53 protein-coding genes and 2 pseudogenes are annotated in these 49,641 nt (G+C 64.6%); 36 read left to right on the top strand and 19 right to left on the bottom strand.

From position 1 onward, the window contains the following. Positions 1-292 precede the first annotated feature (292 nt). Entirely contained in the window at positions 293-1,276 is a 984-nt protein-coding gene (locus tag HF989_RS09185) for a DUF2189 domain-containing protein (protein ID WP_168685882.1), read from the top strand. On the opposite strand, the gene HF989_RS09190 is transcribed toward HF989_RS09185, so the two are convergent. Continuing rightward, entirely contained in the window at positions 1,266-2,216 is a 951-nt protein-coding gene (locus tag HF989_RS09190) for an acrylyl-CoA reductase family protein (protein WP_425483000.1), read from the bottom strand. The genes HF989_RS09185 and HF989_RS09190 overlap by 11 nt on opposite strands. Positions 2,217-2,239: 23 nt before the next feature. Here HF989_RS09190 and HF989_RS09195 point away from each other — a divergent pair, with 23 nt between their 5' ends. From HF989_RS09195 to HF989_RS09205, 3 genes are read left to right on the top strand one after another with little or no spacing between them, the layout of a single operon-like run. Next, complete coding sequence (locus HF989_RS09195; RefSeq protein WP_168685886.1) at positions 2,240-2,734, top strand: VanZ family protein; 495 nt, start codon at positions 2,240-2,242, stop codon at positions 2,732-2,734. Further along, positions 2,731-3,096, top strand: a complete 366-nt coding sequence (locus HF989_RS09200) for a YidH family protein (protein WP_168685888.1) — start codon at positions 2,731-2,733, stop codon at positions 3,094-3,096. The genes HF989_RS09195 and HF989_RS09200 overlap by 4 nt, the downstream gene beginning before the upstream one ends. Further along, positions 3,093-3,407, top strand: a complete 315-nt coding sequence (locus HF989_RS09205; RefSeq protein WP_168685890.1) for a DUF202 domain-containing protein — start codon at positions 3,093-3,095, stop codon at positions 3,405-3,407. The genes HF989_RS09200 and HF989_RS09205 overlap by 4 nt, the downstream gene beginning before the upstream one ends. Positions 3,408-3,414: 7 nt before the next feature. Here the strand turns inward: HF989_RS09205 and HF989_RS09210 are convergent, their stop codons facing one another. The 4 genes from HF989_RS09210 to HF989_RS09225 are packed head-to-tail and all read right to left on the bottom strand — an operon-like array spanning position 3,415 to position 6,947. Next, positions 3,415-4,638 carry a plasmid pRiA4b ORF-3 family protein gene (locus tag HF989_RS09210; protein ID WP_168685892.1) on the bottom strand — a complete coding sequence of 408 codons (1,224 nt, stop codon included), beginning with the start codon at positions 4,636-4,638 and terminating at the stop codon, positions 3,415-3,417. Further along, complete coding sequence (locus tag HF989_RS09215; RefSeq protein ID WP_168685894.1) at positions 4,635-5,177, bottom strand: pirin-like C-terminal cupin domain-containing protein; 543 nt, start codon at positions 5,175-5,177, stop codon at positions 4,635-4,637. The genes HF989_RS09210 and HF989_RS09215 overlap by 4 nt, the downstream gene beginning before the upstream one ends. Positions 5,178-5,187: 10 nt before the next feature. Further along, a complete protein-coding gene (locus HF989_RS09220; RefSeq protein WP_168685896.1) occupies positions 5,188-5,790 on the bottom strand; it encodes a response regulator in 603 nt (200 codons plus the stop codon). Beyond that, on the bottom strand, positions 5,787-6,947 hold the full coding sequence (locus tag HF989_RS09225) for a sensor histidine kinase (protein ID WP_168685898.1): 1,161 nt from the start codon (positions 6,945-6,947) through the stop codon (positions 5,787-5,789). The genes HF989_RS09220 and HF989_RS09225 overlap by 4 nt, the downstream gene beginning before the upstream one ends. Before the next feature lie 91 nt (positions 6,948-7,038). Between HF989_RS09225 and HF989_RS09230 the strand changes: the two genes are divergently transcribed. Together HF989_RS09230 and HF989_RS09235 are read left to right on the top strand one after the other, a co-directional pair. After that, positions 7,039-8,025: an ABC transporter permease gene (locus tag HF989_RS09230; RefSeq protein WP_168685900.1), complete on the top strand. Its 987-nt coding sequence runs from the start codon at positions 7,039-7,041 to the stop codon at positions 8,023-8,025. Next, positions 8,025-8,654 carry an ABC transporter ATP-binding protein gene (locus HF989_RS09235; protein ID WP_168685902.1) on the top strand — a complete coding sequence of 210 codons (630 nt, stop codon included), beginning with the start codon at positions 8,025-8,027 and terminating at the stop codon, positions 8,652-8,654. The genes HF989_RS09230 and HF989_RS09235 overlap by 1 nt, the downstream gene beginning before the upstream one ends. A 438-nt stretch (positions 8,655-9,092) precedes the next feature. Here the strand turns inward: HF989_RS09235 and HF989_RS09240 are convergent, their stop codons facing one another. The 3 genes from HF989_RS09240 to HF989_RS09250 all read right to left on the bottom strand — a co-directional run bounded on the left by HF989_RS09240 (position 9,093) and on the right by HF989_RS09250 (position 12,998). Beyond that, positions 9,093-10,205 carry an MFS transporter gene (locus HF989_RS09240; protein WP_168685974.1) on the bottom strand — a complete coding sequence of 371 codons (1,113 nt, stop codon included), beginning with the start codon at positions 10,203-10,205 and terminating at the stop codon, positions 9,093-9,095. Positions 10,206-10,468: 263 nt separating this feature from the next. After that, the gene (locus tag HF989_RS09245) at positions 10,469-11,422 is read right to left on the bottom strand and encodes an NAD(P)-binding domain-containing protein (RefSeq protein ID WP_168685904.1); all 954 of its coding nucleotides are present in this window, start codon (positions 11,420-11,422) and stop codon (positions 10,469-10,471) included. Beyond that, complete coding sequence (locus HF989_RS09250) at positions 11,415-12,998, bottom strand: bifunctional ADP-dependent NAD(P)H-hydrate dehydratase/NAD(P)H-hydrate epimerase (protein ID WP_168685906.1); 1,584 nt, start codon at positions 12,996-12,998, stop codon at positions 11,415-11,417. Before HF989_RS09250 ends, HF989_RS09245 begins: the two co-directional genes overlap by 8 nt. A gap of 60 nt (positions 12,999-13,058) precedes the next feature. On the opposite strand from HF989_RS09250, the gene HF989_RS09255 reads away from it, so the two are divergent. The 4 genes from HF989_RS09255 to trhO are packed head-to-tail and all read left to right on the top strand — an operon-like array spanning position 13,059 to position 16,570. After that, positions 13,059-14,552 carry a DUF1846 domain-containing protein gene (locus tag HF989_RS09255; RefSeq protein WP_168685908.1) on the top strand — a complete coding sequence of 498 codons (1,494 nt, stop codon included), beginning with the start codon at positions 13,059-13,061 and terminating at the stop codon, positions 14,550-14,552. Between the two features lie 54 nt (positions 14,553-14,606). After that, positions 14,607-14,942, top strand: coding sequence for a helix-turn-helix domain-containing protein (locus HF989_RS09260; RefSeq protein WP_168685910.1), 336 nt, complete (start codon positions 14,607-14,609; stop codon positions 14,940-14,942). After that, the gene (locus tag HF989_RS09265; protein ID WP_168685912.1) at positions 14,943-15,641 is read left to right on the top strand and encodes a PIG-L deacetylase family protein; all 699 of its coding nucleotides are present in this window, start codon (positions 14,943-14,945) and stop codon (positions 15,639-15,641) included. It begins immediately after the preceding gene. A 38-nt stretch (positions 15,642-15,679) separates the two neighbouring features. Continuing rightward, positions 15,680-16,570, top strand: a complete 891-nt coding sequence (gene trhO / locus HF989_RS09270; protein ID WP_168685914.1) for an oxygen-dependent tRNA uridine(34) hydroxylase TrhO — start codon at positions 15,680-15,682, stop codon at positions 16,568-16,570. On the opposite strand, the gene HF989_RS09275 is transcribed toward trhO, so the two are convergent. Both HF989_RS09275 and HF989_RS09280 read right to left on the bottom strand, forming a co-directional pair. Then, positions 16,567-17,025, bottom strand: a complete 459-nt coding sequence (locus tag HF989_RS09275) for a hypothetical protein (RefSeq protein ID WP_246233933.1) — start codon at positions 17,023-17,025, stop codon at positions 16,567-16,569. The two genes, trhO and HF989_RS09275, sit on opposite strands and share 4 nt — an antisense overlap. A gap of 11 nt (positions 17,026-17,036) precedes the next feature. Continuing rightward, positions 17,037-17,927, bottom strand: a complete 891-nt coding sequence (locus HF989_RS09280) for a universal stress protein (protein WP_168685918.1) — start codon at positions 17,925-17,927, stop codon at positions 17,037-17,039. A 181-nt stretch (positions 17,928-18,108) separates the two neighbouring features. Here HF989_RS09280 and HF989_RS09285 point away from each other — a divergent pair, with 181 nt between their 5' ends. The 13 genes from HF989_RS09285 to HF989_RS09345 all read left to right on the top strand — a co-directional run bounded on the left by HF989_RS09285 (position 18,109) and on the right by HF989_RS09345 (position 28,445). Next, on the top strand, positions 18,109-18,471 hold the full coding sequence (locus HF989_RS09285; protein WP_168685920.1) for a DUF5318 family protein: 363 nt from the start codon (positions 18,109-18,111) through the stop codon (positions 18,469-18,471). Positions 18,472-18,574: 103 nt separating this feature from the next. Beyond that, positions 18,575-20,896, top strand: a complete 2,322-nt coding sequence (locus tag HF989_RS09290) for a transglycosylase domain-containing protein (protein ID WP_168685922.1) — start codon at positions 18,575-18,577, stop codon at positions 20,894-20,896. After that, a complete protein-coding gene (locus tag HF989_RS09295; protein WP_168685924.1) occupies positions 20,897-22,426 on the top strand; it encodes a glycosyltransferase family 87 protein in 1,530 nt (509 codons plus the stop codon). Positions 22,427-22,429: 3 nt separating this feature from the next. Then, positions 22,430-22,618: a hypothetical protein gene (locus tag HF989_RS09300; protein ID WP_168685926.1), complete on the top strand. Its 189-nt coding sequence runs from the start codon at positions 22,430-22,432 to the stop codon at positions 22,616-22,618. Between the two features lie 259 nt (positions 22,619-22,877). After that, entirely contained in the window at positions 22,878-23,165 is a 288-nt protein-coding gene (rpsF, locus tag HF989_RS09305; protein ID WP_201773331.1) for a 30S ribosomal protein S6, read from the top strand. 51 nt (positions 23,166-23,216) lie between these two features. Beyond that, positions 23,217-23,843 carry a single-stranded DNA-binding protein gene (locus HF989_RS09310; RefSeq protein WP_168685928.1) on the top strand — a complete coding sequence of 209 codons (627 nt, stop codon included), beginning with the start codon at positions 23,217-23,219 and terminating at the stop codon, positions 23,841-23,843. Positions 23,844-23,891: 48 nt separating this feature from the next. Then, the gene (rplI, locus tag HF989_RS09315; RefSeq protein ID WP_168685930.1) at positions 23,892-24,344 is read left to right on the top strand and encodes a 50S ribosomal protein L9; all 453 of its coding nucleotides are present in this window, start codon (positions 23,892-23,894) and stop codon (positions 24,342-24,344) included. Positions 24,345-24,475: 131 nt separating this feature from the next. Further along, the gene (locus HF989_RS09320; protein ID WP_168685932.1) at positions 24,476-25,162 is read left to right on the top strand and encodes an AAA family ATPase; all 687 of its coding nucleotides are present in this window, start codon (positions 24,476-24,478) and stop codon (positions 25,160-25,162) included. After that, a complete protein-coding gene (locus tag HF989_RS09325) occupies positions 25,162-25,836 on the top strand; it encodes an AAA family ATPase (protein WP_168685934.1) in 675 nt (224 codons plus the stop codon). The genes HF989_RS09320 and HF989_RS09325 overlap by 1 nt, the downstream gene beginning before the upstream one ends. A 21-nt stretch (positions 25,837-25,857) precedes the next feature. Next, positions 25,858-26,256, top strand: coding sequence for an ALF repeat-containing protein (locus HF989_RS09330; RefSeq protein ID WP_168685936.1), 399 nt, complete (start codon positions 25,858-25,860; stop codon positions 26,254-26,256). After that, positions 26,232-27,284: a hypothetical protein gene (locus tag HF989_RS09335; RefSeq protein ID WP_168685938.1), complete on the top strand. Its 1,053-nt coding sequence runs from the start codon at positions 26,232-26,234 to the stop codon at positions 27,282-27,284. Before HF989_RS09330 ends, HF989_RS09335 begins: the two co-directional genes overlap by 25 nt. Before the next feature lie 296 nt (positions 27,285-27,580). Then, complete coding sequence (locus HF989_RS09340) at positions 27,581-27,982, top strand: hypothetical protein (protein ID WP_168685940.1); 402 nt, start codon at positions 27,581-27,583, stop codon at positions 27,980-27,982. Positions 27,983-27,995: 13 nt separating this feature from the next. Next, positions 27,996-28,445 carry a hypothetical protein gene (locus HF989_RS09345; protein WP_168685942.1) on the top strand — a complete coding sequence of 150 codons (450 nt, stop codon included), beginning with the start codon at positions 27,996-27,998 and terminating at the stop codon, positions 28,443-28,445. Positions 28,446-28,474: 29 nt separating this feature from the next. Here the strand turns inward: HF989_RS09345 and HF989_RS09350 are convergent, their stop codons facing one another. Continuing rightward, the gene (locus HF989_RS09350) at positions 28,475-29,050 is read right to left on the bottom strand and encodes a recombinase family protein (RefSeq protein ID WP_168685976.1); all 576 of its coding nucleotides are present in this window, start codon (positions 29,048-29,050) and stop codon (positions 28,475-28,477) included. A gap of 289 nt (positions 29,051-29,339) precedes the next feature. Here HF989_RS09350 and HF989_RS09355 point away from each other — a divergent pair, with 289 nt between their 5' ends. After that, positions 29,340-30,308 (top strand): DUF6414 family protein, encoded by a 969-nt coding sequence (locus tag HF989_RS09355; protein ID WP_168685944.1) that lies wholly within the window; start codon positions 29,340-29,342, stop codon positions 30,306-30,308. A 238-nt stretch (positions 30,309-30,546) separates the two neighbouring features. Here HF989_RS09355 and HF989_RS09360 read toward each other — a convergent pair whose 3' ends face one another. Beyond that, positions 30,547-31,257: an IS6 family transposase gene (locus tag HF989_RS09360; RefSeq protein ID WP_168685946.1), complete on the bottom strand. Its 711-nt coding sequence runs from the start codon at positions 31,255-31,257 to the stop codon at positions 30,547-30,549. A 122-nt stretch (positions 31,258-31,379) separates the two neighbouring features. Between HF989_RS09360 and HF989_RS10945 the strand changes: the two genes are divergently transcribed. Continuing rightward, positions 31,380-32,141, top strand: coding sequence for a replication initiation protein (locus HF989_RS10945; RefSeq protein ID WP_354074724.1), 762 nt, complete (start codon positions 31,380-31,382; stop codon positions 32,139-32,141). Then, positions 32,138-33,418, top strand: coding sequence for a serine hydrolase (locus HF989_RS09370; RefSeq protein WP_168685950.1), 1,281 nt, complete (start codon positions 32,138-32,140; stop codon positions 33,416-33,418). The genes HF989_RS10945 and HF989_RS09370 overlap by 4 nt, the downstream gene beginning before the upstream one ends. Positions 33,419-33,537: 119 nt before the next feature. Here HF989_RS09370 and HF989_RS09375 read toward each other — a convergent pair. Further along, positions 33,538-34,074, bottom strand: a pseudogene (locus HF989_RS09375) (IS6 family transposase); the annotation flags it as partial. A 27-nt stretch (positions 34,075-34,101) separates the two neighbouring features. On the opposite strand from HF989_RS09375, the gene HF989_RS09380 reads away from it, so the two are divergent. Further along, positions 34,102-34,380 (top strand): XamI family restriction endonuclease, encoded by a 279-nt coding sequence (locus tag HF989_RS09380; protein ID WP_343033594.1) that lies wholly within the window; start codon positions 34,102-34,104, stop codon positions 34,378-34,380. Positions 34,381-34,521: 141 nt separating this feature from the next. On the opposite strand, the gene HF989_RS09385 is transcribed toward HF989_RS09380, so the two are convergent. After that, complete coding sequence (locus tag HF989_RS09385; RefSeq protein WP_246233937.1) at positions 34,522-35,529, bottom strand: replication initiation protein; 1,008 nt, start codon at positions 35,527-35,529, stop codon at positions 34,522-34,524. A gap of 107 nt (positions 35,530-35,636) precedes the next feature. Here HF989_RS09385 and HF989_RS09390 point away from each other — a divergent pair, with 107 nt between their 5' ends. The 4 genes from HF989_RS09390 to HF989_RS09405 all read left to right on the top strand — a co-directional run bounded on the left by HF989_RS09390 (position 35,637) and on the right by HF989_RS09405 (position 40,088). Then, positions 35,637-35,822 carry a hypothetical protein gene (locus HF989_RS09390; RefSeq protein ID WP_168685954.1) on the top strand — a complete coding sequence of 62 codons (186 nt, stop codon included), beginning with the start codon at positions 35,637-35,639 and terminating at the stop codon, positions 35,820-35,822. A gap of 43 nt (positions 35,823-35,865) precedes the next feature. Continuing rightward, a complete protein-coding gene (locus HF989_RS09395; RefSeq protein ID WP_168685956.1) occupies positions 35,866-37,926 on the top strand; it encodes a RecQ family ATP-dependent DNA helicase in 2,061 nt (686 codons plus the stop codon). Between the two features lie 350 nt (positions 37,927-38,276). Continuing rightward, positions 38,277-39,791 (top strand): replicative DNA helicase, encoded by a 1,515-nt coding sequence (gene dnaB, locus HF989_RS09400; RefSeq protein ID WP_168685958.1) that lies wholly within the window; start codon positions 38,277-38,279, stop codon positions 39,789-39,791. A gap of 108 nt (positions 39,792-39,899) precedes the next feature. Beyond that, positions 39,900-40,088: a hypothetical protein gene (locus HF989_RS09405; RefSeq protein ID WP_038613404.1), complete on the top strand. Its 189-nt coding sequence runs from the start codon at positions 39,900-39,902 to the stop codon at positions 40,086-40,088. 18 nt (positions 40,089-40,106) lie between these two features. Here the strand turns inward: HF989_RS09405 and HF989_RS09410 are convergent, their stop codons facing one another. From HF989_RS09410 to HF989_RS09425, 4 genes and pseudogenes are all read right to left on the bottom strand, one after another. Beyond that, the gene (locus HF989_RS09410) at positions 40,107-41,420 is read right to left on the bottom strand and encodes an MFS transporter (protein ID WP_168685960.1); all 1,314 of its coding nucleotides are present in this window, start codon (positions 41,418-41,420) and stop codon (positions 40,107-40,109) included. Between the two features lie 29 nt (positions 41,421-41,449). Further along, positions 41,450-43,734, bottom strand: a pseudogene (locus HF989_RS09415) (heavy metal translocating P-type ATPase). Between the two features lie 20 nt (positions 43,735-43,754). Beyond that, the gene (locus tag HF989_RS09420; RefSeq protein ID WP_038613398.1) at positions 43,755-43,955 is read right to left on the bottom strand and encodes a heavy-metal-associated domain-containing protein; all 201 of its coding nucleotides are present in this window, start codon (positions 43,953-43,955) and stop codon (positions 43,755-43,757) included. 50 nt (positions 43,956-44,005) lie between these two features. Beyond that, positions 44,006-44,206 carry a heavy-metal-associated domain-containing protein gene (locus HF989_RS09425; RefSeq protein ID WP_051952349.1) on the bottom strand — a complete coding sequence of 67 codons (201 nt, stop codon included), beginning with the start codon at positions 44,204-44,206 and terminating at the stop codon, positions 44,006-44,008. 128 nt (positions 44,207-44,334) lie between these two features. Between HF989_RS09425 and trxA the strand changes: the two genes are divergently transcribed. Beyond that, positions 44,335-44,706, top strand: coding sequence for a thioredoxin (gene trxA / locus HF989_RS09430; protein ID WP_168685962.1), 372 nt, complete (start codon positions 44,335-44,337; stop codon positions 44,704-44,706). An 86-nt stretch (positions 44,707-44,792) separates the two neighbouring features. Then, complete coding sequence (locus HF989_RS09435; protein ID WP_168685964.1) at positions 44,793-45,575, top strand: PspA/IM30 family protein; 783 nt, start codon at positions 44,793-44,795, stop codon at positions 45,573-45,575. A 25-nt stretch (positions 45,576-45,600) separates the two neighbouring features. Here HF989_RS09435 and HF989_RS09440 read toward each other — a convergent pair whose 3' ends face one another. Next, positions 45,601-46,938: an NYN domain-containing protein gene (locus HF989_RS09440; RefSeq protein WP_168685966.1), complete on the bottom strand. Its 1,338-nt coding sequence runs from the start codon at positions 46,936-46,938 to the stop codon at positions 45,601-45,603. A gap of 183 nt (positions 46,939-47,121) precedes the next feature. Between HF989_RS09440 and HF989_RS09445 the strand changes: the two genes are divergently transcribed. From HF989_RS09445 to HF989_RS09455, 3 genes are read left to right on the top strand one after another with little or no spacing between them, the layout of a single operon-like run. Then, on the top strand, positions 47,122-47,496 hold the full coding sequence (locus tag HF989_RS09445) for a GntR family transcriptional regulator (RefSeq protein ID WP_168685968.1): 375 nt from the start codon (positions 47,122-47,124) through the stop codon (positions 47,494-47,496). After that, positions 47,493-48,251 (top strand): ATP-binding cassette domain-containing protein, encoded by a 759-nt coding sequence (locus HF989_RS09450; protein ID WP_168685970.1) that lies wholly within the window; start codon positions 47,493-47,495, stop codon positions 48,249-48,251. The genes HF989_RS09445 and HF989_RS09450 overlap by 4 nt, the downstream gene beginning before the upstream one ends. After that, entirely contained in the window at positions 48,251-49,249 is a 999-nt protein-coding gene (locus HF989_RS09455; protein WP_168685972.1) for a hypothetical protein, read from the top strand. Before HF989_RS09450 ends, HF989_RS09455 begins: the two co-directional genes overlap by 1 nt. The last annotated feature ends 392 nt before the right edge of the window (positions 49,250-49,641 follow it).

The raw sequence follows: 49,641 nt of genomic DNA on the forward strand, positions 1-49,641 counted from the left end.
CACCAAAGCCGGCACAAGCCTTCCAGCAGAAGTCAGCATCATCCGCACCACCACCCAAACCGCCCCACCCCCACAACCCATCACGATCTAACACCCAAACCCGTTCACAACCACTTGACACAAAGCGTTGGCGGTGGAATTGTTCACTTTCCCCAGGTGGCCAGATTCCTAGAGCGGGTTTGTTCACCGCACGGTGAACAAATCCGCGAAGCGTCGTGACGCCCAGGCCTGTGACGGGAGTGACTGATACCATCCCGTGTGAACGACACCGACGATCACGAAGGATGAGCGCATGTCCACCCCTTACAACGGCGGCGGGTACGAGCCGTACCCGGAGCACCCGGATGGCAGCCACCCCGAAAACGGGCCCGGCAATTACGGCGAGAACTACGCCGCCTTCGACGTGAACACGGCGGCGTCGATGGCCGGCGCGACCGCGCTGCGCTTCCACGGCGAGCAGCTCACGGACAACGTCCCCGGCGACGGCGTCTCGCCGCACCCGATCAATGATCCGGCGTCCAACGGCTGGTTCCACGTGAAGGGCGACGGCAAGCTCAACGTGTTGGAGGCCATCGGCTGGGGCCTGAAGGCGACGTTCAGCAACGCCAAGCTGTGGATCCCGCTGGGTATCGCCTCCACGCTGGTGGTGTTGGCGGGCCAGTTCCTGCCCGGGTTCGGCGCGGTCATTGCGGCGGCCGGCTCGATCCTGCTCGCCCCGTGGATGGCGGGTGTGGCACTGCAGCAGACGTTGGCGCAGCGACTGACGTACAACGACGCTAAGGCGCCGGCCTTCGGCAAGACCGTTGGGGTCGCGGCTCTGTTGGGCGTCCTCGGAACCATCGCGCTCAGCCTCCTCATCATGGTTCTCGCGTTCGGTGCCCTGTCCACCACTGACCCGTCGACGCTGCCGGACTCCACGGAAAACGTCAGCGCGGGGGAGATGTGGGCCTTCGTGCGCCCGGTGCTCGGCGCGCTCGGTATCTCGTTCCTGATCGCGCTGCTGGTGGCGCCGTTTCTCATGTTCCAGCTGTGGTACGCGGCGGACAACAACGGCTCGTTCGGCCACGCCATGGGCGCGGGCTTCAAGGCTGGGGCGTCGAATTACCTGCGCATCCTGGGCTTCGTCGTGCTCCTGGCCCTGATCAACATCGTCGGTGCGGCGCTACTGGGCATCGGCCTGATTGTCACGCTGCCCGGCACCATGCTCGCCTCGGCGCACGCGTACCGCCAGATCTCCGGCGGCCCCGTGCCCAAGGATGCGGTCGCTACAGCGTAACGACGGTGCGTCCGCTGCCCCGACCGTCCAACAGCCGACGCGCAACTTCCACCACGCCATCCAGACCGACTTCCTCGGTGCGGATGGCGTTTGTGTCGAGGGACTCGTCCAGCACCTTCCACGCCGCGTCGCGTACATCGTTGGGCGCGTCCACGGAATTGATGCCCACCAGCTGCACCCCGCGCAGGATGAACGGCAGCACGCTCGCGGGCAGGTCGTTGCCGGCGGCCATGCCGCACGCGGTGGCCACGCCGCCCCAGGTGAGCTGGGAAAGCGCGTTCGCCAGCATGGTGGAGCCAACCGTGTCCACCACGCCCGCCAGTCGCGCCTTCTGCAGCGGCTTGCCGGGCTCGGAGAAGTCGGCACGGTCCACAACCTCGGCGGCGCCGAGCTCCTTCAGCCACGCCTCGTGCTCGGCGACGCGGCCGGTCATGGCCCACACCTCGTGGCCTCGGGCGGACAGGAGCTGCACTGCGATGGACCCCACTCCCCCGGTGGCGCCGGTGACCAGCACGGGGCCGTCGAGAGGCGACAGCGCCACGCGCTCCAAGCCCGCCACCGATAGCGCGGCGGTGTAGCCCGCGGTGCCGATTGCGGCCGCCTCGAAGGCGCTGAAGCGGGCCGGGACGCGGGCGACGTCGTGGGCGTCGACGCGCACCTGCGGCGTGTACCCGCCGTGCCGGCGCTCGCCGAGGCCGCGACCGTTGACGGTGACCAGCGTGCCGTCGTCGAGGGTGCCGACGACGTCGATGCCCGGGACCATGGGCAGATTGCGCAAGATCCCGCGGTTGCCGGACAGCGCCATCGCGTCCTTGTAGTTCACAGACGAGTGGCTCACGTGGATCAGGGTGTCGCCGTCGCCTGCGTACGCCTCCTGCGTATCGACGACCTCCGGACCACTCTCAGTAACAATCAAGCTGCTGCTCATGGTGGCCAGCATAGGCCGGGGTTACGGTTGGGCGGGTGAGAAAATCGAGCGAATTGCAGGAAAAGACCGCGGCGGTGGTGACCGCGCTGGTCGTGCTCTCGTTCACGGTGGGCAAGGCGTTCGTGTCCATCCCGGGGTTGTGGTCGGCGGAGTCGCACCAGGTCAGCCAAATTCGCCTGAACCCGCTGGAGACCTTCGAGTACGCGCGCGTGTGGTGGGGCCCGTGGTTGAACCTGTTCGGCAACATCGCGCTGTTTGTGCCGGTCGGCTTCGTCGCGTACCGGGGCTCGGTGGCGCGGGCGACGCTGATCGGCTTGGTGTGCAGCCTCGGCATCGAGACCGCCCAGTACGTCTTCTCGTGGGGCTACAGCGACGCCGACGACGTGATCTGCAATGTTGCGGGTGCGTGGCTGGGTGCGGTGGTGGCCGCAGGGGCGTCGAGAGGCACGCGCTCGGTGGTGCTGTGGTGCATCGCCGCGGTGGGCGCACTCAGCCTCGCCGTGTACGCGGCGCTAGGGTTGAGCGCATGAGCGAGCGCGGATGGTTGACTAGGCGGGTGTTCCCCGCCGGTAGGGAGCCCGATCCGCGGTTCACGCTGGCCAATGAGCGCACCTTCCTCGCGTGGACGCGCACCGCGCTCGCGTTTTTGGCGGGCGGCATTGCGCTCGAGGCGTTCGAGCTACCAAGCATCGAGCCGGGGGTGCGCAAGGCGTCCGCGGCGGTGCTCATCCTCATTGCCATGACCATTTCCGGCGGCGCGGCGGTGCGGTGGGTGCGCGTCGAGCGGGCGCTGCGTCACGACGAGCCGCTGCCCGCCCCGGCCATCATCCCGGTACTGTGCCTCGCCGTGTTCCTTGCGGCCCTCGTGGTGGCGGTGAGCGTGCTTCGATGATCCCGGTCGCCGACCCCGGTCTGCAGCCGGAGCGCACCGCGATGAGCTGGACGCGCACGGCCCTGGCCATGCTGGTGTGCGCGGCGGCGCTGCTGCGCTGGGCAGGCGCGTACCCCGCGCTGATCGTGGTGGCTGCGGCGGTGCTGGCCACGGGCGGCCTGGTCATCGTTGCGCTGCACCGGCGGACCTACCGCTTCGAGGCGGACGCGCTGGCCAATGAGCGCAGCCAGCCCAACACGGCCGCGGTGTTCGTGCTTACCGCGATGATGCTGGGGATCGGCGGGCTGGGGTTGTACCTGGTGGTGGGGTAAGCCTGCGCTAGTTGCCGCCGGTGTAGTGGGCGTGGTGCAGCTGGAGCAAGGTAAGGCCCTGGTCGGTGCAGACAACCTGCCCGGGCGCGGTCTCGCGCGCGATGCCGAAGGCCTCCAGCCAGGGCAGCCAGTCCCCCGTTTCCGCATCGGTGGGCTGGCCGCTCACGAGCGATTCCACGATCCAGCGCCACGTGCTTTCGCCCATCAGGCCTTCAAAGCCGCGGCGGAGGTGGTCGGCGGCGGCCGGAATCGGGTCCGGGTGGTTGAGAAACGCGAGGCCAGCCTCGGTGGGGGTGAGCTGGCCGCCGCGCAGGCTCAGCAGGCCTGCGTCGAGGAGGAGGTCGGCCACGGTGAGGGGAAATGGCAGCTGGACCACGCCACGGAGCGCGCCGGCGACGGCTGGGGGCACCTCGCCGTTGTCGTAGGGCACGCCGGCGGAGAAAATGCCCATGAGCTCGGCGACGACGCCGGCGGGGTCGCGCGGGCCCTCCAACATCTCGCCGAAGAACTCGGTCACCGCGTTGATCATGGCGGGGTTGCGCTCCGGGTGCGGGTCCATGTCGATGATCTGGAGCAGGTCGGGGCGGGACTGCAAAAAGTCGTCGAAGTGCTGGGCGAGGCCGGGGCCGTCGTCCTGCGCGTCGGCGGCGGCGACCTCGTCGAAGAACATCTCCTCGGCCACGTTGCCGATGCGGGTGGACACCGCAACCGGGTCGGCCTGCGTCATCCGGTCCAGCATCCGTTCCGGCGGCATGACGGGCAGGTAGGAAAACATCAGGGTGATGGTCTCCAGGTCGGGCTCGATGCCGGCGGCGAGGAGGCGGGCCTGGTTGCGGAACGTGGTCATCAGCTCTGGCCCGCTGCAGGCTTCCACCACGTCGGGCCCGGCGGCGTCGACAAGCATCGGCGTCGGGCCCTCGATGCTGGAGGGGCCGAGGACCTCTACGTGGACGTTCCAGTTCGCCGCTGGGTCGTACACGTACGTCAGCGGCGGCATCTCAGCGACGGTGAGCTCATCCTCGTGGTGCTCGCCCGCGCCCGGGACCTCGGCGTACACGCAGCGCTGAGCTCCTTCGTGGCCCACGTAAAGGTGGGTGGCCGCGCCGGTGAAGCCGAGCGAGGCGTCGATGATCTGGGCGAGCTCGCCCAGCGTCATCGTCTCCTCGACGTTGACGCAGCGGGAGATTTCGGGCGATGCGCCCTCCACGATCATCAGCACTGAGACGGTCATGCCCGCTGGCCGCCCAGGAGAAGCATGTGGGCGGCGCTGTCGGAGCGGTTTGTCAGCCCGAGGGTGCGGTGGCCGGCATCGATCAGACCCACGGAGCGGGCCGGGACCGGGGTGGTGTTGACGGCGAGGTCGCCGTCGACGACGACGACGGCGTAGTCGAAATCCTCGTCCACCACGACGGCCAGCTCGGTTTCCGGCGCCAACGTGAGCTGCGCGGCCACGCAGGGCTCGGCAGTTTCGAGATCGCCGGAGCGGCCGAACATGCGCCCGGCAAACACGTAGGCCTCACCGGCGGATGCCGTGGTCACGCTGCGCAGCCCAAACGCCTCGGGCTGGGCCAGCTGGTCCTCGGCGGACACAGTGTCGGCGCGCACGAGCACCTGCACCTGCGCCTGCTCGAGCACCCCGCCGAGGCGGGCAGTGCCGTCGTGGCGCCACGCGAGCGCCGTGCAGTCTGCCGGCGCGTCGCCTGGGTCCGCCTGGCCCTGCAGGAACGCCACCCCGCGCCACGGACCAACGCTCAGCTCAATGAATGACATGGCGCACAGCTTAGATTATTCGGCGCTGACGGGCCGTTTCCACGGCCGCGGTGCGGTTGTCCACGCCCAGTTTGGCGTAGATGTGGATGAGGTGGGTTTTCACCGTCGCCTGCGAGATGAACAGCTGCTCGGCGATCTCCCTGTTGGAGGCGCCCGTCTGCAGCGCCCGCAGGAGCTCGATCTCACGCGCGGAGAGCGCCTCCGCCGGGTTGACCAGCCGGTCCGCCAGGACGTTGGCCACCTGCGGGGAGAGCACGCGGGTGCGCTGTGAGGCGCGCACGACCGCGTCGTACAGCTCGTCCTCCGGGGCGTCTTTGAGCAGGTAGCCCATCGCGCCCGCCTCCACGGCGGCCACCACGTCCGCTTGGGTGTCGTAGGTGGTCAGGATGAGCACCGGCGGCCCGCTCGCCTCCACGAGCCGGCGGGTGAGGTCGATGCCGGACGCGCCGGGCATCTGGATGTCGGAGACCACCACGTCAACCCCGTCCGGCACCTCGGCGTTCCCGTCGGCGGCCTCGGCGACGACCTCGACGCCGTCGAAGGAATTGAGTACGGCACGCAGGCCGGCGCGCACGACCGGATGGTCGTCGATAAGCATGACGCGAAGTGTCATTTCCCCTCCAAGGGCAGTGTCGCGGCGAGGACGTTGCCCTCCACCGTCATCTCTCCGCCGACCTCCTCCACGCGGGCGCGCAACCCTTTCAGCCCGTAGCCCTCCGGGCCGGAGATGCCGCGGCCGTTGTCGAAGACGTCGATGGTTGCGGTCGCGCCAAGCCTATCCACGGTGACCACGGCCGACGACGCCCCGGCGTGGCGCACGATGTTGCTCAGGCCCTCGCGCACGAGGCGCTCCGCGACCGACGCGGCGGGTTCCGGCAGGTCCACGGCGTGCACTCGCACCTCCAGCGCCTCGCCCAGCGCGCGCTGCCGGTCCTCGGCCTGGCGGGCCAGACGCTCAAGCCGTGCGGGCAACGGCGGGCGCTTCGGTGTCGACTGTCTGGCCCCCTCCACCTCGGCGGCGTTGGCGGAGTTCTCGGAGACGAAGCGGCGCGCTTCCGCCAAGTTGTCGGAGGCGGTAGCGCGGATGACGTCCAGGGTCTCGCGCGCCGGGTCGCCTTCGCCCAGCTGCTTGTCCATCGCGCGGCCGAGCAGGACGATGGAGCTCAAGCCCTGCGCCATCGTGTCGTGGACTTCCCGGGCCAGGCGGGCGCGCTCCTGCGCCACGCCCGCGGCGTGCTCGGCGTGGGCGGCCTCGCGCTGGGCGGCACGCAGGTCCTCCGCCATCTGCCGGTAGTGGTCCGCCTCGGCCCGCAGCGCCTGGTAGGCGTGGACGATGAACACGGCCAACACCGTGCCGATGGTGGGGCCCACGATCGCGCCGGGCCCGCCCCCCGGCGCGGTGACCGACAGGGTGACAGCCAGCAACGCAGCCGTCACGGGCAGTTCCCACCGCACCGGCAGGATCACGCACGCCAGCATGACCAGCGGGAACTCGAGCCAGACAAACGCCTCGGACAGCACGGCCAACCCCACCCACAACACGGCGACAACGGCGAGCCACACGTACGGTGCCCACGCCGGGTAGGCCTTGCCGCGGTTGTGCCACACGGTGCCGGCCAAGTAGACCGCGGCGAAACAGGCGGCCAGGAGGAGGGCCGCCAGCGGGGCGCCGTCTCGCACCTGCCCGGCCAGCCCCACGGCGAGGAGCACGGCGACAAGCACATGCAGGCTCACGCGCAGCATTTCCAGGATCCGGTTGGTGGACAACATGCGACTGAGCGTAGATCAACCGATCGGTTGACCGGGATTTCAACCGCTGTCCCGATGTGTTCCGGTGCAGGTCAACGGCAGGATGAAAGCCATGTTCGTAGGAATGAGAGAAATCACGTCAGCGAAGGGGCGCTTCGGGCTGATCGCCGGCACCGTTGCGCTCATCACGCTGCTGGTGGTTGTGCTGACTGGCCTGACCGCCGGCTTGGGTAAGCAAAACACGTCCGCGTTGGAGGCGCTGGACCCGCAGTCCGTGGTCTTCCAGGACCCGGAGGACATCTCGTTCACCACCTCCCGCGTCACGGCGCGCGACGGCCTCACGCCGCTGGGCACGAGCCAGATGCTCATGACTAAGGCGGACGGCAACGACGCCGCGGTGGCCATCCTCTCCCTGCCGGAAGGTACGGAGCTACCGGGTGGCGCGGTCCTGGGCTCGGAGGCCGTCGCCGCGCCGGGCCTGAACGTCAACGAGGGCGATACGGTCACCGTCGCCGGCAACGACATCACCGTCGGCGCAATCGGCAAAGACCTCGCCTTTTCCCACTCGCCTGTCCTGTGGGTGCCCACGGAATTCTGGCAGCAGATCATGCGCACCGACGCCGACGGCACCGTGCTGCTGTCGGACCAGTCGGACCAGGAGGTCGGCGGCGGCGTCAGCCTGAAAGAGTCCTTCAACGGGCTTCCCGCCTACTCCTCGGAACAGGGCTCGTTAAAGCTCATCCAGGGCTTCCTCTACGCCATCGCCGCGCTGGTGATCATCGCCTTCCTCACCGTGTGGACGATGCAGCGCACCCGCGACCTGGCCATCTTGAAGGCCATCGGCGCATCCAACGGCTACCTGCTCAAGGACGCGCTCGGCCAGTCCGCCGTACTCCTGGCAGTCGGCGTGCTCATCGGCGGCGTCGCAGCGTACGGGCTGGGCATGTGGATGCAGGGCGCCGCACCGTTCGCCCTCTCCCCCGTCACGGCCATCGTGCCCCCGGTCGCCATCTGGGCGCTGGGCATGGTCGGCGCGCTGATCGCCACCCGCTCCATTGTGAAGGTCAACCCGCAGCAGGCCCTTGGAGGTGCCGCATAATGCTCGAACTGAAAGACATCACCGTGGCGTTCCAGGACGGCCAGGAAAAGCGCACCGTGCTCGACCACCTGGACTTCACCGCCAAGCCGGGCGAGATGACCTTCATCGTCGGCGAGTCCGGCTCCGGCAAGTCCACCCTCCTGTCCGTGGCCGCCGGCCTGATCACGCCGGATTCGGGCACGGCGCAGCTCAACGGCGTGGACGTGGACGACGACGTGCGCCGCGACAAGATCGGCATGATCTTCCAGCAAGCCAACCTCATCGCCGCCCTCAACGTGCGCGACCAGTTGCTGGTCACCGACCACATCCGAGGACTTCGTCCTCGGAAGGAAAGAGCCGAGGAGCTGCTGGCCACAGTGGGCCTCGACGGCCTCGGCGATCGCCGGATGGGTGCGCTCTCCGGCGGCCAGCGCCAGCGTGTCGGCATCGCCCGCGCGCTCATGGGCGAGCCGGACCTGCTGCTCGCGGACGAACCCACGGCCTCCCTGGACGCGGACCGCTCCCAGGAGATTGTGAAGCTGCTGCGCCAGCTCACCGAGGAGCGGGGCATCGCCTGCGGCTTTGTCACCCACGACCGCTCGCTCATCACGGCCCGTGACGAGGTCTTCGAACTCGGCGTGAACGCTTAGACTGGCCCCTGTGTTCTACGCAGCGTTCTACGCAGCCACTGGCCCCGCCCCGCTCGACGCCGCCCTGTTAGCCAGGGAGATCGAGCGCAGGGCGGGGCTTTCGCGTCGCGGCCCCCAGGTCACGTCGCTCCCGCCGTTGCTTGACGACGACCTGACGGCCGGCGACGGCTATTGGCTGGCGGGGCGAAGCGTCGTCGAGAAGCTGCGGGCGTTGGACAGCAACGTTGTCGCGTACGCGGTGGGCGACGGGTTTATCGTGACCTCGCTGCAGGAGATGGGGGCGACGATGCTGCGCGGGCGCGACCTGGTACGCGTGCCGCACGGGATCTTCCGTGTGCCGGAGTGGGGGCAGCGCACGTTCGTGGCCGGCGCGACCGCGGAGTTCGTGCGTGGCTACGTGCCGCTGCAGGCGGCGGGGCGGTTTGTGGAGCCGGCGCGTTACCGCAGCAGGGACCGCGAGCGGGTGGCCATGACAACGAACGCGAGTGCGCCGAGCACCACGGTGGACAGCAGTGTGCCGGAGAGGAAGCCCAAGTCCACGGTGGCGGCGCCAAGCGCGGAACCGGACGCTATGCCCACCTGGAACGTGACCACGTAGACGGAGCTGGCCAGGTCCTGGTTGCGCTGGCCCGCGAACAGGAAGATCGTGGTGGCCACCGTGGGAAGCGCGCCCGCCGCAGCGCCAAAGACGGCAATGACCAGGAACATGCCCACGCCCGAGGCGTAGTGCAGCGCGAGTAGGCCCGCGATGCCGGAGATGACCAGCGTGGCGGTGACGGCGCCGTTGAGGCGGATCATGCGGGCGTCTACAAGCCGGCCCGACAGCGTGACCCCCACCAGGCCGGCGACGCCGTAGAGCGCGACGCCGTACGGCACGTACTGGTGGCCGGCCGTGTTCTCCACCAGCAGCGCGAGGTAGGTGAAGGTAGCGAAGATGGCCATGACCGCGAAGATGAGGTAAATCACCAGCGACGGGATCGCGGACTTGGTCGCCTGCGCCTTTGCCGCGCTGTTGGGTGCGATGGCGGGCAGGCTGGGCAGCGTGGCTACCAGCAGCACCAGTGCCGCGAGGACGGCCACGCCCAGCACCCAGGTGGCGGCGCGCCAGCCGATGGCCGCGCCCATCGCCGTCGTGAGCGGGGAGCCGAGCACCATGGACAGCGTGGAGCCGAACGAGACAGCCGCGACGGCCTTGCCGGTCTGCCCGGCGGGCGCGATGCGGGCCGCCATCGGGTTGACCAGGGACCAGAAGAGGCCGTGCGTAAACGCTGCCGTGACACGGCCCGCGACCAGCGAGGCGTAACTCGTCGCGGTGGCCTGGAGCACGATGCCACCAAGCAAGAACAGCAGAGTGCCAATGAGCAGGTAGCGCCTATTGACGTTGCGCGTCAGGTGCATCAGCGGAATGGTCACGACCGCCACTAACCCTGCGTACACGCTCATGAGCAGGCCGATCTGGCCCTCAGAGACACCCAGGTCCTGCGCCATGGGCGAGATGAGGCCCACCGCGAACATCTCGAACGTGACGTAGACGAACGCGGCGAAACTCATTGCCGCCAGCGGGACAACGGGGAACTGTGTTGGCTGGCTGGTTAGCTGGGTGTTTGGCACCGGGCAAAAGTACGGCCCATGGTGGGACAGCGCAAGCCCTGGCGGATCGGTGCTTGCGGACTCTGATACTCCGCATTGCGGACAACTGGGGGCACACCAACTATTGGCGTCGCCCGGTGATTTGCCGGGCGGTGCGAAGGTGGCCCTGGCGACCGCTTGCGGACTCCGCAACTCCGCATTGCGGACAACTAGGGGCGCACCAACTATTGGCGCCTCCCGGTGATCTGCCGGGCGATGTCGCGGGCGAACGGGCTGACTCCGCCGATGGTGCCGGCGCCCGGGCCGTTGATGTTGTCGAAGCCGATGACGAACAGCCCAGGCGTGTCGCGCGGGATGCTGCGGATGGGAGATAAGGCCGGCCGGAAGCCGGTGGCCCAGATGATGGCATCGAAGTCGGTGAGCTGATCGAGAGACGCGGGCATCGGTGTGGCGCCCAGTAGGCCCGCGTCTTTGGCGCGGCGGACCTCTGGCACCTGGACGATCTCGCCGCGGAAGTCCGCGCCACCTGGGTCTTCCTCACCGTGCGCGATGGCGACGAAGCGTTCGCGGTTGCGGCGGAAAAGCTGCTCGCCGTCGATATCCTCGGGCATGAACGACGGTGGCCGGCGGGTGAACCACTGCACGGACACCCCGGCATGCCCCAAGTCGGCGACGATCTGAGCGCCAGAGTTGCCCCCGCCGACGACGGCCACGCGCTGGCCGGCAAAATCGGAGGGGCGGCGATACGACGCTGAATGCAGCTGCGTACCCGTGAACGTCCCCGGCACGAACGGCACGAACGGCGCGGACCAGATGCCCGTGGCTATGACCACGTTGCGGGCGGTGAGGCCGTTGAGGTGGAACGCGGAGCCGTCGTAACGCACCTGCGTGACGCGCTCGCCGCGGCGAATAGGTAGGTCGTAGCGCTGCTCGTAGCGGGTGAGGTAGTCAACGACGTGGTCGCGCGGCGGGTAGCCGTCGAAGTGGGGCATGGGCCAGCCGGGCAGGTTGGAAAACTCGGCACGGGAAAACAGCGTCAGCGCGTCCCAATAGTGCGGCCACGCGCCGCCCGGCGCGTCGGAGGCGTCGAGCACGACGAAGTCTGCGCCGTATTTGCGCAGGTAGTAGGACACGGCCAGGCCGGATTGGCCGGCGCCGACGACAACGGCGTCACGCATCGGTCAGGGCCGCTGTGGCCTCGCGGATGAAGTCGGCGATGCGGCTTGCCGGGGCCGGCGCGGGGCCGAACGGGGTGTCGGCGGCCAGTGCGGCAGCGAGGGCGTGAACGTTGGCGGCGTGGTTGACGGCCTCCGCGACCTCCGTGGCCAGAAAATCCGGGTCCTCGGTTCTCGCGGCGGCGAGGGCGATGCGCGCCCCCGCCAGACCGGAGAGCACGTCGCCCGAACCGGGGGTGGCGGCCCAGGAGTGGCCGGCGTCGACGGCGTACGCGGTGTCCGCATCCGGTGGGCTGGCAATGACGGTGCAGCGGCCTTTGCGCAGGACCGTGGCACCGAGAGCGGCGGCGAGCTGCAGCGTCTCCTCCAGGCGGTTGGAAGCCGGCACCTGTGCGGCGTCGCGCAGGCGCGCGAATTCGCCGTCGTGCGGAGTGAGCACCGTCGGGTGCTCCCTGTCGTGTAGCTGTCCTAGCAGGTCGGGGTGGTCGCACAGGAGGGTGAGGCCGTCGGCGTCGATAAGCACCGGCACCTCCTGGCGCAGCACCCAGGTCAGTTCGCGCGCCGCAGTTTCATCGGTCCCCGCGCCGGGCCCGAATACCCACGCCTGCACCCGCCCCGCCTCGTCGAGTTCCTGCGTGGCCACGACCTCCGGGTGCGCCCGCACGACCTCGGCGGCCTGCGGCCCCACGTAACGCACCATGGACGGAGTCGCGTACAGCGCGCCGGACACAGACAGGAGCGCGGCGCCCGGGTAGTGCCCGCTGCCTGCGCGGATGCCCACCACTCCCCCGCTGTACTTGTCGTCTGCAGGGTGCGGCTCCACGGAAGAGACGCGCGCTGGCCGCATGTGCTCGAGCGGTGCGCTCCACTCCTCGCCCGGCGGGCACGCTCGCGTGGCGTTGAGCAGGAGGGTCTCCCCCAGCTGGGCCTCTTCTGCGAGCTGGTCCAGGGCCTGCGAGAGCATCCGCTCCCCCACCCCGATGTCCGCGAGCAGCTGGGTGCCGCAGGCGGGGTGCAGGCCGTGGGCCCGGCGCCACCCGCCGAAAGTGACGGTGGCATCGGCGGTGACGTGGAGCGCTCCCCCGTCGCCGCTGTCCGCCGCCACGCCGGAGGGCACATCCACGGACAGCACCTTCAGCAGCGGGTAATCCAGCAGCTCCACGACTTCAGCGAGCTCGTCGCGCAGGCCTGCGGTACCGCCGATGCCGGTGATCGCGTCGATGGCCAGGGCGTACTCCCAGGGGCTGTCCGGCAACCCGTCGAGCACCCGCCCGCCCGCGCGCCGGAACGCCTCGAGCGCGGGTTCGTGGGCCGTGGCCGCGGTGAGGTACGCCTCGACCTCTTCCCCCTGCTCCGCCAGCTCCGCACCGGCGTAGAGCCCGTCGCCGCCGTTACCGCCCGGGCCAGCGACAACCAGGACCTTGCCTGGGCGGTTGGCGCTGTCCTCGCGCATGTCGCGGGCTGCCTGCGCCACCGCGGCGGCCGCGGCGCGCATGAGCTGGTCCGGCTCGGTTTGGCGCTCCAGAAGCTCCTTTTCGGCCTGGCGGATGTGGGCTGCGGTCCAGGTGAAGTCGTCCATGCCTGAAAAGGGTACGTGTGCGGAGCTGATCGTCGAGAAGCAACGGCTACACTATCGCGCATGCCGTATCAGATCGGGTTCGACCGAGACAAATACATCCAGATGCAATCCGAGCACATCCAGCAGCGGCGCGCCGAGGTAGGCGGCAAGCTGTACTTGGAGATGGGCGGCAAGCTTTTCGACGACAACCACGCCTCCCGCGTGCTTCCCGGGTTTACGCCCGACAACAAGATCGCCATGCTGGACCGGATCAAGGGCGAAGTGGAGATTGTCATCTGCTTCAACGCCGGCGATGTGGTGCGCCAGAAGATCCGTGCCGACCTGGGCATCACCTACGAAGACGACGTGCTGCGCTTGGTGGACGTGTTCCGCGAGCGCGGCTTTTTGGTGGAAAATGTGGTGGTCACGCAACTAGAAGGCCACAACCAGAACGTGGAGGCATTTCTGGAGCGCCTCAGCCGGCTGGGGCTGAAGGTCTCGCGCCACTACATGATCGAGGGCTACCCCAACGACACCTCGAAGGTAGTCAGCGAGGACGGCTTCGGCCGCAACGACTACGTGGAAACCACCCGCGACCTGGTGGTGATGACCGCGCCGGGCCCCGGCTCCGGCAAGCTGGCCACCTGCCTGTCGCAGGTCTACCACGAGCACAAGCGCGGCATCGAGGCCGGTTACGCCAAGTTTGAGACCTTCCCCATCTGGAACCTGCCGCTGTCGCACCCGGTGAACTTGGCCTACGAGGCGGCCACGACAGACCTGGACGACATCAACGTCATCGACCAGTACCACCTGGAGGCGTACGGGGAGAAAGTGTCGTCCTACAACCGCGACATCGAGGTCTTCCCGCTGCTGAAGACGCTGCTGCGGGAGGCCACGGGCGCGGACCCGTACCAGTCCCCCACAGACATGGGTGTGAACATGGCGGGCTACTGCATCTCCGACGACGCCGCGTGCCGCCATGCCGCGGAGCAAGAGATCATCCGCCGCTACTTCGCCGCGCTTGTGGACGAGCGACGCGCCGACGCGGACTCCACCGTCTCCGACCGCAACTTCAACGTCATGCGCAAGGCGGACCTGACCGTTGCCGACCGGGTTGTTGTCGCGCCCGCGTTGGACGTTGCGGAGCGCACCGGCAAACCCGGCGCGGCTTTGGAGCTGCCGGACGGGCGCATCGTCACCGGCAAGACCTCGGACCTACTCGGGCCGTCGGCTGCGGTGCTGCTCAACGCCCTGAAGCTCCTCGCTGGCATCGACGACGAGGTGCACCTGCTCTCCCCTGACTCCATCGAGCCGATCCAGTCGTTGAAGACGCGCCACCTGGGCTCCGTGAACCCGCGCCTGCACACGGACGAAGTGCTCATCGCCCTGTCCGTCTCCGCCGCCGGAAACCCGGACGCGGCCCTGGCACTGGAGCATCTGCGCAGCCTGCGCGGGTGCGACGCGCACATCACCGCCATCCTGGGGTCTGTGGATGAGGCCATCTTCCGCAACCTGGGCGTGCTGGCCACCTCCGAGCCGCAGTACTGGCGAAAGGCCTTGTACCACAAGCGCTAAATTGTGCCGCGCTGGCTATTGCGCTCGTTTCGGTTGTGGTTTAGGGTCGGGGCCATGCAGGAACAGCAGTCGCCGGTAGAAGCTGCGCTGGCGGAGCTCAACGCCAACCTTGCGGTTGCCCGCACCCAGTCGGACGACCACGTTGTGCTGCCCAAGCAGACTGCCGTGTGGGTGCGCGACCTACTGGAAGACATGGCGGAGGGCCGCCTGGTGCGCCCGCCGGAACCGGACGAGGAAATGACGACCCAGCAGGTGGCAAACCTGCTGGGGGTATCCCGCCCCTTCGTGGTCAAGCTCATTGACGAGGGCAGGCTCCCGGGACACAAGGTGGGCACCCACCGCCGCGTGTACACCCGCGACGCCCACGCCTACAAGCAGAGGATGGGGTAAATGCGCGAACTGAAACTTACGTCCAGCGACCGTGTGCTTGCCGTGGTGGCCCACCCGGACGACATGGAGTACGGCGCTTCTGCGGCGGTGGCGAAGTGGGCGGAAGACGGCGTGGACGTGTCCTACCTGCTGCTCACCCACGGCGAGCACGGCATTGCCGGAGGCGACCCCGCCCAGGTGCGTGAGGTGCGCTCCGACGAGCAGCGGCGCGCGTGCGACATCGTCGGCGCGGGCGAGCTTGAAATGCTCGATTTCACCGACGGCGTGCTCGAGCACACCCTTGAGCTGCGCAAGGCGATCGCGGCGAAGATCCGTGCTGTTAAACCCACGGTGGTGCTCACCCAGGATTGGAGCGTGGTTGCCCCCTGGGGGCTGAACCAGGCGGACCACCGGGTGGCTGGCATGGCGGCGCTGGACGCGGCGCGCGACGCGGGTAATGAGTTCCTTTTCCCTGAGGCGGGGGACCGCCACCAGGCGAAACAACTCCTGGTCACCGGCGCGAACGACCCGGACGTGGCGGTGCGGGTGGAGCAGCGGCACGTGGACAAGGGCGCGAAGTCCCTCGACGCACACGAGGCGTATTTCCAGGCGCTGCCGGATCACCCGAGCGGCGCGGAGATCGTCGGCGGGGCAGCCCAACAGGGTGGCGAGGCCCTCGGGGTGCCGCTCGCCATCGCCTTCAAAGCCTTTGACCTGTAACTTTCCCGCCTGGCCTGCGTGGACCTAGACTGCCAGGCATGACCAGCAAGATCCTGCTCTACTACAAATTCCAGCCCGTCGCGGACCCGGACGCGGTGCGCCTGTGGCAGCGGGACCTGTGCGAGGGACTGGGCCTGAAGGGCCGGATCATCGTGTCCAAGGACGGCATTAACGGCACCGTCGGGGGCGACATCCGCGCGTGCAAGACCTACGCGAAGAAGACGCGCGAGTACTTCAAAGACATGGAGTTCAAGTGGTCCGACGGCTCAGCGGATGACTTTCCCAAGCTCAGCGTCAAGGCCCGCGATGAGATCGTCGCCTTTGGCGCCCCGGGCGAGCTGAAAGTTGATGAGCACGGCGTGGTCGGCGGGGGAAAGCACCTCACCCCGCAGCAGGTCAACGAGCTAGTGGCCGAGAAGCCCGACGCCGTATTCTTCGACGGGCGCAACGCGCGCGAAGCCGAGATCGGCCGCTTCAAAGGCGCCGTGGTGCCGGACGTAGAGACCACCCACGACTTCATCAAAGAGCTCGATTCCGGCAAGTACGACTGGATGAAGGACAAACCCGTCATCTCGTACTGCACCGGCGGTATCCGCTGCGAGGTGCTGTCCAGCCTGATGATCAACCGCGGGTTCCAGGAGGTCTACCAGATCGACGGCGGCATCGTGCACTACGGCGAGCAGTTTGGCAACTCTGGCCTGTGGGAGGGCTCCCTCTACGTGTTCGACGACCGCATGCACACCGAGTTCGGCGCGGAAAACGACCCGGACTACGTGCAGCTCGGCCACTGCGTGCACTGCGGGGAGGCGACGAACCAGTTCTACAACTGCGCGAACGAGCCGGAGTGCCGCCGGCAGTACCTGAGCTGCGAGGCGTGCCGTGAGACAAACCCGTACTGCGGGCAGTGCGCCGCCTCTGAGCCTGCCTAAGGGGTGGCCAAGATCCCCACGGTGACGATCAGCCACGACATCGTAAACGGCACGAGCGGGATCCAGAACACGCCCATCCAGGGAATCCAGCGCTCGTAGCGGTTGAGCTTGCGCACCATGATGAACGCGCAGCCGAGCAGGCCCGCGACTGGCGGGACGGAGGTGGCCACCGCCCACCAAGTGCGCCACGTATCGGTGCAGAGCCAGGCGGAGCCGGCGTCGCAAAGCGGACCGCCCTGCGCGCGTGAGATGGCCGCGAGCACAAGAGCGAATAGGAGTGTGACCGCGACGGTGCCCACCGCGAACAGGATCGCGTTGCGGGTGGAGCGGCGGTTGGCCCGGTCCACCTCGAGCGGGTCGGGCTGGTCCGCGAGCTCGTCGAAGGAGCGCGGCTCCGGTCGCACACGGGAGAAGCGGTCGGCGGGGGAGTGGAGGTCGTTTTCTGGGTGCTCCATACGGGCCAAACCTACTGCGCTTTCTTGGGCTTGGACGCGGCGTGGGGGCAGACGATCACTGGCACGGAGGCGTAGCGGATGAACTCGCCCTCGCGTGTGCCCACAAACACGCTGGTCAGCTGCTGTGTCGGCTGGGAGCCCAGGCACATGATGTCGCCCTTTTTCCACTTCACCGAGTCGATGGAGCGCTTCCAGCTCTTCGCGGCGGACACCGCGCTTGTCACGTCGAAGTGGTCGCAGCGCTCCGGGGCGAACTCCTCCGCCAGCGCCCACGCGTGGTCGCGCGCGCGATCCAAGATGCCCAGGGTCTGCTCGTTCCAGGAAGAGGAGTGCTTTTCGTACGCGGTGGGGGAGAAGGCGATGATGCGCAGCGGCAGCCCCAGCGAGCAGGCGAGTGCCGTGGCGTAATCCAGCCCGGAAAAGTCCGGCTCCACCGGCTCGTCCTCCATCACGATGGCGTAGGTAACACGCGTGATGCCCTTCTTGGCCAGCTTCACGCCGCGCGGGGCCAGGCCGAGGGGGACGGGGCAGGAACGCATGAGCTCGTCGGCCACGCTCGACGGGCGGAAGCGGCCCTTCGGGGTCTTCGCGCGCGAGCCGAGCAGGATAAGGTCCGCGTTGAAGTCCTCAGCCGTGTCGTAGAGGGAGCGCACCGTATCCTTGCTGTCCACCAGGCGGGCCACGTCCTTAGACCACTGGGTGCGCGGGAGGTGCTCTTTCAGTGCCTTCTCCACCCGGCTGTCAAAGGTCGACTGCGCTTCCTTCATCCGCTTCTTGCGGCCTTTGGCTGCGTTGGCCAGGGATTTCGACCACGGGGACCGCGCGTTGGACGTCACCTGCACCCGCACCGGCAGTGAACGGCCGAGCCAGCCGGCGAATTCCACGGCCTCTGTATTGGTCACGTCCCAGCCCACGAGCACACGCAGGGGAGAGGCGCCGGCCGGAAGGTGGGCACCGTCGGAACTGGCTGGGGTACTCAGGTCCTACCTCCTTGGCAGGTGGTCGTGTGAGCGGGCTGGAAGTTTTACAGGCATCATAAGCGCCAGCCCCACCCGCGAAAAAAGCGTGGTTAAGATGGCCAGGATGTTCACGTACGAGCACGAGGTGTCCCACGAGTGGCAGCGCCGCCAGACCCTGCGCGAGCTCAAGATGGGGCGCGTGCCTATGGACGACGTGTGCGACGCCGACTTTCTGTTGCGCGCTGCCGCGCAGCACCATGGTGAGGATTCCGCCCGGCCGTGCCCCGTGTGCGGGAGCGCAATGCGCAACGTGCGCTGGGTCTACTCCGAAAAATTGGGCAGGCGGACGGGGACTGCGCGTAGTGAGGACGAGATTGACAGGCTCGCCCACGAGGTAGGGCCGCTGACCGTCCATGTGGTCGAGGTTTGCCCCGTGTGCAAATGGAACCATTTGTTGCAGGAAGTCACAGCCGTACCAGTAGTGTGAATCCGCACTGGGCAGGTAGGGTGTCCGGTAGGAATTTGGTAGGTAGCTCGCCCGTTTCGCACCCCCAGCGGGCGCGGCGGGTGCGACTGTGCAGGGAAAACGTGTGACTGACAAGAGCGCTGAAAACACAAAGGGGCCGAACAACGAGAGCGGCACGAGCACCGAGGCCGCGAACACCGGCGACGGCGGCGGTTCCACGGCGGTAACGGGAGAAAAGTCCCGTGTCGGGCAGTGGGTCATCGCTCTCGGGTTGTTCCTGCTGCTCCTCGCGTCCATCCCCGCGGCCTGGTTTGTTTGGAAGTACGTCCAGGCCGACGTGCCGGAGCCCGGCGAAATCGAAACCGCGCAGGTGTCGTCCATCTACTTCCGCGACGGCCAAAACGAGCTCGCCCGCATCGTGCCGCCGGAGGGCAACCGCGAGCAGGTTGCTCTTGAGGCCGTTCCGGCCGACGTGCAAGACGCCGTGCTGGCGGCGGAGGACCGCGATTTCTGGACGAACTCGGGCTTTTCCTTCACCGGCTTCGTCCGCGCCGCGATCGGGCAGATCACCGGCAACACCTCTGCTGGCGGCGGGTCCACCATCACCCAGCAGTACGTGAAAAACGCGCTGGTGGGCAACGAGCATTCCTACCAGCGCAAGGCCAATGAGCTGGTGTACTCCGTGAAGATGACCAACCAGTGGTCGAAGGATGACATCCTGCGCGCCTACCTCAACACCGTCTACTTCGGCCGCAACGCCTACGGCATCGAAGCTGCGGCGCACGCCTACTTTGACAAGCCTGCGTCCGAGCTGACCGTGGAAGAGGGCGGTGTCCTCGCCGCCTCCATCCAGCTGCCCAGCGAGCTCGACCCGTGGACCAACCGCCAAGCCGCCGAGCAGCGCTGGAACTACGTCATGGACGGCCTAGTGGAGATGGGCAAGCTCACGCCGGATGAGCGCGCCGGGCTGAGGTACCCGGAAACGCGCGACCCGGCCAGCTACTCCGCCTACACCGAGGCGACTGGGCCGAACGGCCTGATCAAGAACCAGGTCATCACCGAGCTGGCTGCCCTGGGTATCACCGAAGACGACCTGACTAACCGCGGGTTGCAGATCACCACCACCATCGACGAGGACTCCCAGGCCAACGTGGAGAGCATTGCCCGCGACCGGCTGGCCAACCTGCAGGAGGACGCCCGCACGGCGGTTGTGGCGGTGGATCCGTCCACGGGCGGGGTGCGCGCGTACTACGGAGGCGACGAGGCCAGCGGATGGGACTACGCCAACGCCGGCCTGCAGACGGGATCCACCTTCAAGATCTTCGCGCTGGCGGCAGCGCTGCAGCAGGGCATTCCGCTGACCGCGATGTTCGACTCCTCGCCGGTGCAGCTGCCCGGCGGCATCACCGTGACCAACTGGGACGGTGGCGGCGGCGGCATGATCAGCATGTCGCAGGCAACCCGCGTGTCTTCCAACACCGCCTACATGCGCATTCAAAACGAACTGGACAACACCACCCAGGACACCGCCGACATGGCCCACGCCCTGGGTGTGGCCAAGTCCATCCCGGGCATCCCCGTTACCCTGCGCGAGAACGGCGGCCAACCGTACGAGGGCATCGTGCTGGGCCAGTACCAGTCGCGCGTGCTCGACATGGCTACCGCGATGGCCACGCTGACTAACCGCGGGCTGCTCCACCCGACCCACTTTGTGGAGAAGATCGTCGACGCCAACGGCGAGGTCCTCTACCAGGTGGACAACGACTACACCGAGCGCCGTGTGGCGGAGCAGGTGGCGGACAACGTTATTCAGGCCATGCAGGGCGTGGTGGGCTACTCCAACGCCACACTTGCTGGCGGCCGCCCGTCGGCCGCCAAGACCGGCACCGCCCAGATGGGCGACACCGGCAACAACAAGGACGCATGGATGGTCGGCTCTACCCCGCAGCTCGCGGTCGCGGTGTGGGTCGGAACCGCAGATAACACCTCGCCGATCTTCAACGAGTGGGGCGGCAACATGTTCGGCTCTAACACGCCGGCGAAGATTTGGAAGGATGTGCTGGACACCGAGTTGGAGGGCGAAGAGTTCGAGAACTTCGCCGAAGCCAGCCCGGTCTACTGGGGCGTGAGCCCCTACAGCGGCGGCACCAGCATGGGCGGCTACTACTCCAGCCCCTCCACCACGTACAGCTCCGGCACCGGCACCGGCACCGGCACCGGCACCGGCCAGTCTGCGTCGACGTCTAATTCGCAGACGCAGTCGGGCTACACGGCGCCGCAGAGCCAGGTGGTGGAGCAGGCTCCCGCCCCCGCATACACTTCCGCCCCGGCGCCCGCCCCGTCGTCTGCACCGGCGCCGGCGCCCCAGCAGGACCCGGCGTCTGCCGACGAGCTCCGCGACGCCATCGACAACGTCATCGGCCAAGTTGAAGAGGCATTGCAGTAAATGTCCTCCACCCGGAAGACCCAGCAGTCCCAGCTGATCACGTGGCCGGACCCGGCGGACCGTGTGCAGCCCGGCCGCACCGAGCCGGTTGCCCGCGGCTGGGTGGAGTTTCTCGGCGGGCCAATGGGCCGCTTCGCGCAGATCGGCCGGGCAAGGTTCTGGACACCGCTGCGCTCCATCCTCGCGGTAACCTACGTCTTCCTTTCCTTTGGACTGCTTGAAAAAGCCCACTGCGCCGGCGGCAAGGCGGACGGCAACGGCGACATCCAGCTCAACTGGGACGGCAACCGCCAGTACACCGCCGCCTGCTACAACGACATCGTGCCGCTCTACGGCGGACGCGGCTTAGACAAGGGCGGCTTCGTCTACGACTACTCGTGGGTCGACGACGGTCTGACGCGCTACATGGAGTACCCGGTGCTGGCCGGTCTCTTCCAGCAGCTGTCTGCCTGGCTGTCGCGCGGCACGTACTTCCTGGTGGATAACGTCCTCCCGCCGTCCGGCTGGTACTTCTACATCACCGCGCTGCTGCTCTCGATCATCTGGGTGATCACCGTCCGCATGGTGGCGGAGCTTGCGGGCAACCGCATCTGGGACACCCTCCTGGTTGCCGGCTCCCCGCTGCTGATCGTCCACGCGTTCACCAACTGGGACATCCCGTCCATCTTCTTCGCCGTCGCTGCGATGCTCGCGGCCCGCAACCGCCGCTTCTGGCTGGCAGGCGTCCTCATCGGCCTCGGCACAGCCTTCAAGCTGTGGCCAATCTTCCTGCTCGGTGCCTACCTCACCGTGGCGCTGCGCAGGCGTGAGCTTTCGCCGTTCGGCAGAATGCTCGCCGCCGCGGTGATGTCCTGGTTGGCGGTCAACGTACCGGTCTACCTGCGCAACCCGGACGCGTGGGGCGAGTTTAACCGCCTCAACACGGACCGCGGCTGGGAGTGGACCACCATCTACGCCGTGATTTCCCGCATGACGGGCTGGGACGGCTTCGATTCCGGCGACGGCGCCCCGGTCATCCTCAACGCCGTGACCTTGGTGCTCTTCCTGCTGGGCTGCCTGGCGGTGCTCGTGCTGGGGCTGAAGGCGCCACAGACGCCGCGCATCGCGGAGCTGGTCGTGCTCATCGTGGGGTTTTTCCTCCTCTTTAACAAGGTGTGGAGCCCGCAGTACTCCCTCTGGTTTGTCGTCCCCGCGGTCCTCGCGCTGCCGCACTGGCGTCTACTGCTCACCTGGATGACGGTGGACATGGCCGTGTGGCCTGTGCTGATGTGGCACATGCTGGGGGCCGACAACATGGGCCTGCCCGGCTGGTTCCTCAACATCGTCATCATCGCCCGCGACGCGCTCATCATCACCATCATGGTGCTGGTGGTGCGGCAGATGCTGGGCAAGCGGCACGACAAGGTCCGCGCCGCTCACAACGGGCACGATCCGTTGATGTCGCTGCCGTACCAGTGGAAAGAGCCTTTGCCTATCGACGCTTCTCCCGCCCACCCCAAACCAGCCAGCACTGAACCGGCGAGGTCTTAGCCGATGAACGCCACCACAATTCTGGGTATCGCCTCCATCGTGGTGGCGTTTTTCCTGTTCAGTGCCTCGTTCTACTGTGCGGTGAAGGGGCGGAAGCGAGCGTCGGTAAGCCTCGGCTTGATCGCCTTCCTCTTCATGACCGTTATCCCGGTCTCCCTCGCACTCTTCTCCGCTGTGCCCAACCCGCACTAGCCGGATTCGTAAAAGTTGACGATCGCGCAGTTTCGGCGCCGTGTTTCCCCAGGTCGCGAAATCGCGACGTCAACTTTTACGAGCAGCGGCCGGGCGGAGCCCCGTCGCATAGCTAAAGTGCGGCCACCAGAATCCTTAGGGTTTTGAGCTGGTCAAACCGTCAGGTAGTCTGTTCGGGTTGCTTGACGCAACGACCCTCCTGCCATGACCACAAGGGTGATGGCCGAAACAATCAAGACCATAGGAGGTGATGAGGTCCGTGCGTCACTACGAAGTAATGATCATCCTCGATCCGCAGCAGGATGAGCGCACCGTTGCCCCGTCCCTGGATAAGTTCCTGGAGATCGTCCGCAAGGATGGCGGCAAGGTGGAAAACGTTGATGTGTGGGGCAAGAAGCGCCTTGCTTACCCGATCAACAAGAAGGAAGAGGGCATCTACGCCGTTGTCAACCTCGACTGCGAGTCTGACACGGTCAACGAGCTCGACCGCGTGCTGAACCTGAACGAGAACGTTCTGCGCACCAAGGTTCTGCGTACCGACAAGTAGGAACCGGTAGGCTCAGAAACCACACGATCAGCAGGTAGGAAGGTTTAGGACATGGCTCAAGGCGATACCCCAATTACCGTTGTCGGCAACCTGGTTGCAGACCCGGAGCTGCGCTTCATCCCGAGCGGCGCCGCCGTTGCGAACTTCCGCATCGCGTCTACGCCCCGCACCTTTAACCGGGAGACGAACCAGTGGGAAGACGGCGAAGCCCTGTTCCTCACGTGCAACTGCTGGCGCCAGATGGCGGAAAACGTCGCGGAATCCTTGACCAAGGGTATGCGCGTCGTTGTCACCGGCAAGCTGCGTCAGCGTTCCTACCAGACCAAAGAGGGCGAAAGCCGCACCGTGTTCGAGGTCGAGGTCGACGAGGTCGGCCCGTCCCTGAAGTACGCCAGCGCGTCTGTATCCCGCAACCCGCGTGAGGGCGGGCAGGGCGGCTACGGCGGTGGCAACCAGGGTGGCCAGCGAGGCGGCTTCGGTGGAAACCAGGGCGGCCAGAACCAGGGCGGTTACAACCCGGGCAACGGCGGCTTCGGCGGCCAGTCCCAGGGCGGCCAGGGTGGCTACAACGGCAACCAGGGTGGACAGAACCAGTCCCAGCCCGATCACGATCCGTGGGGTTCCGCACCGGACGCTGGCGGTTTTTCCGGCGGCGCGGGCGATGAGCCACCGTTCTAAACGACAACCACACATCAAGCATTTTTCACCACAAGGAAGGTTAGGATTATGAAGCTGATCCTCACCGCTGCCGTCGAGAAGCTTGGCGAGCCTGGAGAGGTCGTCGAGGTCAAAGACGGTTACGGACGCAACTTCCTGCTCCCGCGCGGCCTGGCTATCCCGGCTACCCGCGGCGCAGAGAAGCAGATTGAAGACATTAAGCGCGCCCAGGCTGAGCGCGCGGTCCGCGACCTGGACCACGCCAAGGAGCTGCGTGACCAGCTGGACCAGCTCAAGGGCATCAAGGTTCCCGTGCGCACCGCCAACAACGGCAAGCTGTTCGGCTCCGTGAAGCCGGCTGACATCGCCGCTGCCGTGAAGGCCGCAGGCGGCCCGACCCTGGACAAGCGCCGCATCAACGTGCCGAAGGGCCTTGTGACCAAGACCGGTGGCTACCAGGTCAAGGTCAACCTCCACGATGATGTAGAGGGCAAGGTGAACTTCGAGGTCGTAAGCGCGTAAGCACCCGCTTATCGACGACTGCTCCGCCTGAGAACGGAATATAGGCAGTCCAACGACAACAGCATTTCAAGCGCGGGCCCCACTTGTGAGGAGTGGGGCCCGCGCTTTTGCGTGCCGGTACACTACCGACCATGTTCGTCAACGCCGTTCGGCTGGACGGGCCGGTGCAGGGTTACGCCCGTAGCCTGCCGGTGGTTCAGCACTTGGCCAAGCGTCCACTCGAGCTCGCTCAAATCACCGTTTTCACCGGCGACAACGGATCTGGAAAATCCACGTTGATTGAGGCCGTCGCTGCGGCAGCCGGCGCCAACGCAGCAGGCGGCTCACGCAACGCCCGCTTCCAAGTTGCGGACCACTCCCGGCTCCACGCCGCGCTCACCCTGACCCGCCGCGAAAACCCGCGCGACGTGTATTTCCTGCGCGGGGAGACCTACCTCGACCTCGCCGAGTACCACGAAAGCCTCGGCTACGAGGACCTGCTTACAGACCTCACCCGCCGCAGCCACGGCCAAGGCATCATGCGCGTGGTCCGCGAGCGCTTCGGCCCGGACACGCTGATCATCCTGGACGAGCCGGAAGACGGACTCTCGGTCTTCTCCCAGCTCGAACTCCTCGGCATACTCACCGTGCTGGCCCGCCGTGGCGCGCAGGTACTCATGGCTACGCATTCGCCAGTACTGCTCGCACTCCCAGACGCACGGATCCTTAGAACGCCCACTCTTGAGCCACTGCCTTACGACGTCTGCGAGGCCGTCACCGCCACCAGGGAGTTCATCAACGACCCGGCTGGCACCGCGGAATACCTGGTGGAGCCGTGATGTTTATCGAGCAGGTCTCAGTCAACCCGGCGAAGGCGCCCCAGTGGGCGCTCGATGCTCCGGCCGTTGCCCACGTCGCGAAGTTTGGTTTCCCGCTCACCAACCCAGTCACGTTGATTACCGGCGCTAACGGTGTGGGCAAGTCCACGCTGCTGGAAGGCATCGCTCGGGCATGGGGATTTGCTGTTGAAGGCGGGACGTGGGGCGTCGGCAAGGCTGGCGCCCATGACCCGATGTTCGGTGCGCTGGAACTACGGACTGGGCCGCGCGCGAAGGCCGGGTACTTTCTCCGTGGAGAGACGCACACACGGGTGACGCAGTTTGGTGGCCGATCGCACGGCGAGTCCGTGCTGGAGCTGACCTCGCGGTTCATCCCGAACGCGCTGTACCTGCTGGACGAGCCCGAATCGGGCCTGTCTGCGGTGGCGCAGAGGGCGTTGTTGTCCCAGCTGCATGCGCTGGCAGAGGCGGATGCGCAGGTGATTGCGGTGACGCACTCGCCGATCGTGCTCGGCGTGCCGGGCGCGGAGATCGTGCAGATTGACGAGCACGGCATAGAGCGCGGCCTGGCGGTGGAGGACACCCTGGCATACAGGGCCATGCGCGACTTTTTGGAGGATCCGCACGGGATCGCGGAGTACATGGCGGACTGGGCGGAAGGCGAGCTAGCGTAGCGTTCGAACGTCCGTGTCGGGGTGGTGGTATACGACTGGTTCATCAACGACGAAGTCAAAACCGTTCGTCTTCCCGATCTCATCGACACAACATGGAAGCTGCGCGAGACCCAGGGGGACAACACCCGGGCAGCAGCCGACGCAGCACTACGCGACGGCGGATATGACACCCTCGACGATTTCGTCAACGGCGGCGGGTACGACAAGGCCCGCTACAGCGACCAGCTCCAGCAGGCGTATCACCTGGTGGAAACTGGTGGCCCGGAGGTCAAAGCCGCCGCTGAAGCCGCCATCGTTGGGGACCGAAAGACCTCGACGAGTTCATCACCATCGAGCAGTACCGCCGCGCCAGCCTCGATGCGAACCGGGAAGCGCACAACGACCACATCGATTCGATGCTGGCGGCGGGACGCAACATAGCAAACCTTGCCGGAGAACTCGCCTCCAATGCGCAGGCAGCCTACGAATACTCCCGGGGATCAGCGCAAAAAGCACGTCAATACGCTGATGCCGCAGCCGAATACGCCGGATTCGCCCAACAGGCCTCCCAACGAGCCCAGGAATTCGCCGCCTCCGCCCAACAGTCACTCGACTTCGCCAAGCAACAGCAGGCTAGAGCACATCAAGCCGCCGCCTCCGCAGAAGCCGACGCCGCCGAAGCAACCGCGAACGCCGACCAGGCCACCAGCTACGCAATCGACGCCCGCGCCTCAGCCAACGCGGCAGCTGACTCCGCCATATCCGCCCGCGCCTCCGCCGCAGCCGCAGGACAAGACGCGGCACTTGCCGCCCATGCAGCAGACGACGCATTCCGCATCGCGGTGGAAAAAGAACTCGCCGAGCAAGCCGAACTTCAAGCTGGCCTGGATGCACAGGCAGTAGACGGGGCCGACCCGGAAAAACCAGCCTCGCTTCTCGACATCATCAAAGAACGCATCGGGCCAGCAGCCCTCAGCCTCCTCCTCGGCCTTGTCGGCGTCACCGACCTGGTCAACTGCTTCAAGGGGCAAATCTCTGGGTGCCTCTGGACATTGGTCGGAGTGGTTCCGGTAGGAAATATCGCCAAAGCAGCCCCCATCGTGCGCCGGCTCATCTCCAAATCAGACGAAATCGTCGACGCGCTGCACTCCCGAAAAGCCCTCAAAGGCCGTCAACTCGACGAAATCCGCAACCTACCGGCGTGCCCAGCATTCAGACCTGCTTCATACTCACCTGCGACTACCTTCCGCCCTGCTTTGCAAATACGAGGGGCAGCAGATCTTTCCCTCCAAACGGCCGCCCGTAGCAAGACCTGCAGAATTCTCTCTATACCGGAAAAACCCTTCCGCGGTGGTCCTTATGGGAATCTTGGCACCCATAGTCACGACAATCGTTTCGATTATGAAAGGCATCTCTTGCCGCATCGGAAATTCGAAAAAATAGAGACGTCGCAGACAAGGTTGGATTAAATCCCAACAACGCACCTTCAATTCAAATGTTGCCGCAAGACCACGCCAAAACCTGGAGCTTTCGTAACCTTAAAGGGGCCGACGAGTACCGCGCGAAGCAAGGTCAGCTTCTCCGGGAGGGGAAGATCGATGAAGTACTTCAGATTGAATATGACTTTTTGACTGGCCCTGAATTCGGGGGCGGTACAATCAGGCTCTAGCGGGAAACTATTGATTATGCTCTCGAAAAGGGCTTCATCATTAAGAAACCTACAGGCAGATTGGCAGCACAGGCAACTAACACGTAGGGCAGCTTCATGAAATTTGAGATCACCCCGCCCGAGCCTTTCAAATTCGGGGCACGGTTCAGCGATTATCCCGCATTGGAACAAAGCGTCCGCAACATAGGCGACCAAGTGATAAAAAGCGCTAACGGATGTGTCTCCATCGGAGAAGTCGAGCGGCACGTGTCCCTCGGTGAGACCGACGGGAGGATTGACGACATCTCCATCAACACGCTGGCGCCGGAAGATACGTTTGTGGGGGTTTCGCTTTCATTGCGACCGATCAAGTTCCGCAATGAGTTACAAAAACTCGGAATCTCCACCACCGGTGCCCCATGGGACTTCAAGCTGAACGATTCCAACCTTTCATTTTGGGCGGAAGAAGGGGAGATCGCCGCACTGACATGGGGATCCCCCAGCCCTTCCACTCCTTAGAAAGGCACGCGCCATGAATTTTTCCAGCACGCTCAACCTCAGGGTAAAATTGGGCGGGACAGTCGAGGAGAACATCGAGCAGCTCGATGACCACTTCTTCAACGATAAGACGTTCGGCACAGATCTCGAGGGCTTCCTGATTACTGACCCCGGTGGGGAGCAGGAAGAAACGTGGAAGATCGTCTCAATTATCGAAGACGGCAAGTGTGTAACTGCCAGATTTGATTTCGACGACCAACACGTCACTTTTGCCGATGTCCCCATCGGACCGGGTATCAGTGGGTCAGAAGAAGAAACAGCCGCGTCCCTGCGAGCTCAAGGTTTCGAGGTTATTGCGCAGGAATTCAGTCTGGTTCTACCCGAGCATTTCATCACCATCGAGCCAGGGTTTACCCTATGCTACTGGGACAAGAACCACTGGACACGCGAAGAGTTCTTAGAAGAGACAGTCCTGCCTGGGTAATTCTCTAAGCGCGGGGAAGTGAGCCGGAGTCAAGATTCTCCCGCCTCGCCCCGAAAGTACTTATACAGTGTGGTTCGCCCAATCCCGAGCCGGCGGGCAACCTCCGCCTTGGGCACACCATCGTCTACCCACTGCCGTGCCAGCGCAACTTGACTATCGGTAAGCACCTTCGCTCGCCCCTTGTACACGCCGCGTGCTTTCGCGCGGGCAATTCCCTCAGCCTGGCGCTCCTTAATAATGGAGCGCTCAAACTCGGCGACACTGCCCATCAACCCCAACATCAGCTTGGCGATCGGATCCGCCTTAGCAGAGTAAGTCTGCCCCTCGCGCAGGAATCTCACCGAAACGCCACGGCCCACCAAATCCTCGACAATCGTGTGCAGATCCACCAGTGAGCGAGCAAGGCGATCCATACTCGTGACAATGAGTTGATCCCCCTTGCGCAGATACCGCAATACCTCCTCCAGCTGAGGACGGTGCCGAGTCGAACCGCTGATCTTCTCCTTATATACCTGCGACGCCCCCGCCGCCTGGAGCAGCTCGAGCTGGCGATCCAAATTCTGATCCAAGGAACTCACTCGGGCACACCCGACCTTTTGCCCCAGAACGACGTCCTAGTGCTCGTTAATCTCTAGAGGTAATGATGGTTCTGTTCCGTTAGACATAAAGTAACCGTACCGAACAGGTAAAACTTGTAATTCAAAACCGTTCGCTTGGGGTGTACGCAGTAAGACATTTTGACAAGCCTGATGATCTTCATTGTCAGACCCCAGGGGCGAGTGAATTGGGGAACGGTTTCTGCCCTCACTCCGTTTCTAAAAAGCAGGCCTTCCCATGTGATAGGACTAGTGCATGGATAGTCATCCCCCACATCCCACCCCCTCCCTCCCAACTGTGGTCATTTACCAAAACGCAGATTTCGTCTCTGGCATCATCCAAGAGATTTACAAAGCAGGGCTACTGGAAGCTACCGAGTTCGAAAACAATTCGACCACGGGGAAAGACGACGGATCCGAGAAACAGGCCGCAATTGCCGCAAAAGCTAACGTGTTTCCCTGGTTAACCAACCTCGGTGCACAAGGGAGCTATACACACTCTCAATCAAATAGTGAGGAAGTCGCTACAACCCGCCACCAAAAATTCGTTTATTCCCAAGAATTTTTTCTAGACCAAGCCCGATCCGAACTTCGACGGCAGGAGCTAATAACTCGGGTAGAAAACTCAGAAAGCGCCTCGGAACTCCAAGTGGGAGATTTTATTGAATTTGAGGCTAGCTTTGAAGCTAACGAGGCTAACGCCATCCTCGATATCCTTACCCCTGAGTTAACTGCGGCTATAACTCGATATATCCACCGCTCCAAAGGGCTTGAAAAGATAGACACCCTTAGAGAGCAAGCTTCTAATGCAGATACCCTGATCCCAGTAGAGAAAATCAGCGGTATCAGAGAAATCTATGACGCTAGGGCGGAGAACCAGGCGGCACTTGCAGCAGCCATTACCTCTGCTATAAGAATGGATTTCCGCGGTTCCGAAACTAAAGAATTCTATGCCTTAATCGGGACGGGCCAACACTCGCTGACTGCTGTTACCGTCTGCGAAAAGGAGTATTTCAAATCCAAAGATTTTGATCGGCTACTAGATGGAAGATTTACCGTTCTGGGCAAAGTCGTTTCCCCTATTCGAGAGAATGTCCCAATCCTGGAGAGAAACAAACTGCTTAGCCGACTGCAGGTGGAAGCTCTAGATGAAATCCTTCGCCCTTTAGCCGAAGAGGCAGACACTCACCGACTGGTGGATCTCGATTTTAAGACAAGTGTAGAAGGACCTTCAATCACCGTATTGCCTATCGCTATCTATGTATAAACCCCCCCGAGCGTCTCATTTAAATCCCCGTCAAACTAGATGATTAACCTTTTATAAGACGCGCATAGTTGTCAAACAGAATCTCTTGGCGTTGGCGCTCCGTGGTGAGCTTTCGCCCAGCCCCCATTGCCTTATCCACCTCACGATCCAGAGCATCGTGGGTGCTGTTGCAAAGTTGGGCGGAGAGCCGAGACGACCCAGTTTCTCATTTCCTGATGGCCGCTGCGTGCCGGCGTTCTCAGGCCGTCTCGAATATCCGGCTGACGATCACCGCGTTTGGGTTCGGGTGCCCGTAGGCAAACATCGTGCCCTGGCCTTTCCGTAATGAATGCATCGCTTCCATCCCTTTCAACGTCCGGTAGGCAGACGTCCGATTTTTGAACGCCCCCTTCGGTCCCAGGATTCGTTTCAACCGGCCATGATCTCCCTCGAGAACGTTGTTCAGGTATTTCACCTGACGGTGCTCCACCGTCTGAGGGCAGATTCCCTCCGCCTTCAGCTCGGAGATCGCCTTGGCCAGGGAGGGTGCCTTATCTGTATTAATTACCCGCGGGGACCCGGCTGTCGTAGTCGATCGCAGGGTCTTGGCCAGGAAACGCTTGGCCGCAGCCACATTCCGTTTTGGTGAGAGGTAGAAGTCTAAGGTCTGCCCACCGGCGGTAATAGCCCGGTAGAGATAGCACCACGTGCCGCCGACCCGAATATAGGTCTCATCCACCCGCCAGGACCGGGCCTGCCAGTCGGGTACCTGCCGGTACCACCGAGTGTGCTTATCCAGCTCAGGGGCGTATTTCTGCACCCAGCGGTAGATCGTGGTGTGATCGACTGGCACACCCCGCTCGGTCATCATCTCTTCGAGGTCGCGGTAGCTCACGCCGTAGCGGCAGTACCACCGCACCGCCCCCAGGATGATGTCACGGGGGAAGTGACGACCGGAGAAGATGCCCATGGCCGTGATTATTTCACGTCAATCTTCCTACTGCCCCAACTTTGCAACAGCACCCGCCCGACCAATGGCGTGAGCGTTACTTGTCTCGGTATCCGCTTGCGACCGATGACCTCGATCTGGGCGTGTGGCGTGAGCGCCGGGAACGCGCTCTCACACGGCAGTACGTCGAATCCAGCCCGCGCGCCCTCGTAGCTGCCGTAGTGATCGACGTAGACCGGCCAGACACCGTTCTGAGGGCCTTTGAGCGTCCAAGCGAACACCCAATGCCGTCTTGGGTCGTGGAGGGCAACAAGGGGCACGGGCACGTCGGGTGGTGGCTCAACGCCCCGGTCTGCCGGACGGACGCTGGTCGAGTCGATCCGCTGCGTTATCTCGCCCGAGTGACTGAGGGGCTGCGCCGGTCCCTCGACGGAGACCCGGCGTACACCGGACTGTTGACCCGGAACCCTCTGCACGAAGATGCTGACGTTATCTGGGGTACAGATCGCGCGTACGGACTGCGCGAGCTGGGAACGATCCACACGCCCCGTCAGCTTCCACGCAAGCCGGAACGATCCAGCGGTCTAGGTCGCAACTGCGCGATGTTTGATGCTGCGCATCGGGAGGTCTATGGCCTACATGATCCCGCTATACCGATGGACGATTGGCACCGGATCGTCGTTCAGCACTGCCACCAAGTGCACCGTTCCTTTGACGATGCCCTCGGGGGGCCATTGCCGTTCTCCGAGGTGCAGTCCACGGCGTCATCCATCGCACGTTGGACTCGCAGGAACTTCATTAGCAAGTCCGAGTACCAAGCAAAACGGGGTAGAATAGGCGGTATCAAGTCGGGCGAGAAGCGCCGACAGGCGCGCGAGGCCCGGATAACGGAGGTATTCGGATGAGTGCTCTGGACCCCCGGCCACGCTTCGACAAGAGTGGCCGGCCACTTACCGCCGCCGAGGCAGCGGAGCTGCTGGGCATGTCCGCGCGAAACGTCCGGCGCCTACGAGCAGAACCGCGCAGTGCGGTGATCGAGCGAGCGGCCGCTCGCAGGGAGCGCGCGGCCGCCCTCCGAGCCGAGGGCAAGTCCTACCGAGAGATAGCCGACGAAATGGGCGTGAGCACGGGCACCGTCGGTCACCTCTTGCATGAGCACCGCAAACAGTCTGAAGCGCCGAGGAAGTGCTCAAGCTCGCCGCTTCAGACTGTTTATGGTGACGACGCCCTCGCCGCACAAGTGCTGGAGCTTCTGCCCACCAGAGGCGTCCACGCCCTGGGGATCGCTTCGGTGACACGGAGCGGTTCTCGAATCGCGACCGTCGGCGCCCCGCTGGCCGCGACATTTGAAATTGGATCAATCAATAAGGGCATCACGGGGATGCTCTATCTCGATGCCATCGAACGCGAAGAGGTTCTTCCGACAACGACGCTCGGTGAACTGTTCGAGCTGCAGGGCTTCGGCGCGGCAGGTATCACGTTAGAAGAGTTGTCCCAGCACAGGTCAGGCCTGCCAGCACAACCGATGGGGATGACAGATATAGCTCGCATCATCATCAGGACGATCCAGGCAAGGAATCCCTTCGACGGGAGGACCCTCGTCCACCTTGTTGAAGATCTGCGCCGTGTGCCGATCGGAGCGAAGGAGCCTGCTTACTCAAATCTGGGGTTTGCGGCCCTCGGCCACGCGCTCGCTGCCGCTGCCGGAATGGACTATGCCGAACTGCTGCGGGAGCGCATTGCGAGACCCCTCGAGCTGGGACGCTTCTACATACCAGCAGAGGGCCAAGCGGCACTGGATGAGCAGGCCGTACAGGGCAAAGACAAAAACGGGCGGCCGCAGCAGGCATGGACCGATCTGCAATATGCGCCTGCCGGTGGTATTCGAACTGACGTGAAGAGCATGGCGAAAGTTGCGCGGGCGCTGTTGACCGGTCTCGCACCGGGCGCCGCCGCTCTTAACCCAGTCGCTGCCTTCTCGACTGACGGGGCAGACCGCGTGGGCGCGGGATGGATGACCTCTCGAATCGAGGGACAAACCATCACCTGGCATAACGGACGTACCGGAGGATTCTCGAGCTGGATCGGCTTTGATCGCGAGCAAGATCACGCGCTCTTCCTCGTCGGAGCCACAACCCTCGCCCTCGACGAGATCGGCGAGACATTGTTGCTGAGCAGCTGACGTGTTCGCACATACACGGTACTGCCGGGGCCTCGGTAGTGCAGTGGGTGCTGTTGCAAAGTTGGGCTAGGGTCGAAAAGCCCAACCTCAAGACATTAGTTGTCCTTGCTCCGGGGTGCTTAAGCTGTCTCGAATATCCGGCTGACGATCACCGCGTTTGGGTTCGGGTGCCCGTAGGCAAACATCGTGCCCTGGCCTTTCCGTAATGAATGCATCGCTTCCATCCCTTTCAACGTCCGGTAGGCAGACGTCCGATTTTTGAACGCCCCCTTCGGTCCCAGGATTCGTTTCAACCGGCCATGATCTCCCTCGAGAACGTTGTTCAGGTATTTCACCTGACGGTGCTCCACCGTCTGAGGGCAGATTCCCTCCGCCTTCAGCTCGGAGATCGCCTTGGCCAGGGAGGGTGCCTTATCTGTATTAATTACCCGCGGGGACCCGGCTGTCGTAGTCGATCGCAGGGTCTTGGCCAGGAAACGCTTGGCCGCAGCCACATTCCGTTTTGGTGAGAGGTAGAAGTCTAAGGTCTGCCCACCGGCGGTAATAGCCCGGTAGAGATAGCACCACGTGCCGCCGACCCGAATATAGGTCTCATCCACCCGCCAGGACCGGGCCTGCCAGTCGGGTACCTGCCGGTACCACCGAGTGTGCTTATCCTTGTTAGCGATAAAAAAGCAGACATTGTGATCGGTCTAGGCGACGGGCGCTTTATGGCACTTGAATGTAAAGTCTCCAATTCGGCCACCAACAGTTATAAACGCCTAAACGCCGAAGCTGCCCAAAAAGCAGTGCGCTGGGTTAAAGACTTCGGTGAGGTCGGGATTGTGCCGGCAGCCGTTTTATCCGGCGTATTCAACACCCGAAATCTCAAAAGCGCACAGAATGATCAACTCACAATTTTTTGGGCCCACTCTCTTGATGAGTTAACCAACTTCATCAACTTAACCACTGCTCGAAGGTAAACCCGCAAAAATCCGGATGTCATGAGGGGGTAGCAACCCATCCATCTAAATCCTGCTTCATACAAGAGCCTCAAAACGAAATACTACACTGCCCAAAGAGGGGCAGGGGAACCGTATATTGCTTATGGTGTGAGACCCCTGTTAGCCAGGAAGATCCCCTGACTCCTTTAAGGCGGAGACATGCCGTGCGACGGTGGCTCTGGACAAGCCTGTCTCCGATTGAATTTCAGTCCACGTAGGCAGCCTATCCATTTCCACCCAAAATGCAGTGATAAATAAGCCGACCCGCTGCCGGTTGCTGATCCCTTGCGCCTTCTTTTTGCGGTGTGTCTTTTTCAATGTGGCCCGACGGCCCTGGGCATATTCCCCTTGGGGGTCTGTTTCCCACCGCTGTGCGGCTTTTTTACCGCCTCTGCGGCCCATGGTGGCCAGGGCCTTGCGCTGGCTTGTGGTGGCGTAGCGGGCGGTCGGTGTGCCGTAGGAATCGGTCTTGCCCTGGGTGACGTAGCCGCGCACACGCCTCGCCATGGTCTGACGATCGCGCACCGGCGGCATCTCCGCTGCCCTACCGTCAGCACCTTCGCGCTGGGCGATGTTGTAGGCACGCTCGTAGGCGTCGATGATCGCTGCATCGGTCATCCGCTCCCCCGCTGCGCGCAGGCGGTGGGCGGTCTTCAACGCGTGACGAAACGCCGTTTCGTCGCGGGCAGCGCGTCCCGGGTTAATCCAGCGCACCAAGACCCCGTCGATGAGATCCGGGTTGTAGCGATCTGTTTCTTCACCCATCTCGACTTCGATCTCATCGGCGATCGCGCGGAAGGCCTGGGCCCGCTCGCGGCGTGCCTTGACCGTCTCGATGAGCTCGCGCCCACTGGAGAACTCCTGGTGGGGCGAGACGTGCTGGGGCTCGTCGGCCACCTCGCGCACCTCCCTGATGAAGTCGGACAACCGGGCAATACGGTGATGCTGCCGGTACCAGATATAGCGATCCGGGCTGTCGCCCGTGTAGAAGGGGCTGCGGCTGAACCTGTGGGCGAAGTTCGGGTCGTGGTCCAGCAACCCGCCCAGGGTCCGGCTGGTCGCCGCCAGAAGCACCATATTGGGGGACTTACCCGACTCGTCGGCGTAGACGGGGTCGATCAGCCACATGCACTGCGCTTTGCCGTTTAAGCGGTTGATGCCCACCCAGGCCGGCCCGAGACTGCGGGTGACGAGCTGGAGGAGTTTGCCCCGTAACTCCTCGGCCAGGTTGATGGGTGGCCTCCCTGACTGCCGGGCTGGGGATACCGGTTGCGGAGATGATAGAGATCAGCGAGCACGGTGTGGAGCGGGGCGCGGCGGTAGAGGACACCGTCGCGATTCGGGCGATGCGCGACTTCTTGGCGGATCCCCAAGGCATTGCGGAGTACATGGTGGACTGGGCGGAAGGGGAGCTGGCGTAGCATTCGAACATCCGTGTCGGGGTGGTGGTATACGGTGTGCGCCATGACAGCGACACGCGAACACGCGGACGAACTTCTCAAAGGCATCGCAGGGCCGGAGGCCACCCTGCGCGACGACCAGTGGACGACGATCGATTCCCTGGTCAACCAGCGCAAACGCATGCTCGTGGTGCAGCGCACTGGGTGGGGGAAATCGGCGGTGTACTTCATTGCTGCGAAGCTGCTGCGCCAGGCGGGGGAGGGGCCGTCGATCATCGTCTCGCCGCTGCTCGCGCTCATGCGCAACCAAGTTGAGGCGGCCGCCCGCGCAGGGATCCGCGCCGCCACGATCAACTCGGCGAACATGACGCAGTGGGAGGAGATCCAGGCGCACATCGGCGAGCTGGACCTGTTGCTGATCAGCCCCGAGCGCCTCAACGCGCCGGACTTCCGCGAGGACGTGCTGCCGCAGCTTGCGCAATCCATCGGCATGCTCGTCGTGGACGAGGCACACTGCATCTCCGACTGGGGGCACGATTTCAGGCCGGATTACCGCCGCATTGCCCTGCTTATCGACGACCTCCGGTCACACACCCCCGTCCTCGCCACCACCGCAACGGCGAACGACCGCGTGGTGGCGGACGTGGTCGCACAGCTAGGCGACGGAACCGGTGTGCTGCGCGGCGGGCTGGACCGAGAATCCCTGTCGCTGAACGTCGTGCAGCTCAAAGACCCGACGCAGCGCGCCGCCTGGATCGCCCAGTACCTGTCGCAGGTCGAAGGGTCTGGCATCATCTACTGCCTCACCGTGTCCGCCGCGCACGACCTGGCTGAAGCGCTCGAGACGGCCGGATGGAACGTCGCGGCGTACACAGGCCGCACGGAGGCGGAGGAACGAGAGCGCCTCGAACAGGCACTGATCCACAACGAGCTGAAAGCGCTTGTGGCTACCTCCGCGCTCGGCATGGGTTTTGACAAGCCGGACCTCGGCTTCGTCGTGCACATGGGTGCACCGAGCTCACCGGTGAGCTACTACCAGCAGATCGGCCGCGCCGGGCGCGCCACTGACCACGCCGAGGTGGTGCTTCTGCCCGGGCCGGAGGATGAGCGCGTGTGGGAGTACTTCGCGTCCGTGTCTATGCCGGAGGAGCCGGTGGTGCAGCAATTGCTGGTTGCGCTGGGGGACGACCCGGTGTCCACACCGAAATTGGAGAACGCCGTTGATCTGTCGCGCACGCGCATCGACCAAGCCCTGAAGGTCCTTGACGTGGACGGCGCGGTCACACGCGTCAAGGGCGGCTGGGTCTCCACGGGTTCCCCGTGGGCATACGACCATGAGCGTTACGACGGCCTGGCCAGCGCCCGCGAGCGCGAACAAAACCTCATGTTGGCGTACGAGACCACGGATACATGCCGCATGATGTTTCTCCGCCGCGAGCTGGACGACCCGACCATCGGGGAAGGGGAGCGCTGCGGGCGGTGCGACAACTGCACCGGCAACCATCTGTCCGCGGATGTGGACCCGGCGCTGGTTGAGCGCATCGACGCCCGCTTGCAAGCCCCGGGCGTGCCGCTGTCTCAGCGCAAGATGTGGCCGACAGGCTCCGCACGCCGCGGCAAGATCAAGGGCGTGGCCGCCGGGAAGGCGCTGGGCCGGCTTAACGACGTCGCCCGCGGGCCCGCGCTGGCGGCCCTGTTACGCGACAGCGCCTACCGCCCCGCCGAGAACTGGCGGGACGACCAGTGGCTGACCCGCTTCGTTGCTGTGTTGGCGGACTGGGAATGGAGCCAGCGCCCCGCCACAGTCGTGGCGCTGGGTACGGCCGATCCCGCCCGGTCGGAGATGGTCGCCGCCACCGCCGAGGCGTTGGCGAGCGTGGGACAGATGGCTTTCGGCGGGGTGGTGCGGGCCGGCGAGGCGGAGGTGGAGGCCCGCAATTCCGCGTTTCGAGTCAATGCGCTCGACCGGTACTTCGACTACTCAGGGCTTGCCGTGGACGCCGGGCCGGTCTTGCTGCTCACCGGGGAGGTGGACTCCGGCTGGTCGGTGACCGTCGCCGCCGCGGACATAGCCGAACGCTTCGGCGTTGAGGTGCTCCCGCTGGCCTTCGCCTCACGCGCGTAGCGGCACGGCGCTTGAGCAGGGGTGTGGATAAGTGTGGGAAGAGAATCCCTGGTGAGAGCGCCAGCTGTCCACTGGAGTGAGCAAAGGCCGGTTGTCAAACACCGTGGTCAGCGGGTTTATCCACCGGTGCAGATGGAAGATGGAAGAAGGAAAATATATGCGTTCAGCTGGGCATTTGGGATAACCCGCCGATGATGTGACCGCTGATTCCACACAAATTCCACACCCCAGGGCGCGGGCTTGTGGACAACTCGCCCACACATTCTGGTGTTGTCCACACCCCCTGTGGATAACTCGATTAGCGGTTTGCACCGCGGGGTAGTGTCATACACACATCGAAAGGGGAGAACATGGGCGCAAACGACAGTTTCGCGGATTACGTGCCGCCGCCGGAGCCGGCCGCGGACTACGGGGATTTCAGTGATTCCGACTTTGAAGCGTTCCGGGGCAACGGCGGCGGCTCCACGCGCCGGGAGCCCGGAGGCGGCGGCCGGGGCGGGAACAAGTACTCCAACTTCAACCGCGGCAGCGACGAGCTGCAGGAGTACCGCACTCCGCCGCACGACGAGCTCGCCGAGCGGTCCGTTATCGGCGCCATGCTGCTCAACCCGGACGTCATCTTGGACGTGGCGGAGGGGCTGCGCCCGGACGACTTCTACTTTCCCGCGCACCAGCTGATCTACCAGGCCATCTTGGACCTGTTCGCGCAGGGCAGCAACGTTGACGTGCTCATTGTCTCCGGCCGTTTGGACCGTCTCAACGCGCTCGAGCGCATCGGCGGCGCGCCCTACCTGCACACCCTGATCTCGGAGGTGCCCACCGCGGCCAATGCGCGCTACTACGCCGAGATCGTGGAGGAGAAGTCCATCCTGCGCCAGCTGGTCAACGCCGGCACGCAGGTGGTGCAGCTCGGCTACGAGGGCGAAGAGGGCATGGAGGTCGACGCGATCGTCGACCGCGCTCAGCAGAAAGTCTTCGCCGTTACGCGTAACCAGACGGGCGAGGACTACCGCCCGCTGTCCGACCTGCTCAAACCCACCATCGACGAGCTGACGATGATCGCCTCCGGCGGTGCTCTGGAAGCAGGCGTGCCCACCGGGTTCATCGACTTAGACAAGCTCACCAACGGCCTGCACGCAGGGCAGATGATCATCGTCGCGGCGCGTCCCGGCGTGGGTAAGTCCACACTGGCGCTGGACTTCATGCGTTCGTGCTCCATCCACCAGGGGAAGACCTCCGTCATCTTCTCGCTGGAGATGAGCGCATCCGAGATCATCATGCGCATGCTCTCCGCCGAGACGGAGATCAAGCTGTCCGCGATGCGCTCGGGCCAGATGGAGGAGCGCGACTGGGAAAAGCTCACTCAGCGCCTCACCGAAATCCAGGACGCCCCGCTGTTCATCGACGACTCGCCCAACCTCACCATGATGGAGATCCGCTCCAAGGCCCGCCGCTTGAAGCAGCAGCACGGCCTCGACCTCGTGGTGGTGGACTACCTCCAGCTGATGAGCTCCGGCAAGAGGGTCGAATCCCGCCAGCAAGAAGTCTCGGAATTCTCCCGCCACCTGAAGCTGCTGGCCAAAGAGCTCGAGGTCCCGGTCATCGCGATCTCCCAGCTTAACCGTGGCCCGGAGGCGCGCACGGACAAGCGCCCGCAGCTAGCCGACCTACGCGAATCAGGCTCTCTCGAGCAGGACGCCGACATGGTGTTCCTGCTCTACCGCCCGGACTCCCAGGACCGCGACGACGAACGAGCCGGCGAAGCCGACATTATCGTGGCGAAGCACCGTGGCGGCCCCATCGACACCATCCCGGTGGCGCACCAGCTGCACTACTCCCGCTTCGTCAACATGGCCCACGGCTAGCTTTGCTTGCCCTTTGCTCAGTTAGGCATGGCTTTCCAACGGTGACACGCTGCGAAAACGGGTTTATGATCCAACATCACAACCCGAAAAGCAGATTAGGAGAAAGCCATGACCGTGCGTTCCATCAACGGCCCAGCCGCGTGCGCCAGCACGGTGGCGAAGCTCGACCCGAGCATCACCGTCGCTAAGACGGGGGAGAACACCCTCCTGCTCAACCTGCCGCGCAGCATCGAGGAGATTGATAAGGCGACGGCCGATACGTCTCTGAAGGCCCGTTTTTCGCGGCTGTTTGCTTAGCGACGGCGCGTTCCGTCGCTACCCAATCGCCACACCACGCTGCTCAGGCAGCGTGAACGCGGCTGCGCACGCTAGTGCAAAGGCGGCGGCGAACACGCCGAATACGGCGGTAGAGCCGCCGAACGCGAGGACGGGCGGAACGATCAGCGGCGCCAGGATGGAGCCGATACGGCCGAACGCCGCTCCCGCACCAGTGCCCGTGGCGCGGACTGAGGTGGGGTAAAGCTCAGGGCCGACGGCGTAGAGCGCGCCCCAGGCGCCGAGGTTGAAGAAGCTGAGCAGGCAGCCAGCCGCGATGATCTGCCACTCGGCGCTTGCCATACCGTAGGCGAAGGCGGATACGGCGGAACCCGCCAAAAACGCGGCGAGGGTGATGCGGCGGCCCCAGACCTCGATGAGCCACGCGGCGGCGAAGTACCCCGGCAGCTGGGCGAGGGTGATAATCAGCGTGAAGGTGAACGAGCGCACGAGCGAGAAACCCTGTTCCACCAGCAACGACGGGATCCAGATGAACGCCCCGTAGTAGGACAGTGAAACGCAGAACCAGACTGTCCAGAAGGCGGCGGTGCGGGCCCGCAGATCTGGCCCCCAGATGCCGCCGCGGATAGTCTCCTCCCGCGGCGGCTGGCTGGTGTCGTATTCTGCAGGGTCGGTATCTGCTTCGAACGAGCGCACGATCCGCTCGGCTTCCTCGTGTCGGCCGGCTGATTCCAAGAAGCGCACAGATTCGGGCAGGCCCATGCGCACGTAGATGGCGTAGACCGCCGGCACCGCGCCGAGTGCGAAACCCCAACGCCAGCCGCTGTCATGCTGCGCGACTACGAAGGTGCCTATGACCGCGGCCATGATCCAGCCGACGGCCCAGAACGCCTCCAGCAGCACAACCATCCGCCCGCGGACTTTTCGCGGGGAGAACTCACTAACCAACGTGGAGGCCACGGGCAGCTCCGCGCCCAGGCCCAGCCCCACTAGGAAGCGGAACACCATGAGGGAAGCCACGGACCATGCGAGCGCGGACGCGCCGGTGGCGAGGCCGTAAAGCAAGAGCGTGGCCGCGAACACTTGGCGTCGTCCGATCTTGTCTGCCAAGAGACCGCCGAGCGAGGCGCCGATGGCCATGCCGATAAAGCCCACCGAGGCGATCCACCCGGTGGTGGTTTTATCCAAGTCCCACTGCACGGCCAGGGCCGCCACGATGAAGGACACGAGGCCGATGTCCATGGCGTCGAGGGCCCAGCCGATGCCGGAGCCGACGAGGAGGCGCTTGTGCTTGCCGGTGACCGGGAGGCGGTCCAGGCGCTCGGTGCGGGTGAGCTGCTCAGCAGAGGTCATGCCGGGGAGTGTAAAACGCGGGGCCCCACTTACTCAGCGTTAATTTCACCGGCCGCGGATTGAAACGCGCGCAGACGCAGCGAGTTGGACACCACGAACACGGAGCTGAACGCCATGGCGATGCCCGCGAGCATGGGGTTGAGGAAGCCGAGCGCCGCCACCGGGATGAGGATCACGTTGTAGGCGAACGCCCAGAACAGGTTCCCCTTGATCGTCTTCAGCGTCTTGCGGGAGAGCCGGATCGCGTCGGCAGCGGAGGTCAGGGAGTTGCGCATGAGGGTGATGTCCGCGGCCTCGATGGCGACGTCGGTGCCCGCTCCCATGGCAAGGCCCAAGTCCGCCTGGGCAAGCGCCGCGGCGTCGTTGACGCCGTCGCCCACCATCGCAACCTGCTTGCCCTCGGACTGCAGGTGCTTGACCACCTCAACCTTGTCTTCCGGCAGCACACCGGCAGTCACGTTGGCGGGGGCGATGCCAACCTCAGACGCAACGGCCTCCGCCGCACCTTGGTTGTCGCCAGTAAGCGGGTGCGGGGTCAGCCCCAGCTGGCGCAGCTGAGCCACTGCCGCGGCGGAATCTTCCTTCACCGTGTCGCGCACTGCCACGAATCCGGCGAGGGTGCCGTCCACCTCTACCGCGACCGGGGTAGCGCCGGCGCGCTCGGCTTGCGCAAAGGCGTCCGACAGCCCGCCCAGAGGCACGGATGGGCGGCCGACGCGGACGGAACGGCCGTCGATACGCGCGGACGCCCCCTGGCCCACCTCGTTCTGGAAGTTGTCAAACTCCGGGATGCCCTCTGCGGCGTTCACGATGGCGAGCGCGATCGGGTGCTCGGAGCCGGACTCGACGCCAGCGGCGAGGCGCAGCACCTCGTCGGCGTCGAAGCCGGGGGCGGCGACGATGTCGGTGACACCCATCCTGCCCGAGGTGATGGTGCCGGTCTTGTCCATGACCACCGTGTCCACCTGGCGGGTGGATTCGAGCACTTCAGGGCCCTTAATCAACAGCCCCAGCTGTGCGCCGCGGCCGGTGCCCACCAGGATCGCCGTGGGGGTGGCCAGGCCAAGCGCGCACGGGCACGCGATGATGAGCACGGCCACCGCCGCGGTGAACGCGTGGGCGGTTCCGTGGCCCACTAGGAGGTGACCAGCGAGGGTGAGCAGCGCAACGACCACGACAACGGGCACAAACACCTGCGAGATGCGGTCCACCAGCCGCTCCACAGGGGCCTTGCCGGCCTGGGCGTCGCGCACGAGCTTGCCCATCTGGGCGAGCGTGGTTTCCGAGCCGACGCGGGTGGCCTCCACCACCAGGCGCCCGGACGTGTTCAGCGTGGCGCCGGTGACCGGGGAGCCCTCCTCCACCTCCACGGGCACGGACTCGCCGGTGAGCATGGATTCATCCACCGCGGAGTGCCCGGCGATCACGCGGCCGTCCGTGGCCACCTCTCGCCGGGGCGCACCACGAACCGGTCGCCGACAGCAACCTGGCCGATGGGGACGCGGACCTCCTTGCCGTCGCGGATGATGGCGGCGTCCTTCGCCCCCATGTCCAACAGCTCGCGCAGCGCCTCCGAGGATTGCCCCTTGGCGCGCGTTTCAAACCAGCGACCGAGCAGCAAAAACGTGAGGACCACGCAGACGGACTCGAGGTAGATCTCGTCCATGCCGGCGTGCGAAGGCAGGATGGACATCTCCATCGTCATCCCCGGCTCACCCGCGTTGCCGAAGAACAGCGCCCAAGCGGACCAGAGGTACGCCGCGGACGTGCCCAGCGTGATCAGCGTGTCCATGGTCATCGCGCCGTGCTTGAGGTTCGCCCAGGTCGCGCGGTGAAACACGCTGCCCGCCGCGAAGAACACCAGTGTGGTGGCCGCAAACGCCGCCCACTGCCAGTTGGTGAACTGCAGCGACGGGATCATGCTCACCAGCATCACCGGCAGCGACACCAGCGCCGCCCAGATGGTGGTGCGCTTGAGCTTTTCCGCTTCTTCCAAGCGGGCGTTTTCAAGCCGCTCGCTTGACGACGCGCCTTCGGCTCCCCCCGCGCCGTCTGCGCTCTCGGCGCCGTCGTCCAAGGCAAAAGCGTCGTACCCCGCTTTGCGCACCTCGTCGATAAGCATCTGCGGGGTGGTGGCGGACGCGTCGAAGTCGACGGCCGCCGTCTCCGTGGAGAAATTCACGGAGGCGTCCACGCCGTCGAGTTTGTTGAGCTTGCGCTGCACGCGCGACGAGCACGACGAGCACGTCATCCCCGTCACGCCCAGCTCAATGTGTTGCAATGCTGTGGGGGTTTGGGTGGGGCTTTGGGTCATACCCCCACCATATGCCGACTTTACGCCAAGGAGTAGCCGGCTTCCTTCACGGCCGCCTCGATGTCCTCGCAGGTGTAGCCGTCGCCTTCCACCTTCACCTTCCCGGTGGTGTGGTCAGCGTCGACAGCCGTCACGCCGGCGATTTCAGCGATTTCTTCCTGCACGCTCAACTCGCAGTGGCTGCAGGTCATGCCCTTCACGTCGAATTCGCGTTGTGCCATGGTCGGCTCCTAACAGTCGAGAAAACTCAGTCCACCGCCGATAGTAGGCGCTAAACCTGCAATGTGTAACCGGCGTTCTTCGCGGCCTGCTCGATATCTTCGTCGGCGAAGGTGAAACCGACGACGGTGAGCTCGCCTTCGTCGAGGTCCACGTCGACCTCGTGCGTCCCTTCAACAACCGACAACTCGTCCTTGAGCGAATCGACCGCGACTTCGTCCTTCGGGCCCGAGATCCGGTACGTCTTCGTCATGGCTGCTGCACGCCTCCTGATCTAGCGTTGAGTAGTGGCTGTTCTCCGGCGCGGAATAACGCGGAGAGCGTTGGGGTTATACCCGTTGCAATCTCTAGACAATAACCAATCGCGTGAAGGAGCGGACCGTGAGCACCGTTGATGTAACCGAGGACACGTTTGAGCAGACCGTTACCCAAGACGGCATTGTTTTCGTCGATGCGTGGGCTGACTGGTGCGGCCCCTGCAAGCAGTTTGCGCCGACCTACGAGAAGGCCTCTGAAACCCACGACGACGTCGTATTTGCCAAGCTGGACACCGAGGCGAACCAGCAGCTGGCTTCGGCGCTGGAAATCCAGGCCATCCCGACGCTGATGGCGTTCCGCGACGGCATCATGGTCTTCCGCAACGCCGGCACCCTCCCGCCCGCTGCGTTCGACGACCTGATCCAGCAGGTGAAGGGTCTGGACATGGAAGATGTCCGCCGCCAGATTGAGGAGCAGAACGCCTCCGAGCAGTAGGCTATCGCCCGAAGCGCCCGCCAGACGGGCGCTTTTTTCATGCGTACACTCGCTTATCGACGAAACCCCCACCGGAAGGACACCCCATGGCGAACCCATTCAGCAAGGGCTGGAAGTACCTCATGCAATCGTTTGATTCCAAGATCGACCAGAACGCCGACCCGAAGGTGCAGATCCAGCAGGCGGTCGCTGCAGCAAAAGAGCAGCACAAGGCCGTGTCGGAGCATGCTGCGAACATCATTGGCAACCGCAACCAGTTGCAAATGAAGATGGATCGCCTCATCGCGTCTCAGGACGACTTGCAGACCAAGGCCCGCACTGCCCTGCAAGCCGCCGACAAGGCAAGCTCCGCCGGGGATGCGCAGAAGGCGCAAGAGTTCAACAGCGCCGCCGAAGCGATCGCCACCCAGTTGGTGGCGGTGGAGCAGGAGCTGGAGCAGACGAAGCAGGACTTTGCTTCCGCTGAGCAGGCGGCGAAAGAAGCGCAGGTGAAGCAGCAGGAGTCCGAATCGCACTTGAAGGAACAGTTGGCTCAGGTTTCGCAGTTGGAGTCCCAGCTCAACCAAGCCCGCATGCAGGAGCAGACTGCTACGACCATGGACTCCATGAATCAGTTCAACGACAGCGATGTGCCGACCCTTGACGGCGTGCGCGACAAGATCGAACGCCGTTACGCCACCGCGCTGGGGCAGCAGGAGTTAATGGAGGACTCCATGACGGACCGGATGGCCGAGATCGAGTCCGGCACCTCAGACGTGGCTGCGGCAAGCCGCCTTGACCAGATTCGCGCTTCCATGGCCGGCGAGCTGGAAGCCGGGCCGCGCGATGAGGCAGCACCGAGCGACGCCGAAAAGGAATCGCGCGACTAGGACTGACCCATTATTCCGCCGGGTGTCAGTGCTCCCGGCGGATATTGATCAGCACTCCACGGATGCCGGAGTGGAACCCGTCGCGAAGGTTCACGCGCTGGGTCTCGGTGAGCGTGTACTCATGCAGGGTCTCGCACGCGAACTGCAGTAGTGGCCGGTCGATCTCTGGGGGCAGCCCTCCCCCGGAGAGAAGATGGGCGCTGTCGCGCTGCTCGCTCGACGCGGCGTTTTCAAACCACCAGGTGGCGTACTGCTGCCCAACGTCGTACGGCGTTTGGAACCCAGCAGAGGTCCACACCTCTTCCGGCAGCGGCACATAGCGCGACCGCAGCTTCCGGCGCGGTGCCATCATCGACGGCTTCGGAGCGGGCTTCGGGCCTGGCTTGGGAGTACCCGCCGCGGCATCGGCCACGGTGGCCGGCGAGGGGGCAGCGGGACGCTTGGGCTCGCTCGAGACGTTCTGGTTGCCCGGCTTGTTGGACTCGTTGTTTGCCTCCACCTGCGCCTCGGATGGCTCGTCCATCTCCGGGGACTCAGGCTGGTGGGTCCGTTGCTGGGCGGTGGGGGTACCGACGATGTCGGACGGCTTCGGCGCCGAGGCGTCCGAAGAAGCGGGCGCGTGGGTGTCCGCCGGCTCCGCGGAGTTCCCGGCACCTTCTGCGCCGTCGGGCTTTGTGCTGGCGTTCTCGTTTGTCGCCGGCTCGGCGGGCCGGAGCGGGTCCGGGCCCAGACCCGGCACGGCGGTGGGCCCTTCGGCCTCGTCGAGCGGAGCAGCGTCGTTAAGTGGTCGCTCCCTGATGCTCGGCGGCAATGGGCCTTCCAGCACCTGCAGGCGCATCGCGTCGGCGAAATCCTCGCGCGGGTCGAGGATGGTCGTGCTGTCGCACGCGTGGCGCAGCGCGGAAGACATGGAGTCCCAGCCGAAGCCGTAGAGATGCATGCGCCCGCCGTGGCTGGTCACTTCCTCCACGCCGGGGATCATGTCTGCGTCGCCGGAGACCAGTACGAAGTCAGTGAATTTCTCGCTGACGCCGTTGACCACAAGGTCGGCGACCAAGCGGGTATCCACGCCCTTCTGCGTGCGGCGCTCGCCCCACTCAATGAGCTGGCCGGTGCGCAGTTGCACGCCGTCGCAGGTGCGCAGCGCGCGCTGGTAGCGGTGCGGGCCCGAGTCGGGGATGCCGTCGTACCAGAATTGGCGGTGGATGGGTTGATTGAGTTGGGTAGTGATCATCTTGCCGAGGGTCGCCACAACCTCCGGCAAGTCAATTTCTAACTGTGCGCGTGCGCCGATTTCCCACGAGTTGTAAAAGCTTGCAAGCAGGTACGACGTATCGACGAACACGAGTGTGCGTTCAAGCATGGCTCCTAGATTCCGATTCTTTTTCGTTTCTAAATTGATTTACCCGCCCTATCTTGCCTGAAAATGCGCGCTCGTTCCATGTCGTAATTGTCACGGTTTCTTGCGTACCTCTTGTATGCGGTGAACGCGCGTGATAGACAGTTGGTTACTCCAGTAACTAACCAATCAACCGGAGGGCTGGGCGTGAACAGTGATGCGGAGCCGCTCTTCGTGCAGGTCGCCAGTTTCGTCGCCGACCTCATCGTCGACGGCACCCTGAAACCCGGCGAGCAAGCACCGTCGACGAATCAGCTCGCTCAATTCCATGAGATCAATCCCGCGACGGCGCGTAAGGGGCTCGCATTGCTTGTCGACGATCACGTGCTGGAAAAGCGCCGCGGCCTCGGCATGTTCGTGACCGACGGGGCCCGCGACCGAATCCTGGAGAAGCGTCGCGAGGATTTCGCCGGCGACTACATCGCCCCGCTCATCGACGAAGCCCTGCACCTGGGCTACACCCGCTCCGACCTCCATGACCTAATCGACCGCGTCGCAGAAAGCAGAGGCATGTACCAATGACCATCCACACCCGCGACCTGACACGCAGCTTCGGCTCCAAGGATGTGCTCACCGGCGTCGACCTGGATCTCGGCCCCGGCATCCACGGCCTGCTCGGCCGCAACGGCGTGGGAAAATCCACGCTGCTGCGCATCCTGTCCGGTCAACTCAAATCGACCTCCGGCACCGTCGAGGTATTCGGCGCGCGCCCCTTCGACAACGGCAGCGTCATGGATCGCACATGCCTGACCGGCGTGGACACCGCGTACCCGGGTAGCTGGTCCGGCGCAGACGTAATCAAGGGTGCGCGGTTGCGCTACCGCACGTGGGACCAGCAGCTTGCCGACGCGCTGACTGCCGACTTCGCCATGGATCAGGCATTGGAAACCCGCTACGGAAAGCTCTCCCGCGGCCAGCGAGCCATGATCGCCATCGTCATCGGCCTGGCCGCCGACACCGACCTTCTGCTTCTCGACGAGCCCTACGTCGGCCTCGACACCCACAACACTGACGTGTTCTACCGCCACCTGCTCGCCCAGGCAGATACGGGCCGCACCATTGTCATGGCGACCCACCACATCGAGGATGCAGCGAAGGTGCTGGATACGGCGGTGGTGCTGGGCCGTGAGGGGACCGTCGCCAAGCAATGCGCCCCTGAGGACGCCGACGCATTCGCGGTGGCTGGCGGGGAGCTTTTGCCTATCGACGACGCTTCGCGCCACGCCCGCCCCGCACGACTCGACGACCTCATCGAGCACTACCTGGAGGTGTCCTGATGAACACGACCTTGCCCGGATTCTTCCGCCATCAGTTCACGGCACCGTCGTTGTTCAGGCTGCTGTGGATGGTGCCGCTGACGGTGATGTTCGCCCTCGGCGCAGCGATTACGGACCACCCGCTTACCGCGGTGATGGCGCCTGCGTTTGTGACCGTGTTTGTGACCGGCGCGCTCTCGATGGAGGAGACGGCCTACGCGGCGTACGGCATGCCGCGGGATCGGCGGCTACGACTGGCCGCGATGGCGGTTGTGCCGGCGGTGGTTATTGGCGCGGCCGTCGCGTTGCTGCTGCGGCCTGATTGGGTAAGGGTTGCGGGTGCCTTGGGGGCACTCGCGATAGGCCTGCTCATGGGGCAGCGCTACGTCACCGGCGAGGTGCCCGGGCCGCGTGAGCGCGTTCGGTCGCGGTTAGGCTCGCGCGGCTTCCTTGCTGAGCTGGTGTGGACACCGCAGCTGCTCTGGGCTGTGGGTATCGCGGCGGCGCATTGCGTGACGCTGTACCTGGCGAGCTTCATTGGTTCTGAATGGCTCAGAGCTTGGATTGGGGCTTTGCCGCTGTTGGTTTGGTACTTCATGTATGGCATGCACGGCTCGGGGATCGCCGGCCCGGACGTGGGCGCGAGCTACGGGGTGCCACGTCGGCGCTGGCTTGGAGTATCGCTCGTGGCATCAGTCGTGTCGGTTTTGCTCTATACGGTCGTCGTGGGCATTGTCTCGAGCTTGAGCTGGGCCGCGGTGGCGGTCGGCGCGGCGGGTGCCTTTGCCTGCGCCGCGCTGGGATCGGCCATGAAAACCCGGCGCAGCGAAATGGGGCTGTTTCCGGCGATGTTCTTGGCCATCCCTATCTCGCGAGCGATTGAAGTGGAAAGCTTCACGGACGGTGAAACCGTTTACCTCCTTGTCGTTGCGGGAGTGCTGTTGCTGGTCGGTGCAGCCATGCAGGTGGCGTATCTGGGTGGCTATATGAACCCAAAACAGCACCTTAAGAACACGTAAAAACCGCCGGTGCGCTGCGGGTTTGTGTTGTGTGTGGGGTGTGTGTAACTTATATCGAGTCAGCGAGACCGACAACGCCCCGCTGGAGAGGCCGACAAGGTGCTCCGGTTTGTGTGGCGGGCAGGAAAACAATCGCTGGTGGATTCCTTCAGTCGCTTCGATGCTGGCTCATGTTTCATGGGTTGGTGTTGGGTGTGCTGGTGTTGTTTGAGAACTCGATAGTGTGCCAATGTACTTTTGTTGCGTGGGTGTGTGTCGCCTGCCCTGTTTGTGCACTGCGTGGTGGATGCCTGCTGTTGTTGGGTGTGTGCCGGTGGTGGCGTGGTTGAATTCCATTGATGGATCGCGTCATCTGTTTGGTTCAGTGCGCGGGGGTGTGGTTGACATGCTTT

This window comes from Corynebacterium mucifaciens, from assembly GCF_012396315.1.
In the GTDB taxonomy this organism is placed as follows: domain Bacteria; phylum Actinomycetota; class Actinomycetes; order Mycobacteriales; family Mycobacteriaceae; genus Corynebacterium; species Corynebacterium mucifaciens.

Coding starts and splice junctions, on each gene's coding strand:
- HF989_RS09185 (WP_168685882.1), top strand. CDS start 293: ATGTCCACCCCTTACAACGGCGGCGGGTACGAGCCGTACCCGGAGCAC.
- HF989_RS09190 (WP_425483000.1), bottom strand. CDS start 2,216: ATGCTGGCCACCATGAGCAGCAGCTTGATTGTTACTGAGAGTGGTCCG.
- HF989_RS09200 (WP_168685888.1), top strand. CDS start 2,731: ATGAGCGAGCGCGGATGGTTGACTAGGCGGGTGTTCCCCGCCGGTAGG.
- HF989_RS09205 (WP_168685890.1), top strand. CDS start 3,093: ATGATCCCGGTCGCCGACCCCGGTCTGCAGCCGGAGCGCACCGCGATG.
- HF989_RS09210 (WP_168685892.1), bottom strand. CDS start 4,638: ATGACCGTCTCAGTGCTGATGATCGTGGAGGGCGCATCGCCCGAAATC.
- HF989_RS09215 (WP_168685894.1), bottom strand. CDS start 5,177: ATGTCATTCATTGAGCTGAGCGTTGGTCCGTGGCGCGGGGTGGCGTTC.
- HF989_RS09220 (WP_168685896.1), bottom strand. CDS start 5,790: ATGACACTTCGCGTCATGCTTATCGACGACCATCCGGTCGTGCGCGCC.
- HF989_RS09225 (WP_168685898.1), bottom strand. CDS start 6,947: ATGTTGTCCACCAACCGGATCCTGGAAATGCTGCGCGTGAGCCTGCAT.
- HF989_RS09230 (WP_168685900.1), top strand. CDS start 7,039: ATGTTCGTAGGAATGAGAGAAATCACGTCAGCGAAGGGGCGCTTCGGG.
- HF989_RS09235 (WP_168685902.1), top strand. CDS start 8,025: ATGCTCGAACTGAAAGACATCACCGTGGCGTTCCAGGACGGCCAGGAA.
- HF989_RS09240 (WP_168685974.1), bottom strand. CDS start 10,205: ATGAGTTTCGCCGCGTTCGTCTACGTCACGTTCGAGATGTTCGCGGTG.
- HF989_RS09245 (WP_168685904.1), bottom strand. CDS start 11,422: ATGCGTGACGCCGTTGTCGTCGGCGCCGGCCAATCCGGCCTGGCCGTG.
- HF989_RS09250 (WP_168685906.1), bottom strand. CDS start 12,998: ATGGACGACTTCACCTGGACCGCAGCCCACATCCGCCAGGCCGAAAAG.
- HF989_RS09255 (WP_168685908.1), top strand. CDS start 13,059: ATGCCGTATCAGATCGGGTTCGACCGAGACAAATACATCCAGATGCAA.
- HF989_RS09260 (WP_168685910.1), top strand. CDS start 14,607: ATGCAGGAACAGCAGTCGCCGGTAGAAGCTGCGCTGGCGGAGCTCAAC.
- HF989_RS09265 (WP_168685912.1), top strand. CDS start 14,943: ATGCGCGAACTGAAACTTACGTCCAGCGACCGTGTGCTTGCCGTGGTG.
- trhO (WP_168685914.1), top strand. CDS start 15,680: ATGACCAGCAAGATCCTGCTCTACTACAAATTCCAGCCCGTCGCGGAC.
- HF989_RS09275 (WP_246233933.1), bottom strand. CDS start 17,025: ATGGAGCACCCAGAAAACGACCTCCACTCCCCCGCCGACCGCTTCTCC.
- HF989_RS09285 (WP_168685920.1), top strand. CDS start 18,109: ATGTTCACGTACGAGCACGAGGTGTCCCACGAGTGGCAGCGCCGCCAG.
- HF989_RS09295 (WP_168685924.1), top strand. CDS start 20,897: ATGTCCTCCACCCGGAAGACCCAGCAGTCCCAGCTGATCACGTGGCCG.
- HF989_RS09300 (WP_168685926.1), top strand. CDS start 22,430: ATGAACGCCACCACAATTCTGGGTATCGCCTCCATCGTGGTGGCGTTT.
- HF989_RS09310 (WP_168685928.1), top strand. CDS start 23,217: ATGGCTCAAGGCGATACCCCAATTACCGTTGTCGGCAACCTGGTTGCA.
- rplI (WP_168685930.1), top strand. CDS start 23,892: ATGAAGCTGATCCTCACCGCTGCCGTCGAGAAGCTTGGCGAGCCTGGA.
- HF989_RS09320 (WP_168685932.1), top strand. CDS start 24,476: ATGTTCGTCAACGCCGTTCGGCTGGACGGGCCGGTGCAGGGTTACGCC.
- HF989_RS09325 (WP_168685934.1), top strand. CDS start 25,162: ATGTTTATCGAGCAGGTCTCAGTCAACCCGGCGAAGGCGCCCCAGTGG.
- HF989_RS09335 (WP_168685938.1), top strand. CDS start 26,232: ATGCTGGCGGCGGGACGCAACATAGCAAACCTTGCCGGAGAACTCGCC.
- HF989_RS09340 (WP_168685940.1), top strand. CDS start 27,581: ATGAAATTTGAGATCACCCCGCCCGAGCCTTTCAAATTCGGGGCACGG.
- HF989_RS09345 (WP_168685942.1), top strand. CDS start 27,996: ATGAATTTTTCCAGCACGCTCAACCTCAGGGTAAAATTGGGCGGGACA.
- HF989_RS09360 (WP_168685946.1), bottom strand. CDS start 31,257: ATGGGCATCTTCTCCGGTCGTCACTTCCCCCGTGACATCATCCTGGGG.
- HF989_RS09370 (WP_168685950.1), top strand. CDS start 32,138: ATGAGTGCTCTGGACCCCCGGCCACGCTTCGACAAGAGTGGCCGGCCA.
- HF989_RS09385 (WP_246233937.1), bottom strand. CDS start 35,529: ATGTGGCTGATCGACCCCGTCTACGCCGACGAGTCGGGTAAGTCCCCC.
- HF989_RS09395 (WP_168685956.1), top strand. CDS start 35,866: ATGACAGCGACACGCGAACACGCGGACGAACTTCTCAAAGGCATCGCA.
- dnaB (WP_168685958.1), top strand. CDS start 38,277: ATGGGCGCAAACGACAGTTTCGCGGATTACGTGCCGCCGCCGGAGCCG.
- HF989_RS09405 (WP_038613404.1), top strand. CDS start 39,900: ATGACCGTGCGTTCCATCAACGGCCCAGCCGCGTGCGCCAGCACGGTG.
- HF989_RS09410 (WP_168685960.1), bottom strand. CDS start 41,420: ATGACCTCTGCTGAGCAGCTCACCCGCACCGAGCGCCTGGACCGCCTC.
- HF989_RS09420 (WP_038613398.1), bottom strand. CDS start 43,955: ATGGCACAACGCGAATTCGACGTGAAGGGCATGACCTGCAGCCACTGC.
- HF989_RS09425 (WP_051952349.1), bottom strand. CDS start 44,206: ATGACGAAGACGTACCGGATCTCGGGCCCGAAGGACGAAGTCGCGGTC.
- HF989_RS09435 (WP_168685964.1), top strand. CDS start 44,793: ATGGCGAACCCATTCAGCAAGGGCTGGAAGTACCTCATGCAATCGTTT.
- HF989_RS09440 (WP_168685966.1), bottom strand. CDS start 46,938: ATGCTTGAACGCACACTCGTGTTCGTCGATACGTCGTACCTGCTTGCA.
- HF989_RS09450 (WP_168685970.1), top strand. CDS start 47,493: ATGACCATCCACACCCGCGACCTGACACGCAGCTTCGGCTCCAAGGAT.
- HF989_RS09455 (WP_168685972.1), top strand. CDS start 48,251: ATGAACACGACCTTGCCCGGATTCTTCCGCCATCAGTTCACGGCACCG.